General features: G+C 67.8%; 43 protein-coding genes and 1 pseudogene (1 of these 44 running past the window's edge). 23 read left to right on the top strand and 21 right to left on the bottom strand.

Features of this window, described 5'->3' with window-relative positions:
* Together BMY19_RS25875 and BMY19_RS25880 are read right to left on the bottom strand one after the other, a co-directional pair.
* On the bottom strand, window positions 1-468 hold a 468-nt coding region (locus tag BMY19_RS25875; protein WP_139215700.1), incomplete at its 3' end, for an AAA family ATPase.
* Window positions 469-723, bottom strand: a complete 255-nt coding sequence (locus tag BMY19_RS25880) for a DUF6894 family protein (RefSeq protein WP_020096048.1) — start codon at window positions 721-723, stop codon at window positions 469-471.
* 226 nt (window positions 724-949) lie between these two features.
* Here BMY19_RS25880 and BMY19_RS25885 point away from each other — a divergent pair, with 226 nt between their 5' ends.
* From BMY19_RS25885 to BMY19_RS25905, 5 genes are all read left to right on the top strand, one after another.
* Entirely contained in the window at window positions 950-2,050 is a 1,101-nt protein-coding gene (locus BMY19_RS25885; protein ID WP_100253374.1) for an SMP-30/gluconolactonase/LRE family protein, read from the top strand.
* A 164-nt stretch (window positions 2,051-2,214) separates the two neighbouring features.
* A complete protein-coding gene (locus tag BMY19_RS25890; RefSeq protein ID WP_091981479.1) occupies window positions 2,215-2,571 on the top strand; it encodes a hypothetical protein in 357 nt (118 codons plus the stop codon).
* A gap of 235 nt (window positions 2,572-2,806) precedes the next feature.
* On the top strand, window positions 2,807-5,389 hold the full coding sequence (locus BMY19_RS25895; RefSeq protein ID WP_100253375.1) for a PAS domain-containing protein: 2,583 nt from the start codon (window positions 2,807-2,809) through the stop codon (window positions 5,387-5,389).
* Window positions 5,390-5,614: 225 nt separating this feature from the next.
* A complete protein-coding gene (locus BMY19_RS25900) occupies window positions 5,615-6,175 on the top strand; it encodes a PAS domain-containing protein (protein WP_042672945.1) in 561 nt (186 codons plus the stop codon).
* Window positions 6,156-9,632 carry a CheR family methyltransferase gene (locus BMY19_RS25905; protein WP_100253376.1) on the top strand — a complete coding sequence of 1,159 codons (3,477 nt, stop codon included), beginning with the start codon at window positions 6,156-6,158 and terminating at the stop codon, window positions 9,630-9,632. The genes BMY19_RS25900 and BMY19_RS25905 overlap by 20 nt, the downstream gene beginning before the upstream one ends.
* Before the next feature lie 203 nt (window positions 9,633-9,835).
* On the opposite strand, the gene BMY19_RS25910 is transcribed toward BMY19_RS25905, so the two are convergent.
* The 14 genes from BMY19_RS25910 to BMY19_RS25975 form a co-directional block, all read right to left on the bottom strand.
* Complete coding sequence (locus BMY19_RS25910) at window positions 9,836-10,252, bottom strand: DUF1236 domain-containing protein (RefSeq protein WP_020096054.1); 417 nt, start codon at window positions 10,250-10,252, stop codon at window positions 9,836-9,838.
* A 44-nt stretch (window positions 10,253-10,296) separates the two neighbouring features.
* Window positions 10,297-10,527: a hypothetical protein gene (locus BMY19_RS25915; RefSeq protein ID WP_020096055.1), complete on the bottom strand. Its 231-nt coding sequence runs from the start codon at window positions 10,525-10,527 to the stop codon at window positions 10,297-10,299.
* A 166-nt stretch (window positions 10,528-10,693) separates the two neighbouring features.
* Window positions 10,694-12,106 (bottom strand): amidase, encoded by a 1,413-nt coding sequence (locus tag BMY19_RS25920; RefSeq protein WP_100253377.1) that lies wholly within the window; start codon window positions 12,104-12,106, stop codon window positions 10,694-10,696.
* Window positions 12,087-13,019, bottom strand: a complete 933-nt coding sequence (locus BMY19_RS25925) for a DUF1028 domain-containing protein (RefSeq protein ID WP_100253378.1) — start codon at window positions 13,017-13,019, stop codon at window positions 12,087-12,089. Before BMY19_RS25925 ends, BMY19_RS25920 begins: the two co-directional genes overlap by 20 nt.
* Window positions 13,020-13,168: 149 nt before the next feature.
* Window positions 13,169-13,912: an ABC transporter ATP-binding protein gene (locus BMY19_RS25930; RefSeq protein ID WP_100253379.1), complete on the bottom strand. Its 744-nt coding sequence runs from the start codon at window positions 13,910-13,912 to the stop codon at window positions 13,169-13,171.
* Window positions 13,905-15,746 (bottom strand): branched-chain amino acid ABC transporter ATP-binding protein/permease, encoded by a 1,842-nt coding sequence (locus tag BMY19_RS25935; protein ID WP_100253380.1) that lies wholly within the window; start codon window positions 15,744-15,746, stop codon window positions 13,905-13,907. The genes BMY19_RS25930 and BMY19_RS25935 overlap by 8 nt, the downstream gene beginning before the upstream one ends.
* Entirely contained in the window at window positions 15,739-16,572 is an 834-nt protein-coding gene (locus BMY19_RS25940; protein ID WP_100253381.1) for a branched-chain amino acid ABC transporter permease, read from the bottom strand. The genes BMY19_RS25935 and BMY19_RS25940 overlap by 8 nt, the downstream gene beginning before the upstream one ends.
* Window positions 16,573-16,930: 358 nt before the next feature.
* Window positions 16,931-18,097 (bottom strand): substrate-binding protein, encoded by a 1,167-nt coding sequence (locus BMY19_RS25945; RefSeq protein WP_100253382.1) that lies wholly within the window; start codon window positions 18,095-18,097, stop codon window positions 16,931-16,933.
* Window positions 18,098-18,134: 37 nt separating this feature from the next.
* Window positions 18,135-18,980 (bottom strand): nitrilase family protein, encoded by an 846-nt coding sequence (locus tag BMY19_RS25950; RefSeq protein ID WP_100253383.1) that lies wholly within the window; start codon window positions 18,978-18,980, stop codon window positions 18,135-18,137.
* A gap of 175 nt (window positions 18,981-19,155) precedes the next feature.
* Window positions 19,156-19,782, bottom strand: a complete 627-nt coding sequence (locus BMY19_RS25955) for an ANTAR domain-containing response regulator (RefSeq protein ID WP_020096063.1) — start codon at window positions 19,780-19,782, stop codon at window positions 19,156-19,158.
* The gene (locus BMY19_RS25960) at window positions 19,779-20,933 is read right to left on the bottom strand and encodes a transporter substrate-binding domain-containing protein (protein WP_091928224.1); all 1,155 of its coding nucleotides are present in this window, start codon (window positions 20,931-20,933) and stop codon (window positions 19,779-19,781) included. The genes BMY19_RS25955 and BMY19_RS25960 overlap by 4 nt, the downstream gene beginning before the upstream one ends.
* A 110-nt stretch (window positions 20,934-21,043) precedes the next feature.
* Entirely contained in the window at window positions 21,044-21,538 is a 495-nt protein-coding gene (locus BMY19_RS25965; RefSeq protein WP_100253384.1) for a hypothetical protein, read from the bottom strand.
* Window positions 21,539-21,548: 10 nt separating this feature from the next.
* Complete coding sequence (locus BMY19_RS25970) at window positions 21,549-22,703, bottom strand: zinc-dependent alcohol dehydrogenase (protein WP_100253385.1); 1,155 nt, start codon at window positions 22,701-22,703, stop codon at window positions 21,549-21,551.
* Window positions 22,704-22,803: 100 nt separating this feature from the next.
* Window positions 22,804-23,382, bottom strand: a complete 579-nt coding sequence (locus BMY19_RS25975) for a DNA-3-methyladenine glycosylase (protein WP_100253386.1) — start codon at window positions 23,380-23,382, stop codon at window positions 22,804-22,806.
* A 153-nt stretch (window positions 23,383-23,535) separates the two neighbouring features.
* On the opposite strand from BMY19_RS25975, the gene BMY19_RS25980 reads away from it, so the two are divergent.
* A complete protein-coding gene (locus BMY19_RS25980; protein ID WP_056524564.1) occupies window positions 23,536-25,260 on the top strand; it encodes an adenylate/guanylate cyclase domain-containing protein in 1,725 nt (574 codons plus the stop codon).
* A 122-nt stretch (window positions 25,261-25,382) separates the two neighbouring features.
* Here BMY19_RS25980 and BMY19_RS25985 read toward each other — a convergent pair whose 3' ends face one another.
* Window positions 25,383-26,642 carry an MFS transporter gene (locus BMY19_RS25985; RefSeq protein WP_100253387.1) on the bottom strand — a complete coding sequence of 420 codons (1,260 nt, stop codon included), beginning with the start codon at window positions 26,640-26,642 and terminating at the stop codon, window positions 25,383-25,385.
* Between the two features lie 93 nt (window positions 26,643-26,735).
* On the opposite strand from BMY19_RS25985, the gene gcvA reads away from it, so the two are divergent.
* Both gcvA and BMY19_RS25995 read left to right on the top strand, forming a co-directional pair.
* Window positions 26,736-27,623: a transcriptional regulator GcvA gene (gcvA, locus tag BMY19_RS25990; RefSeq protein WP_100253388.1), complete on the top strand. Its 888-nt coding sequence runs from the start codon at window positions 26,736-26,738 to the stop codon at window positions 27,621-27,623.
* 210 nt (window positions 27,624-27,833) lie between these two features.
* Window positions 27,834-29,978 carry a helicase-related protein gene (locus tag BMY19_RS25995; protein ID WP_100253389.1) on the top strand — a complete coding sequence of 715 codons (2,145 nt, stop codon included), beginning with the start codon at window positions 27,834-27,836 and terminating at the stop codon, window positions 29,976-29,978.
* Window positions 29,979-30,257: 279 nt separating this feature from the next.
* Here the strand turns inward: BMY19_RS25995 and BMY19_RS26000 are convergent.
* Window positions 30,258-31,945: pseudogene (locus tag BMY19_RS26000) on the bottom strand (ISL3 family transposase).
* 863 nt (window positions 31,946-32,808) lie between these two features.
* Here BMY19_RS26000 and tssB point away from each other — a divergent pair.
* The 15 genes from tssB to BMY19_RS30625 all read left to right on the top strand — a co-directional run bounded on the left by tssB (window position 32,809) and on the right by BMY19_RS30625 (window position 53,539).
* Window positions 32,809-33,321 (top strand): type VI secretion system contractile sheath small subunit, encoded by a 513-nt coding sequence (gene tssB / locus BMY19_RS26005; protein WP_100253390.1) that lies wholly within the window; start codon window positions 32,809-32,811, stop codon window positions 33,319-33,321.
* Between the two features lie 162 nt (window positions 33,322-33,483).
* Window positions 33,484-34,983, top strand: coding sequence for a type VI secretion system contractile sheath large subunit (gene tssC, locus BMY19_RS26010; RefSeq protein ID WP_100253391.1), 1,500 nt, complete (start codon window positions 33,484-33,486; stop codon window positions 34,981-34,983).
* A gap of 64 nt (window positions 34,984-35,047) precedes the next feature.
* Entirely contained in the window at window positions 35,048-35,506 is a 459-nt protein-coding gene (gene tssE, locus BMY19_RS26015; RefSeq protein WP_100253392.1) for a type VI secretion system baseplate subunit TssE, read from the top strand.
* 11 nt (window positions 35,507-35,517) lie between these two features.
* On the top strand, window positions 35,518-37,281 hold the full coding sequence (tssF, locus tag BMY19_RS26020; protein WP_100253393.1) for a type VI secretion system baseplate subunit TssF: 1,764 nt from the start codon (window positions 35,518-35,520) through the stop codon (window positions 37,279-37,281).
* On the top strand, window positions 37,245-38,285 hold the full coding sequence (gene tssG / locus BMY19_RS26025; RefSeq protein ID WP_051123795.1) for a type VI secretion system baseplate subunit TssG: 1,041 nt from the start codon (window positions 37,245-37,247) through the stop codon (window positions 38,283-38,285). The genes tssF and tssG overlap by 37 nt, the downstream gene beginning before the upstream one ends.
* Before the next feature lie 2 nt (window positions 38,286-38,287).
* Window positions 38,288-39,820 carry a type VI secretion system-associated FHA domain protein TagH gene (gene tagH / locus BMY19_RS26030; RefSeq protein WP_170863044.1) on the top strand — a complete coding sequence of 511 codons (1,533 nt, stop codon included), beginning with the start codon at window positions 38,288-38,290 and terminating at the stop codon, window positions 39,818-39,820.
* A gap of 3 nt (window positions 39,821-39,823) precedes the next feature.
* Complete coding sequence (gene tssJ / locus BMY19_RS26035; protein ID WP_100253395.1) at window positions 39,824-40,369, top strand: type VI secretion system lipoprotein TssJ; 546 nt, start codon at window positions 39,824-39,826, stop codon at window positions 40,367-40,369.
* Window positions 40,370-40,402: 33 nt separating this feature from the next.
* The gene (gene tssK, locus BMY19_RS26040; protein WP_210186933.1) at window positions 40,403-41,764 is read left to right on the top strand and encodes a type VI secretion system baseplate subunit TssK; all 1,362 of its coding nucleotides are present in this window, start codon (window positions 40,403-40,405) and stop codon (window positions 41,762-41,764) included.
* Window positions 41,761-42,591, top strand: a complete 831-nt coding sequence (gene icmH, locus BMY19_RS26045; protein ID WP_100253396.1) for a type IVB secretion system protein IcmH/DotU — start codon at window positions 41,761-41,763, stop codon at window positions 42,589-42,591. Before tssK ends, icmH begins: the two co-directional genes overlap by 4 nt.
* 8 nt (window positions 42,592-42,599) lie before the next feature.
* The gene (gene tssH, locus BMY19_RS26050) at window positions 42,600-45,227 is read left to right on the top strand and encodes a type VI secretion system ATPase TssH (protein WP_170863045.1); all 2,628 of its coding nucleotides are present in this window, start codon (window positions 42,600-42,602) and stop codon (window positions 45,225-45,227) included.
* A gap of 10 nt (window positions 45,228-45,237) precedes the next feature.
* Entirely contained in the window at window positions 45,238-46,761 is a 1,524-nt protein-coding gene (locus BMY19_RS26055) for a sigma-54 interaction domain-containing protein (protein ID WP_100253398.1), read from the top strand.
* Complete coding sequence (locus tag BMY19_RS26060) at window positions 46,758-47,555, top strand: type VI secretion system-associated protein TagO (RefSeq protein ID WP_139215701.1); 798 nt, start codon at window positions 46,758-46,760, stop codon at window positions 47,553-47,555. The genes BMY19_RS26055 and BMY19_RS26060 overlap by 4 nt, the downstream gene beginning before the upstream one ends.
* A 25-nt stretch (window positions 47,556-47,580) precedes the next feature.
* Window positions 47,581-51,219, top strand: coding sequence for a type VI secretion system membrane subunit TssM (gene tssM, locus BMY19_RS26065; RefSeq protein ID WP_100253400.1), 3,639 nt, complete (start codon window positions 47,581-47,583; stop codon window positions 51,217-51,219).
* A complete protein-coding gene (tssA, locus tag BMY19_RS26070) occupies window positions 51,216-52,718 on the top strand; it encodes a type VI secretion system protein TssA (RefSeq protein WP_100253401.1) in 1,503 nt (500 codons plus the stop codon). Before tssM ends, tssA begins: the two co-directional genes overlap by 4 nt.
* Before the next feature lie 23 nt (window positions 52,719-52,741).
* Window positions 52,742-53,539 carry a hypothetical protein gene (locus tag BMY19_RS30625; protein WP_139215702.1) on the top strand — a complete coding sequence of 266 codons (798 nt, stop codon included), beginning with the start codon at window positions 52,742-52,744 and terminating at the stop codon, window positions 53,537-53,539.
* Window positions 53,540-53,607: 68 nt separating this feature from the next.
* Here BMY19_RS30625 and BMY19_RS26075 read toward each other — a convergent pair whose 3' ends face one another.
* From BMY19_RS26075 to BMY19_RS26085, 3 genes are all read right to left on the bottom strand, one after another.
* On the bottom strand, window positions 53,608-56,319 hold the full coding sequence (locus BMY19_RS26075; RefSeq protein ID WP_170863046.1) for a DUF6531 domain-containing protein: 2,712 nt from the start codon (window positions 56,317-56,319) through the stop codon (window positions 53,608-53,610).
* A gap of 626 nt (window positions 56,320-56,945) precedes the next feature.
* Entirely contained in the window at window positions 56,946-57,449 is a 504-nt protein-coding gene (locus BMY19_RS26080) for a hypothetical protein (RefSeq protein ID WP_139215703.1), read from the bottom strand.
* Window positions 57,450-57,454: 5 nt separating this feature from the next.
* Window positions 57,455-57,671 carry the 3' end of a PAAR-like domain-containing protein gene (locus BMY19_RS26085; RefSeq protein WP_100253404.1) on the bottom strand. Its footprint extends 374 nt past the window's final position, so only the last 217 of its 591 coding nucleotides appear in the window; its start codon lies beyond the right edge, outside the window; it ends in the stop codon at window positions 57,455-57,457.

Raw genomic sequence — 57,671 nt, forward strand, 5'->3', positions numbered from 1 at the left:
CGTGAACTTCGGCAGCTCGATCTTGACCGAGCGCGCCGCCGGGCCCTCGCCGATGATCAGGTCGAGCTGGTAATCCTCCATGGCCGGGTAGAGGATCTCCTCGACCGCCGGGTTGAGCCGGTGGATCTCGTCGATGAACAGGACGTCGCGCTCCTCCAGGTTGGTGAGCTGGGCGGCCAGATCCCCGGCCTTGGCGATCACCGGCCCGGAGGTCGAGCGGAAGTTCACGCCGAGTTCGCGCGCCACGATCTGCGCCAGCGTGGTCTTGCCCAGGCCCGGCGGCCCGACGAACAGCACGTGGTCGAGCGCCTGCCCGGTCTTCCTCGCCGCCTCGATGAACACCTGCATGTTCGCCCGCGCCGCCCGCTGACCGATGAACTCGGACAGGCTCAGGGGGCGGATCGTCTGATCCGGCTCCGCGGCCGCGGCACCGGACCCCTGCGCGACCGTCCTGATCGGCGTCGCCATTCAGGCCGCCCTGGCGCGACCCGACGCCTTCTCGAAGGGCTGCACGAAGGGCTGCACCAGGACCCGCCGGCCCGAGAGGTCGTGCACGCTCACCCGCCACTCGGCCCAGTCGGTGCGGTTGGCCAGCGAGCGCCGCACGTCGGAGGCGACCTTGCGGGCGCGGTCGACGAGGCGCGCCGTCGCGCGGACCTCGGTGCCGCGGGCGTCGAACACGCATTCGAGGCCGTTGGTGCAGTGGAACCGGTACTTGGCCATCCCTCGCTCCTCCTCGGCCGCCCCGCGCGGCGCTCACCCTGTGTTCACTATATGTTCTGTTCTCGGCCGGATCCAGCCCCGGCGAAGCGTCGCAGGCGTCCCCGGAACGGACCCGCGCCGGACCCGCGCCGGCCTCACGACTGCGGCCGATGGGACCGGACCGGAACACCGCGCGCCCCGCGGGCTTACCGGGCGAGACGCCTCACCGCCGGACCGGGAACCCACCATGCGCGCCACGCTCCTCGCCCTCCTGCTGGCCGCCGGCCTCGGCGCGCCCGGCCGCGCCGCCGAGGCGCCGGCGGGGTCCGACGCCCTGAAGCCGATGGTGGAGTCGAACGACCTCGTCTTCAACGGCATCACCCGGTCCGCGGACGGCCGGCTGTTCTCGCCGTTCCAGCGGCAGAGCCAGGACAAGGGGATCGAGCTCGGCGAGTGGCGGGACGGCAAGGCGGTCCCGTACCCCGACGCGGCCTGGAACGCCTGGAAGACGGGCGACGACCCGGCCAAGGCCTTCGTGGCGGTCAACGCCATCCGGATCGGCCCGGACGGGGACCTCTGGGTGGTCGACAAGGGCGCGCCCGGCATGGGCGCGGCGCCGCTGCCGGGCGGCCCGAAGCTCGTGCAGATCGACCTTGCCACGAACGCCGTGCGCAGGGTCTACCCGCTGCAGGCGGCGACCACCGAGAAGAGCTTCATCGACGATTTCCGGTTCAACGGCGGCCACATCTACCTGACGGATGCCGGCCAGCCCGGTCTGATCGTCCTCGACCGCGAGACCGGCGGCCTCCGGCGGGTGCTCGACGGACACTGGTCGACGATCGCGCAGCGCCCGCTGACCGGCCAGGGCCGCGTGCTCCGGGACGACAAGGACAAGCTGCTCTTCATCCACGCCGACCAGCTGGAAGTCTCGCCGGACGGCAAGACCTTCTACTACCAAGCGTGCACCGGGCCGCTCTACAGCATCGAGACCCGGTACCTCGACGACGCGTCCGTGAGCGACGACGAGCGCGCCAAGCACGTGAAGCTCCACGCCGCCACGGTGGCGACGGGCGGCACCGCCATCGACGCGGGCGGCACCATCTACGCGAGCGACACGGACGGCCTGCGGATCCTCAAGATCGCGCCGGACGGGACCGTGAGCACGCTGGTGCAGGACCCGCGGCTCGTGTGGGTCGACGCGATGTGGATCGACGAGCAGGGCGGCCTGTGGATCCCGGCGGCGCAGATGAACCGCACGCCGGCGATGAGCGGCGGCGCGGCCTCGACGGTCAAGTTCCCGACGACGATCTACCGGATGCAGATCGACGCCGAGCCGCTGCGCAACTGAGGGCGGATCGGCCCGGTCCCAGGGGCGGCCTCGCGTCGGGCGCGCGGCGGCTGACGCCGAACCCGGAACCCGGGTTACAAGTTGGATCGAGGCGGGTGCCGGGCCCGGGACCCTGTACCGGGATCCGGCACCGAGGCCCGGCACGAGGAGAGGATGGACCGACCATGCGCAGGATGCAGTCGTCGCGGTGGGCCGGCGCCTTCCTGGCTGCCGGCCTGATCGTCGCGTTCGCCCCGCCGGCGCGGGCCGACGCCGCCCTGGTCCTGCGGGAGACCCGGCTGCACACGCCGCCGGACTCGCACGAGCCGCAGCGGGCGATGGTCAACCTGCGCAACACCGGCCCGGACCTCGCGACGAACGTGACCGTGCTCTGCACCTTCACGGGGGCCGGCGGGACGGTGCTCGACACGCAGCAGGCCTCGGTGCCGGAGGTCGTCAGCCTCGCCGACGTGCAGGCCGAGACGATCTACTACGGCTGGCCCCGCGCGAGCAGCGCCACCTGCCGCCTCGCCGAGCCGTAGCCGGCGGCCCCCGTCGCCCGCCGGGCCGGCCGACGCAGCCTTAGCGGTTTCCGCGCGTTATGGTCCGGTCCCGTGGCGTCCCAGGTCCGTTTCCGGCAGAAGGCGCCCACGCCCCGCCCCTCTGTCGCAGCGCCAGCCCCGTGCCCGTATCCCCCGCCCTCCCGATTTTGGCGATCCGCCCCGACCGCCCCGCGCGGCCGGCGGGGGAGTCCATCGCGACGCACGGGCGCTGAGCGTGGACGAGACGGGGACCGAGGCGCTCCTGCGGCGCGCCCGCGCGCTGGAGGCGGAGGCCGCCGGGCTCCGGGCGCGGGCGGCCGCCACCGGCGCTGAGGCGGACGCCCCGACGCTCCCGCAGCCCCCCGCCGACCTGTTCGGGGCCGGCCTCGCCCTCCGGGAGGCCGAGGCGCGCCTGCTGCGGGCGCAGGAGGCGGGCGGGATCGGCCTGTTCACCGTGGGGGTCGCGGACGGGCTCCTGCACCCGACCCCGCAATTCTGCCGGCTCTACGGCCTGCCGGAGCGCGACACCTACCCGGCCGAGCTGGTCGAGGCGCTGATCCTGCCGGAGGACCGGGCCCTCGTCTCGACGGCGGCGAGCCGGCGCCGCGGCGACGCCCCGCGGGACGTCGCCTACCGGATCCGGCGACCGGATACCGGCGAGATCCGCTGGATCGCCCGGCAGGGGGAGATCGAGCGCGACGCCGCGGGGCGGCCGGTGCGGTTCTCCGGGGTCGCGCGCGACATCACCGAGCAGCGCGAGGCCCGCGACGCCCTGCGCGCCGGCGAGGAGCGCTACCGGACGCTGTTCGAGGCCATCGACGACGGCTTCTGCATCATCGAGTTCTTCGACGGCCCGCACGGCCCGCTGAGCGACTACGTCCACGTCGAGGCCAATCCCGGCTACGAGCGCCACACCGGCATCGCCGGCATCGTCGGGCGGACGCTGCGCGACCTCGTGTCGGCCGAGGACGCGGAGGCCTGGCTCGAACTCTACGGCGGCGTGCTCCGCACCGGTGTCCCGATCCGGTTCGAGCGCTTCTTCGCCCAGGCCGACCGCTTCATCGACGTCTCGGCGGCCCGGATCGGGCCGGCGAGCCGGCGCCAGGTCTCGGTGCTGTTCCGGGACATCACCGCGCGCCGGCAGGCGGAGGACGCCCTGCGCGCCAGCGAGGCGCTCGCCCGGACCAACATCGAGCGCGTGCAGCTCGCCCTCGCGGCCGGCGCCATCATCGGCACGTGGCACTGGGACCTGCCGAGCGACCGGTTCACGGTCGACGAGGGCTTCGCCCGCAGCTTCGGCCTCGACCCGGCGCTGGGCCGGGACGGCATCCCGCTCGCCCAGATCGTCGCGACCGTGCATCCGGACGACCAGCCCGGGCTGGCGGCCGCCATCAACGCGGCCGTCGCCCGGGGCGGCGCCTACGCGCACCAGTACCGGGTCCGCCGGGCGGACGGGCGCTACTACTGGCTGGAGGCCAACGGCCGCGTCGACCACGCGCCCGACGGCACGCCCCTGAGCTTCCCCGGGGTCCTGATCGACGTGGACGAGCGCCGCGCCGTCGAGGCCGAGCGGGATCGCGTCGCCGCGGCGCTGCGCAGCCTCAACGAGACCCTGGAGCAGCGGGTCGCCGAGCGGACGGCCGAGCTGATGCGCGCCGAGGAGGCCCTGCGCCAGTCGCAGAAGATGGAGGCGGTCGGCCAGCTCACCGGCGGGCTCGCCCACGACTTCAACAACATGCTGGCCGGCATCGTCGGCTCGCTGGAATTGATGCAGACCCGGATGCTGCAGGGGCGGGTCGGCGACCTCGACCGCTACATCGGCGCGGCGCAGGGCGCGGCCAAGCGCGCCGCCGCCCTGACCCACCGCCTGCTGGCCTTCTCGCGCCGCCAGACCCTCGACCCGAAGCCGACGGACGCGAACCGCCTGGTCGAGGGCATGATGGAGCTCGTGCGCCGCACGGTCGGCCCCGCGGTGGCGATCGAGTCGGTGGGGGCCGGCGGCCTGTGGCCGACGCTGGTCGATCCGAGCCAGCTCGAGAACGCGCTGCTCAACCTGTGCATCAACGCCCGGGACGCGATGCCGGCGGGCGGGCGCATCGTCATCGAGACCGCCAACCGCTGGCTCGACCACCGGGCCGCCCAGGAGCGCGAACTGGAGCCGGGGCAGTACGTCACGCTCTGCGTCTCGGACAACGGCACCGGCATGACCCCCGACGTGGTCGCCAAGGCCTTCGACCCGTTCTTCACCACCAAGCCGATCGGCGAGGGCACCGGCCTCGGCCTGTCGATGATCTACGGCTTCGCCAAGCAGTCCGGCGGGCAGGTCCGGATCTACTCGGAGGTCGGCCAGGGCACGATGGTCTGCCTCTACCTGCCCCGCCATCTCGGCGAGGCGGAGGCCGAGGTGTGCCTGCCGGACCTCGCCCACGCGCCCCGCGCCGAGCAGGGCGAGACGGTCCTGGTTGTGGACGACGAGCCGACCGTGCGGATGCTGGTCACCGAGGTGCTGGAGGATCTCGGCTACGCGGCGATCGAGGCGGCGGACGGTGCCTCGGGGCTGAAGGTCCTCCAGTCGGACGTGCGCGTCGACATGCTCATCACCGATGTCGGCCTGCCCGGCGGCATGAACGGCCGCCAGATGGCCGATGCCGGCCGCCAGCACCGGCCCGACCTGAAGGTCCTGTTCATCACCGGCTACGCCGAGAACGCCGCCCTCAACCACGGCCATCTCGGCCCCGGCATGCAGGTGATGACGAAGCCCTTCGCCCTGGAGGCGCTCGCGACCCGCATCCGCGGCATCATCGGCGGCGAGGGCTGAGGCCCGGAGGCCCGGGCGGGCGGTTCGCCTCCGGCACACGGCGTCGCAGGCCCGCGCGGAACGGGTTCGCCGGCCCGGGCGTCATTGCCATACCGCGGCGGCGCGCCCATGAGGGCGTCCTCGCGGGCACCATCGCGGGCGTCCTCGGCACGGGGCCCGGCGGGCGGGCGGGCCCGGGAGCGGACCGGCAGGGCCGCGCCGAACGGAGGCGACAGGGAAGCTACCGTGGACACGCAGACCATCCCGGCCGAACTCACGACCTTCTTCGAGAAATCCCACATCGCCCTGGCGCTGGCCGCGGCGGGCGACGACAACGTCCTGCTCCTGGTGAACGAGCGGTTCCACCAGCTCACCGGCTACACGGGCGCGGAGGTCGTCGGGCGCAATTGCCGCCTCCTCCAGCGCGACGCCGACAACCGGGAGGCGCGGGCCAAGATCCACGCCTTCCTAGAGAACGACCGTCAGGACACGGTGCGCACGCCGATCGTGAATTTCCGCAAGGACGGGAAGCCCTTCGTCAACCTGCTGTACATGTCCAAACTGAAGGCGCTCTCGGGCGAGGTGCGCTTTCTTTTCGCATCCCAATTCGACGTCAGCCGCTCGCAACCTGAGTTGCTTTCCGCCTACGATGCAGAACTGGGCCGGACCCTGTCCCGGCTGACCCCGACGCTTGCGGAGAGTGGGCTCGTCATCGAGGGCTCGCTGATGACGATCGCCAACACGGTCGCCACGGTCGCGCAGGCCAAGCTCACGCTCGCGGATCTCGATGCACCAGGATTTCCTTAACGCCCCCGGAGGCGAGGCCTCGGAGGTCCTGGACGGCGCCGGGACGGTGACGGCGCCGCCCTTCGCCGGGCCGGTCGTGGGAATCGGTGCCTCGGCGGGCGGGCTCGAGGCCCTGCGGGAGATGCTGGCGCGCGCCCGGCCGCCGACCGGCATGGCCTTCGTCATCGTCCAGCACCTCGACCCCAACCACGAGAGCATGCTGGCGCAGCTCCTCGACCGGCAGACCGAGCTGGAGGTTCTCCAGTGCGAGGGCGGGGAGCGGATCGCGGGCGACAAGGTCTACATCATCCCGCCCGGGCGCGGCCTCGTCATCCAGAACGGCGTCCTCGAACTCACCCACTTCGTCCAGCCGCGGGGCCTGCGCCGGCCGATCGACGACTTCTTCCTGTCGCTCGCGGTCGACCAGCAGGCCAACGCCGCCTGCGTGATCCTGTCGGGCACGGGGGCCGACGGCACGACCGGCCTGCGGGCCATCAAGGAGCACGGCGGCGTCTGCGTGGTGCAGCAGCCCGACACCGCCCGCTACGACGGCATGCCGCTCTCGGCGGTCGGGACCAGCCTCGTCGACTTCGTGCGGCCGCCGGGCGAGATCGTCGACTGCCTCACCACCTTCTTCCGCCGCCGCGGCACCGACGCCGTCGACGCCGAGTCCCGCCTCGTCGCCGACCACATCGACGACCTCTGCCGGGTCATCCGCGCGGCGGTGGGCCACGACTTCGCCGGCTACAAGCGGACCACCCTGGTCCGGCGGGTCGAGCGGCGCATGCACGTCCTCGGGCTCGAGTCCGGCCGGGCCTATCTCGGCCGCGTCCGGGCCGACAAGACCGAGTGCGAGGCGCTGTTCCGCGACCTCCTGATCAACGTCACCCGCTTCTTCCGCGACGCCGAGATGTTCGAGCTCCTCCGGGAGCGCGTGGTGGAGCCCCTGCTGCGCACCCGCGATCCCGAGGAGGACATCCGGGTCTGGATCCCGGGCTGCTCCAGCGGCGAGGAGGCCTACAGCATCGCCATGCTGTTCGCCGACGCCGCCCGCCGCCTCGGCCTGCCGCCGGCGGTCCAGATCTTCGCCACCGACATCGACGAGCGCATGCTCCAGATCGCCCGGGAGGCGACCTACCCGGCCGCCGCGCTCGCCGACATCCCGGCCCATCTGCGGGAGCGCTACGTCGTCCTCCACGCCGAGCGCTTCACCGTCGCGGCCGAGATCCGCGACCTGATCCGCTTCTCCAGCCACAGCCTGGTCAAGGACCCGCCCTTCTCGCGGGTCGACCTCCTGTCCTGCCGCAACCTGCTGATCTACTTCGACGAGCGCCTCCAGCAATCGGTGGTGCCGCTGTTCCACTACGCGGTCCGGCCGGGGGGCTACCTGTTCCTCGGCCCCTCGGAGAGCGTCAGCCGCTTCGAGCACCTGTTCCCGGTCATCGACCAGCACGCCCGCCTGTTCGAGCGGCCGCCGGGCGCGCCGCAATACCCGATCGACCTGCCCGGGAGCGCCCGCCGGGGCGAGGCCCGGCGCGGCGGGCGCGAGGAGCGGCGCGGCGAGCCCTCGATCGCCGACGAGACCGTGGCGGTGCGCCGCGTCATGGAGCGCTACGCCCCGCCCAGCATGGTGCTCAACGAGGACGGCGGCATCATCGCCGCCTACGGGCGCCTGAGCCGCTACTTCGACTTCCCGGTGACCCGGACCGGCGGCACCAGCGCCATCACCCTGGCGCGCCCGGGCCTGCGCGACGTCATCGGCCCGCTGCTCCGCCAGACCCGCGACGCGCGCAAGCGCGTGGTCGTCCGCGACGTGGAGATCCGCTCGGAATACGGCGTCCAGCCGGTGGAGCTGATCTGCGATCCCCTGCCCGACGGCTCGATGCTCCTGGTGCTGCGCGACACCGGCGCCTTCCGGGCGGCGGACGACCTCGACCTGATCGAGATGGATGCCGGCGGCGACCACGTCGAGGCGCTGGAAGAGGAGCTGCTGCGCACCCGCTACAAGCTGCGCTCGGCGGTCGAGGAACTGGAGACGACGAACGAGGAGCTGAAGAGCTCCAACGAAGAAATGATGTCGATGAACGAGGAGCTCCAGTCGACGAACGAGGAGCTGTCCACGGTCAACGACGAGCTGAAGACCAAGGTCGAGCAGCTCACCATCGCCAATGCCGACCTGCGCAATTTCTTCGAATCCACCGACCTCGCCGTCGTGGTGCTCGACCGCGAGCTGAGGGTGCGCAGCTTCACCACGTCGGCCACCACGATCTTCCCGCTGCAGCCGGGCGATCGCGGCCGCCCCCTCGCCGACGTGTCGAGCCGGCTCGCCGGGCACGAGTACCTGCACGACGCCCAGGAGGTCTGCGCCGGCGGCTCGGTGATCCAGCGGCGCGTCGCCACCCGGGACGGGGAGCGCACGCTCTCGCTGCGGGTGCTGCCCTACCGCCTGCAGAACGGCAGCGTCGACGGCGCCACCCTGGTGCTCACCGACATCACCGAGGCGCTGTCGCTGGAGCGCCAGCTCGCCGCGGAGCGCGAGCGGCTGGAACTGGCCGTGAAGGCCGGGGGCATCGGCGTCTGGGAATACAGCCCGGATGCCGGGACCGTCGTGGTCGACAGCATCGCCGGCACGATGTTCGGCCTCGCTCCCGACACCCCGCACCCCACCGCGTCCCTGGCGGCCAGCGTGCTGCCCGAGGACCGTCCCGGCTTCGAGGCGGCGCTGTCCGAGGCGGCGCACGGGCTAAACGAGTTCGAGGCGCGCATCCGCGTGCGCGCCGCCGACCACGCGCCGCGGCACATCCGCAGTTACGGGCGCCTGACCCGGAGCGGCGACCGGAAGCGGATCGTCGGCGTCTGCATCGACGTGTCGCCCGAATACGCGCTCGCCGAGACCCGCGACCTGATGCTGCGGGAGATGAACCACCGGGTGAAGAACCTGTTCGCGATCATCGGCGGCATGATCTCGGCGGGCGCCCGCACGCACCGGGAGATCGGCGTCTTCGCCACCGACATGCGCGACCGCATCTCGGCCCTCGGGCGGGCGCATTCCCTGGCCGACCCGTCCGACGGCCAGGGCATGAGCGATCTCGCGGGCCTGATCGGCGCGACCCTGCGCCCGTACCGCGACCACGTCCCCACGGTGATCGAGGGCCCCCTCGTGGCGATCAACTGGCGGCACGTGTCGTCGCTGGCGATGATCCTGCACGAGTGGGCGACGAACTCGGTGAAGTACGGCGCGCTCGGGGCCGACGACGGCGCGCTGTCGGTCACCTGGGACCGGCAGGCCGACGGGCTCGTCCTGGACTGGTGCGAGCGGATGGCCCGTGTCCCGGAGCCGAGGCCCGGACGAGGTTTCGGGACGATGCTGGTGGAGATGTCCCTGCGCCAGCTCGAAGCGACCGTGACGCGCAGCCACGACGCCGCCGAGTACCGGATCACGCTGCATCTGCCCGAGGTGGCACTCCTGCGGGGCTGACGCACGCTCAGGGATATCCGTGCGTCGGCCGTCCTTGCGAGCGCAGCGAAGCAATCCAGTCGGCGCCACGCTTGCCGATGCTGCGCGACCCTGGATTACTTCGCTGCGCTCGCAAAGACGGCGAGGTCTCCCGATCCTTCACCGCGGGTTCGGGAGGAGTCACGATGCCGGAGGGCGCCGGACGAACCGGCGCCCCGCCCCCCTCAGTCGATGACTTCGACGATGCGGTGGCCGCGATCGACCAGGACGGGCTGGTCGTTCACGATGGTGTAGCGGTAGCCCGGACGCACCCGGTACTCGGTGGGCACGTCGTAGTAGGTGACGCTGTCCTCCGGCAGCACGGTGCCGACCCGGACCGGGCCGCCCCAGCTGTAGGAGCGCGCGCCGCGCTCGCGGACGTAGCTGCGGAACCGCGGGCGGTCGTCGACGCCCAGGATGCCGCCGACCGTGCCGGTCGCCGCGCCGACCGCGCCGCCGACGATGCCGCCGACCGGGCCGGCCGCGTCGGCGCCGACCGCCGCACCCTCGGCCGCGCCCCGCAGGGTGCCCTGCGCCTGGGCGGCCGCCGGGAGGGCGAGGAGGCCGGCGGTCGCCAGCGACAGAAGAAGCTTGTTGGTCATGCTGAGATCTCCAGGGTCGTCAGGGCGCGGCTGTCCGCCCAGGATCAGTTGCAGCCTTCCTTGTGGACGGTCTTGGAGTTGCCCATGCCGTCCTCCTTGTGGACGGTCTTCGAACCGCAATCGACGCTGCCGGTGGTGACCTCGCGCTTCTCGACGACGGTGTCGCGGTGGTCGACGACGGCGGGCCCGTCGCGGCGGATGACGGTGGTCTCCTCGGCGCTCGCCGCGCCGCACAGAGCCGCGAACAGGGCGCCCGAGAGAATGATGGTCCGCATGGTTGGCCTCCTGACTTCAATCGAAGCCAGCAACGGCAGCGGCGGAAAAAGGGTTCCACGCGCATTGATCGGTAGATCACGCGGATATCCGCGATGCGGCACGGTATTGGTTGTGTACAATCGACCGCTCCCGTCCCGCTCAGATGTTCGGGACGGGAGCGGCGCTTCAGCCGGCCAGGGGCGGCACCCGGGACCACCACGCGTGCGCCCGCTCGTACTGGTGGGCGACGCGCAGGATCTCGGCCTCGGCGAAGGGCCGGGCGGCGATCTGGAGGCTGATCGGCAGGCCGCGCCGGTCGAAGCCGCAGGGCAGCGCGATGGCGGGCAGGCCCGCGAGGTTGAACGGGTAGGTCAGGCGCCAGGAGGCCGCCAGCACGCTCTCCGCGCGCCCGCCGAGCGTCACCGCGGACTCGTCCGTCCGCCACGCGGTCAGCGGCGAGGCCGGGCCGACGATCACGTCGGCCTCGGCCAGGACGGCGGCCATCTCGTCCATGATCAGGGCCCGCACCTGCTCGGCCCGCAGGTAGTCCGGCCCGGTCACGAGCCGGCCCATCTCCACGAGGTCGCGGACGTCGGCGGCGAAGCCCGCCACGTGGCCCCGGGCGAGGCTGCGGTCGTGGTAGGCGGTCGAGGAGGCGAGCTCGATGGCGTAGATGGCGCCGAGGCCGTGGCGCAGGGACGGCACCGCGACGTCGCGCACCGCGCAGCCCCGGTCTTCGAGGAAGCGGAGCGCCGCCTCGACGGCGGCGGCGACGTCGTCGTCGATTGCGTCGAAGAAGTGGTTGCGGATCACCGCGACCCGCAGGCCCCGGATCGGCCGGTCGAGCCCGGCCGTGTAGTCGGGGACCGGGGCCGCGCTGGCCGCGGGATCGCCGGGATCCGGGCCGGCGAGCGCCTGCAGCATCAGGGCGGCATCGGCCACCGCCAGGGTCAGCGGCCCGGCATGGTCGAGGGACCAGGAATGCGGCACGATCCCCGACCGGCCGACCCGGCCGTAGGTCGGCTTGAGCCCGACGATCCCGCACAGGGCGGCCGGGATCCGGATCGAGCCGCCCGTGTCCGAGCCGAGCGCGGCCGGGCAGAGGCGGGCCGCGACCGCCGCGCCCGAGCCGCCGCTGGAGCCGCCGGGCACCCGGTCGGGGTCCCAGGGGTTGCGGGTCGGCGGCGTGACCATGCCCCAGGCGAATTCGTGCATCCGCGTCTTGCCGAGGATCACCGCGCCGGCCGCCCGCAGCCGCGCCACGGCGTGGCTGTCGGCCGCCGGGAAGGTCAGGGCCTCCACCGCCGTGCCGGCCCGGGTCGGCATGTCGGCGGTGGTGTAGTTGTCCTTGACGGCGATCGGGATGCCGTGGAGCGGGCCGCGCGGCCCCGTCCGGGCGATCTCGGCATCGGCCGCGCGCGCGGCGTCGAGGGCCGCGGGCGCGAGGTGGACCATGCTGTTCAGGGCGCCGTCGAGGCGCGCGATCCGGTCGAGGCTGGCGCCGACGAGCTCGGCGCTCGACAGCTCCCGCGCCGCGATCCGCCGCGCGAGCTCGGTGATCGGGGCTTGCCAGAGGGGGTCAGTCGCGGCGGTCGTCATGGGGCACCCGGCGGTAGGGGAGCGTCGGATCGAACACGACCGGCGGATGGATGTCCGCGAGGTCGAGGTCGCGGAGCCGCGCGATCTCGGCGAGCACCGGCGCGAACTGGGCCAGCAGGTGGGCGACCCGCCGGGGCTCCTGGCGCAGGCCGACGACGTCGCGCAGGAGGTCGGGGGCTGCATCCCCGGCGGTGCCCGGCCGCTCGGCGGGGGGCCTGAGCAGCATCGCCACGACGTCGTCCGGCAGGGCGCCGGCCGGGCCGTCCTTCCGCGGCATGCCGGCCACGAACGGCACGAGCTGACGGCGGGCGACCAGGAGAACGCGGCGCAGCTCGGCCACGGGCTCGGCGTGCTCGTCGACCCGCAGGTCGAGGCGCGGGTAATCCTCGGCGGCGACGATCTTGAGCGCCGCCGACTGCTTGCCGCGCCGGTCGCCGCCGGCCGCGTCGCCGGCCTCCAGGGCGCGCATCAGCCGCTCGTCGAGATCCTGGGCGGCGCTCCCCTCGAAGGCCGCCACCATGGCGTCGACCACGCCCGGCCCGGCGAGCATGTTGCCCTGGACGGCGTAGCCGGGCCCGGTGCGGTGGCCGGCCGCCGGCGTGCAGCCGGCGCCGGTCCAGGCGGCGGCCCGCCCCTGCCCGTCGACGAGGCCGAGCTGGCGCAGGTCCGGCCGGTCGTCGGTGGCGAGGGCCGCCGCCAGCGCGGCGTCGGGATCCTGGCCGCCGGCGAGCCCGTCGAGGATGCGGGCGGCGAGGTAGGGGTTCACCCAGGACTGGGTGGTGACGGCCCCGATCCCGGCCCTGAGGAACGGGCACAGGCCGCCCACCGCCGGGACGGCGCTCGCCACCGCGACGCCGAGCTGGCCGGTTCGCGGGCAGCGGGCGGCGACCGAGAAGGTGTTGAGTTCTCTCATGCGCTTACGGCTTCCTCCTCCCTGCTCCCAATCCACCACCGTCTTTGCGAGCGCAGCGAAGCAATCCAGCATCGCCCCGTCCGGGAGCGTGGCGCGACCCTGGGTCGCTTCGCTGCGCTCGCGATGACGGTGGTGGATCCGGTCCGACCTCACACCGCCAGATGGTCGATGACGCGTGCCCGCGCGTCCGGCGCCTGCGCCGGACCGCTGTCGACGATCTCGCCGAGCTTGAGGACGGCGTAGCGGTCGGCGAGCGCCAGCGCGAAGGCGACGTGCTGCTCCACCACCAGCATGGACACGCCCGCGGCCCGCTCGGCCTGGAGCACGCCGCGCAGGCGCTCGACCATGGAGGGCTGCACGCCCTCGGAGATCTCGTCGATCAGCAGGAGGCGCGGGCGCAGCATCAGGGCGCGCCCGAGGATCAGGATTTTCTGCTCGCCGCCCGAGAGGGTGCCGGCCCGCTGGGCCAGCCGATCCTTCAGGAACGGGAAATGGCCGAACAGCCGCTCCAGCGCCTCCGGCAGCATCCGGTCGGAGGGCACCGCGAGGCGCAGGTTGTCGCGGATCGACAGGTCCTGGAACAGGGGCTGCTCCTGCGGCGCGTAGCCGACGCCGAGCGCGTTGAGCTTGGCCGGCGTGAGGCCGGCGAGCGCTTGGCCCCCGACCGTGATGGCGCCGCCGCGCAGGGCCACCATCCCCAGGACGGTCTTGAGCAGCGTTGTCTTGCCCATGCCGTTCTTGCCGAGCAGCGCCACGATCTCCCCCGGCCCGACCGACAGGGACACGTCCTTGACGATGGCGACGGCGCCGTAGCCGCTCGACACCCGGTCGAGGGCGAGGGCGGCCCCCGCCGGCGCGATCTGCCGTGCTGCCCGCCGTGCTGCCTCACCCATGGGCGCCTCCCGAGTAGATGGTCCGGACCAGTTCGGAGCCCACGACGTCCTCGACCGTGCCGTCCAGGACCAGCCGGCCCTGGTGCAGCACCACGATCCGGGACGAGATCTCGCGCACGAAGTCGAGGTCGTGCTCGACCAGCACGGCGGCGATCCGGCCCTCGGCGGTGAGCGCCTTGAGGACGGTCCCGATGGTGGTGCGCTCGGCCTTGGTCAGGCCCGCGGTGGGCTCGTCGAGCAGGATCAGCCGCGGCTCCAGCGCCACCACCATGGCGAGCTCCAGCGCCTGCTTCTGGCCGTGGGACAGGAGACGCGTCGGCTGCGTCAGCTGGCGGTCGAGGCCGGTCATGCGCAGGACGTCGAGGGCGGGCTGCGGCAGGCCCAGCGTCTCGGCCCGCCCGACCGGGCTCAGGCCGTCGTGGGACGCCCGGGCGAGGCGGAGGCAGTCGGCCACCGACAGGCTCTCGAACACGCTCGCCACCTGGAACTTGCGCCCGACGCCGAGGCCGACGATCCGGTTCGGCGTCAGCCCGGTGATCGGCGTGCCGCCGACGGCGATCGCGCCCTTGAACGGCTCGGTGCCGTCGCTGAGGCAGCGCATCAGCGTGGTCTTGCCGGCGCCGTTGGGCCCGACGAGGCTGACGAGCTCGCCCGCCCGGATCTCGAGGTCGATGCCCTCCAGCACCGTCAGGGCGCCGTAGGCCTTGGCGAGGTTCTCGACCTTGAGGATCGGGGTCCCGGTCGCCTCGGTGCCGGTCACCTCCGGCCCGGCCGCCTCGGTCCCGGCCGCCCGCGCGACGAGGCGCGGCGGCGCCGGCTGCCGCCGGCCCACCGGCAGCGCCCGCCAGAGGCGGCCGACGAGGTCGGCGAGGCCGCCCGGCAGCAGGATGATGATGACCACGAAGGCCGAGCCCAGGAGGAGCTGCCAGAGGAACGGCAGGTCGCCCGAGAGATTCGCCGCGAGGTAGTCGATCGCGACGGTGCCGAGCACCGGGCCGAGCAGCGTGCCGCGGCCGCCGAGCGCCACCCAGATGACCAGCTCGGTGCCGAACAGGAAGCCGGCATTCTCGGGCGCGACCACGCCCGAGGCGTTGGCGAACAGGAAGCCCGCGAGCCCCGCCACCGCGGCGAGGGACGCGGTGAGCCGGATCTGCAGGCGCCGCGGGTTGAGGCCGAGATAGGCGCAGCGCGCCTCGTTGTCCCGGAGCGCCACGAGGGCGCGGCCGGCATCGGCCCGGACCAGGATCCAGGCCGCCAGCGTGACGGCGATCAGGAACAGGGCCGCGAGGCGGAAATAGCCCTCGGTCTCGAAGGGCAGCACGTCGAAGCCGACGAGGCCGCTGCTGGAGCCGGTCCATTCCCCGCCCGCGTAGATGAGCTGCACGACGACGATCGGGACGACGAGCGAGATCACCGAGGCGTAGAGCGGGGTCGAGCGGTGGTAGAAGGACAGCCAGCCGACCGCGAGGCCGAGCAGGGCCGGCGCGACGAGCGCCGCCGCGATGGCCGCGGCGATCCCGAGCGGCGTCGCCCCGTAGGCGGCGAGGATCATCGCGGTGGCGTAAGCGCCGATGCCGAAAAACGCCGCCTGGCCGAAGGTCAGGATCCCCGCGAAGCCCCAGAGCAGGTCCACCGTGACGGCCAGCACCGCGTAGATCATCGAGCGGGTCAGGACGTTGACCGCGAAGGTGTCGAGGACGAGCGGCGCGATCCAGAGGGTCAGCGCCGCCAGACCCGCGACCACGATGGGCGCGGCGCGGGACAGGCGGCGTCCGCGGGGCGCCGCGGCGGCGCGCTCGGTGGCGGGCTCGGTGGCGGGCAGGGTCTCAAGCACGGGAGAAACCTTTCGGGCTGATCCGCAGCACGAGGGCGGCGAGCACCGCGACGGCGATGCTGCCCAGGATCGGGCTCACGAAGGTGCTGATCAGGACCTGCGCGGCCCCGAAGACGAGGCAGGCCGCCGCGAGCGCGACGTACGAGGCGTCGGCGACCATCACCAGCATGAAGGCACCGATCAGCCAGGAGACGCCCATGTTCGGGTCGACGCTGGTGAGCGGCGTCAGCAGGACGCCCGCGAGCCCCGCGAAGCCGGCGCCGAGCATGAACACGACGAGGCGCACGCGCCCCGTGTCGATGCCGAGGCTGCGCGCCAGGGTCTCGTTCATGATCACCGCCCGGGCCGAGAGGCCGAGCCGGGTCCGCTCGATGGTGAGCGCGAACAGCGTGCCGATCGCCAGCGCGATGCCGAGCGCCACGAGGCGGTAGGCCGAGTAGTCGACGCCGAGGAACGCGACGGTGCCGGCGTAGAGGTTCGGGGTGAGCTGGACGTCCCGGCCGAAGGCCAGGGTGATGAGCTGCCCGACCACGATGCCGAGCCCCCAGGTGGCGAGGATCGCGTCCAGCGGCCGCCGGTAGAGCGGGCGGATGATGAAGTGCTCGGCGAGCCCGCCGAGCGCCGCGCCGACGACGAAGGCGAGCGGCAGGGCGAGCCACGGATTGAGCCCGAGCCGGGCGGTCACCACCGCGCAGTAGGCGCCGACCGTCAGCCACGCCCCGTGGGCGAAGTTGATGATCTTGAGCACGCCGAAGATAGCCAGGAGGCCGATCGCGACGATGAACAGGATCGCCGCCGTGGTCAGGATGTCGAGGGTGAGCAGCATCGGGGATTCCGGGTGCGCGTGTCGTCGCGGGCTGAGGGAGGGATTTGGCGGGTGACGACGGTCCCCTCCCCCTCTGCGGGCTTGCCGAGTCACGTATCGACCACGGCACCGCGGCTTCCGGACCGGGCGCGGGTCCCCTCTCCCGTGCGGGAGAGGGACAGGGGTGAGGGGTGTGACCTCTCCGGAGAAGTCTCGTCCAAGACAGCGCGACGACGGCGCGCTCGATCCTGGAGCGTCTAATCCCTCACCCCAACCCTCTCCCGCACTGGAGAGGGGGCACGTGGCGCTCCGTCATCGACGTCGGCGCGAGACGGGTGGATATCGTCGCCCGCCCGGGCGAGGCCTCGTGCCCCGCCCCTCACTGCAGCTTCGGGCACTGCTCGCCGGGATCGACGTCCTTGAAGGTGCCGGCGACCTTCACGGTGCCGTCCTTCTGGATCTGGCCGAGATACATGGTCAGCGGCGCGTGGTGCTGCTTGCTCATGGTGATCGTGCCCCGCGGCCCGGTGAAGCTCACGGTCGGGAGCGCCTCCAGGACCTTGGCGGTCTCGGTCCCGCCCGCCTTCTCGACGGCGGCCTTGTACAGGTAGATCGCCTCGTATTCCGGCACCGAGAGGTCGTTCGGGGTGCGCAGCTCGGCGCCGAACTTCTTCTGCATCGCCGCCAGGAACGCCTTGTTCTCGGCGCTGTCGATCCCGGTGACGTAGGAGGCCGAGAGGTAGACGCCCTCGGCGTCGGCGCCCATGCTCTTGGCGGTGCCCTCGTCCAGCGCGAGGTTGGCGAAGGGCAGCGACACGCCCGCGCCGCGCAGCTGCTTGGTCAGCGTCACGTTCGGCGCGCCGCCCGCGGTCGAGGTGATCAGCGCGTCGGGCTTGGCCTCCTTCAGCTTGGAGATGATCGCCGTCCAGTCGCTGCCGTCCATCGGCAGGTACTCCTCGCCGAGCACCTTGCCGCCGGTCTTCTCGACGTAGCCCTTGGCGAAGCCCAGCATGCCGCGGCCGAAGGCGTAGTCGCTGCCGATCAGGAAGTAGGTCTTGGCGCCCTTCGCCTTGAAGGCGTCCACCACCGGCGGCACCTGCTGCTCCGGCACCCAGGCGTCCACGAACATGTTCTTGTTGCAGGAATGGCCCTCGTAGAACGAGGTGTAGATGTACGGCACCTTGCCCTTGGTGACGGCGGGCAGGCCGGCGTTGCGGGCCGCGCTCGTCTCCATGGAGATCAGGACGTCGACCTTCTTCTGGTAGATCAGGCTGTCGAAGGCCTTCTGGGCGCCGGCCGCCCCGGACGCGTCGTCGGCCACCTCCAGGACGAGCTTGCGGCCGAGCACGCCGCCCTTGGCGTTGATCTCCTCCACGGCGAGCTCGGCCGACTGCACCACCGAGGGCGCCACGACGCTGTTGGCGCCCGACAGGCCGATCGGGATGCCGATGACGATCGGCTTGCCGTCGGCGGCCTGCGCGGCCGTGGCGGCCTGCGCGGCGGCGAGGGCGAGCGCCGCGGCGCCGACGAGGGACCATTTCACCATGAACGAACTCCTTGGATGACGACGGTGCGAAGCGGGCTCAGCCGTAGATGTCGGCGCGGCGGTCGCGCAGGAGCGAGTTGAACGCGTTGAGGTCCTTGCGCCCGGCCGCGTCGAGGTCGACCAGCGCCGAGACGGTCTCCGTGCGGTCGCGGCTCGCCGGGCCGGCGAGCGGCCAGCCCTTGGGGCCGATGATCAGGCTCTGCCCCTCGAAGGGCTGGCCGCGCTCGATTCCGACCCGGTCGGCGCAGGCGATGAAGATCCCGTTCGAGTGCGCGGCGGCCCGGTGCAGGGTGTTGGCCATGGCGGCCTCGCCCGCGGGCTGGTCGGGCATCGGCACCCAGTTGGTCGGGATGCAGACGATCTCGGCGCCGGCGAGCGCCAGCTGCCGGAAGGTCTCGGGGAACCAGCCGTCGTAGCAGATCGCGACGCCGACCTTCCCGAGCGCGGTGTCGAAGACCGGGAAGCCGAGATCGCCCCTGGCGAAGAACACGTTCTCCTGATCCCAGAGATGCGCCTTGCGGTACGTGCCGATGTAGCCCTCCGGCCCGACGATCACGGCGGCGTTGTAGAGGGTCTCGCCGGCGGATTCGGCGATGCCCGCCACGATGTGCACGCCGAGCTCCGCGGCGAGCGCCGCCCAGGCGCGGGTGGTCGGGCCGTCCGGCACGGGCTCGGCCAGCGCGGCGGCCTCCGCGGCGGATTCGAACACGTAGCCGGTGCTCGCGAGTTCCGGCAGCACGATCAGCCGGCCGCCCTCGGCGGCGGCCGCGCGGACGAGGTCCGACGCGCGCGCCATATTCGCGTCGACCGCGCCGAATTCCGGCTCGAACTGGATGCACGACACCCGTATCGGCGGGCGCGCGGGATCGTTCGCCTGGACCATGAGAGCTCCGAAACGCAAAAAGCCCCTGGGCGCGGAGACAGATCGTCCGCGAACCAGAGGCTTCAAAGCCGTGATGTCGTGCAGCACTGCTGCTGCGGGGCAACCCTGCCCGGTTAGACTACGATACGCACCCCGAAACAGACCGCAAGACCATAAATGCGGCAGGCTGCTGCGATCAAGTCTTTTCCGCCAACGCGATGCGCAGGCCGAGTCCGCTCATCGCCTCGTGGGCGGAGACCACGCTCTCGGCCACGCTCGCCATCGGCACACGGGCGGCGGTGGCCCGGTCCCGGAGCATCTTGTAGGCGGCGTCCTCGTCGATCCGGTTCAGGTCCACGAGCAGCCGGACCGCCTTCTCGACGGTGCGGCGGCCCTTCATGGTCTCCTCCAGCCGGTTGATCTTGCTGGTGAGCCGGCCCTCGTAACCGCGCCGGTAGCGGGCCAGGGCGAACTGGGTGAGCACGCCCCGCGGGTGGAGCGGCTTGTTGAGCACGCCGTGGGCGTTGACGTCCGCGATCGCCTTGAGCGAGGTCGGACTCTCGTAGGCCACGATGGCGATGACCGCCGGCTCGATCGCCTCGATCGACGGCAGCAGGTGCATCACCTGGGCGTCGTCGAGCTGGATGAACAGCGTGTCGATGTCGGCCGGCAGGGCGGCGGGCGGCGGCCACGCCAGGGAGACCGCGCAGCCGAGGCGGCGGAGCTGCTCCAGCAAAGCGGCGGCCTCCTCGTCCCGGGGATGGATGACGAGGGCGCGGGCGCGCCGCAGGTCGTCCAGGATCTTGCGGGCGGGGGCGGTCACGCGGCGAGCCCCTCCTCCAGCCAGTTCGTCTCGAACCGGGACCACGCGAGGTACGGGTCGGGCCGCACCGGCCGCCGCGCCCGCCAGACGACGTCGAACTGCCCGTCCGCGCGGGCGACCCCGATGCCGGGGGTGAGCCAGATGTGGCGCGTCTCGCCGTCGAAGGCGAGTTCGCCCTCCGGCGCCGCGAGGCGCTGCCGCAGGGCCGCCGCGCCGAGGCGCTCGGCGTCGAGGGTGCCGGCCTCCGCGAGCGCCCGGGCGAAGAGGTGGACCTGCGCGTAGGCGGTCTCCGACCACATGCTGGTGGGGCGCTCAGGCCCGAACCGGGCCTGGAAGGCGGCGACGAAGCGCCGGTTCTCCTCGCCGGGCAGCGCGCCGAAATACGGCGCCGCGAGGACGTGGCCGGTGCAGTGCTCGGGGCCGATCGCGCGGATCTGGCCCTCCGCCAGGGTGAGGCTGGCGATCGGGCAGCGGGCGCGGTCGATGCCGGACGCGGCGTAGGCGCGGTAGAGCCGCTCGGCGCCGCGCCCGACCACCGTGGAGAAGACCGCGTCCGGGGCGGCGTCGCGGATCGCCGCGATCATGGCGGCGTGGGCCGCGTCGTCCGCGTCGAGGGCCGCGTAGAGCTCGCCCGCGATGGTCCCGCCCTTCGCCTCGATCAGGTCGCGCATGACCCGGTTCGATTCCCGCGGGTAGATGTAGTCGGAGCCGATCAGGAAGATCCGCGGCCCGTGCTCCTGCATCAGGTAGTCGGCCAGTGCGAAGACGTTCTGGTTGAGGGTCGCGCCGGTGTAGATGATGTTCTCCGAGTACTCGAAGCCCTCGTAGATCGACGGGTACCAGAGCAGGCCGTTGTGCCGCTCCACGGTGGAGAGCACCGATTTCCGGCTCGCCGAGAGCGAGCAGCCGAACACCACCTCGACCCCGTCCTCGGCGAGCATCCGCCGGGCCAGGGTGCGGTAGGCGTCGTTGTCGCCGGCGGGGTCGTAGCAGACGGGCTCGATCGGGCGCCCGAGCACGCCGCCGGCCCGGTTGATCTCCTCGATCGCCAGGGCGGTGCCGAGGAAGTGCTCGGTCTCGGTGATGCCGCTCACCCCGCTGCGGGAGAACAGGACGCCGACCCGCCACGTCGCTTCATCCTTGGCCGCCATGGTCCCCCCGGGCTCGCCGCAGGCACCCGGGGGGCTGCGCGCCCCGCTGTCCTAGCCGAGGGAGGACCCGCCGCGAAAGCCGTTCCCCGCGCCGTCGTCCGGGGGCGGCCCTAGCGCCGCTCCGCGCGGGCGAGGCGCGAGACCAGGATCCCGAGCCCGATCGCCGCGCCGGTCAGCGCGAGCTTGCCCGCCAGCCCGGACCGGTTGTGGGCCAGCTCGGCCCGGGCGCCCATCTCGGCCGCGACGTTGGGGACGCGGCCCCGCGCGAGGTCGTCGACCACGCCCTCGACCACGTTCACCCGGTCGGCGGCCATCAGCATCAGCCAGTGCGCCCACTGGGACTCGCTGTAGCGGAACGCCTGCCGGCGGATGACGCCGCTCACGCCGCGCGGCGGGGTCGACGTGCCGACGACCGCCGGGCGGGCGTTGTACTCGATCGAGGTGAGGACCTCGACGCGCGCCCGCTGCTGCGGCGGCCGCGCCCAGTTCATGCCCCGGCTGTCGTCGCGCGCGATGTCGCGCATCGGGTAGGTCGGATCGTTCTGCGGATCCGCGTCGACGCCCCAGCCCAGGACCGTCGACGGATCGATCGGACGGTTTCTCATCGCCCCCTCCTCACGCGCGTGCCGTCGGGGGGACCAGGACCGGCTTGATGCAGTCATCGAGCTTGGCCGAGAAGAGGTGGTAGGCATCCGCGGCCTCCTCGAGGGGCACCTTGTGGGTGATCAGTTCCTTGGGGTTCAGGCGGCCCGCCTCGATATGGGCGATCAGCTTCGGCAGCAGGCGCTTCACCGAGGCTTGGTTGGCCCGGATGGTGATGCCCTTGTTCAGGACGTTGCCGATCGGGATCAGGTTGCCGGTCGGCCCGTAGACCCCGACGATCGAGACGATCCCGCCCTTCTTGACCGCGTTGATCGCCCAGTGGAGCGCCACCGCCGAGCCGCCCTCGAGCTTCAGCTTGGTCCCCATCAGGGTATGCAGGGCGCTCCCCGCCGCGTCGCCGCCGACCGCGTCGATGCAGACGTCGGCCCCGAGCGAATCGGTGGTCTTCTTCAGGAAGACCACGGGATCCCCGATCGAGCGGAAATTGTAGACCTCGGCGGGACAGTACCGCCGCGCGAAGTCGAGCCGGTACTCGACGTGGTCGATGACGATCACGCGGCCGGCCCCGAACAGCCACGCGCAGCGCGCCGCCATGATGCCGACCGGTCCGGCGCCGAAGACCACGACGGTGTCGCCGCGCTGGATCCCGCCCATCTCGGCCGCCTGATAGCCGGTCGGCACGACGTCGGTGAGCAGCACCGCGTCGTCGAGGTCTATCGTCGCGGGGATCTTGCACGGGCCGACATCGGCGTAGGGCACCCGGACGTACTCGGCCTGGCCGCCGTCGTAGCCGCCGGCGGTGTGCGAGTATCCGTAGATGCCGCCGACCGCGGTCGCCTGTGCGTTCGCCTCGTGACAGTTCCCGAACAGCCCCTGCTTGCAGAAGTGACAGCGGCCGCAGGCGATGTTGAACGGGACCAGCACGTGGTCGCCGACGGCGAGATTGCGCACGCCGGAGCCGACCTCCTCAACAACGCCCGTGAATTCGTGGCCGAACGTCGTGCCGACGCGCGTATCCGGCACCATTCCATGGTACAGGTGAAGATCAGATCCGCAGACGCAGGTTCGCGTAACTCGGATGACCGCATCCTCAACATGCTCGCACACGGGGATCGGCTTGCGATCGACGCGCACGCGGTACGGCCCGCGGTAGTTCATCGCCAGCATGCTGGGGCTCCCTCGTCCACGACCGGGGAACCGCAGGCGGATGCCCAAGTTCCCGGCGGCCGCAGCGGGGCGCGAGGTGACGCACGGCGGGTGGCCGCCCTCATCCGGCGGCCGGCCCTGCCTTCCGCGCCGGGCGGCTCACGAACCGGGAGCCGGCGAGCAGGAAGCGCCAGGGCGTCTCGGCGCCGCGGGTGATGCCGATGCGCCGGTCGCTGACCACGTCGCCGCCCCCGGAATCGCCCGCGGCGCGGGGCTCGAACCGGAACGGCGCCCGCGCGAGGGGCGCCCCGTCGAGCGCGTCGGTGACGCCGAGGGCTTGGCAGAGGCGGCCGGGGCCGGCGCAGAGGAGGCGCGGATCCTCCAGGCCGCGGCGCGCCCGCATCGCGGGAAGCCCCTCGGTCGGCGCGAGGGCCCGGAGCAGCACGGCGCTGCCGGGCTCGCAGACGAGGTTCAGGCACCAGTGCATCCCGTAGGAGCGGTACACGTAGGCGTGGGCCGGCGGGCCGAACATGCTGGCGTTGCGCCGGGTCGGGCCGCGGAAGCTGTGGGAGGCCGGATCGGTGCTGTCGTAGGCCTCGGTCTCGACGATGATCCCGCCGGCCGCGCCGACGAACAGGTGGGCGCCGATCAGGTCGGAGGCCACCGCGGCGGCGCTACGGGCGAAGAAGGTGTCCAGCATCGGTGCTCCGGCGCGGGCGGCCCCGCGCGATCCGCGTCGCCGGGATCCGGCGAAACGCGGGCGATTAGAAATAAATCGGACGCAACGGAAGTCTTGCTGGTACGAGGGGCCCGTGAATGGCGGGCCCAGAACCGATCCCCTCGGACCTCCAGCATGGTGCGCACAGCCTCGATCGCGACGCTCCGGTCCGCCGAGTCGGGCGCGCAACCCCGGTCGGCCCCGCGCGCCGCGCGCCTGCGCCTGAACCTGCGGCGCCTCCGGCTGGCCAGCGGCCTGATCCTGTTCGGCTACGTGCTGACCCACCTGCTGAACCACGCCCTGGGCAACGTCTCCCTCGACGCCATGGAGGATGGCCTCGACCTCGTCACGGCCGTCTGGCTCAACCCCGTCGGCCTGACGCTGCTCTACGGCGCCCTGGTGGTCCACCTGCTGCTCGGGCTCCAGGCCCTCTACGCGGCCCGCTTCTTCCACTGGCGGCCGTCCGAGACCCTGCAGCTGGTCTCGGGCCTGCTGATCCCGCCGCTGCTCATCAGCCACATCGTCGGGACCCGGGTCTCCTTCGTCACCGAGGGGCTCGACAAGGGCTACGCGCAGGAACTCTACGCCTTCTGGATCGCCTCGCCGATCCTCGGCCTGATGCAGGTCACGGTCCTGGTCGTCGCCTGGATCCACGGCTGCATGGGCCTGTATTTCTGGCTGCGGCTGAAGCCCGGCTTCGACCGCATGGCGCCCTGGCTGCTGGCGCTCGCGGTGCTGGTGCCGGTCCTGTCGCTGCTGGGCTTCGCGCAGGGCGGCCGGATGGTCATGACCCTGGCGCAGGATCCGGCGTGGCGCGCGGCGGCGCTCCAGCCGGTCCATGTCGGGCTGCCCGACCAGGTGGCGCGGCTCGCCGCCGTCCGGGACGGGCTGCTCGGGACCTACGCGGGCCTCGTGGCGGCGGTGATCGCGGCCCGCGGCGCGCGGACGCTCGCCGAGATCAAGCGCGGCACGATCCGGCTCAGCTACCCGGACGGACGGGTGGTGCGGGTACCCCGCGGCACGAGCGTCCTGGAGGCGAGCCGGCGCAACCGGATCCCCCACGCCAGCGTCTGCGGCGGCCGCGGCCGGTGCTCGACCTGCCGGATCCGGGTGACGGACGGCAGCGACGGGGCGCCGGCGCCCGGCCGCACCGAGCGGGCGGTGCTGGAGCGCATCGCGGCCGGCCCGGGGGTGCGCCTCGCCTGCCAGTTCCGGCCGGAGACCGACATGGCCGTGGTGCCGCTGCTGCCGCCGCAGCCGCGGATGCGCCAGGCCGACCTGCTCGACCGGGCGCAGTCCGGCGAGGAGCGCTTCATCGTGGCGATGTTCGTCGACCTGCGCGGCTCGACACGGCTCGCCGAGGAGCGCCTGCCCTACGACACGGTGTTCATCATCAACCGCTTCCTCGGCGCGGTCGGCGACGCCGTCCGCGAGGCCGGCGGCTCGACCAACCAGTTCCTCGGCGACGGCCTGCTGGCCCTGTTCGGCCTGGAGACGGAGGCCGAGGCGGCCGCCCGGGAGGCCCTGAGGGCGATCGACCTCATCGCCGAGTCGGTCGACACGCTGAACGGGCTCCTGGCGGCCGACTTGGAGCACACCCTCCGGTACGGGATCGGCGTGCATGCCGGCCCGGCGATCGTCGGCGAGATGGGCGACGCCACCGACGCCCGGTTCACGGCGCTCGGCGACACCGTCAACGTCGCGGCCCGGCTCCAGGGCCTGACCAAGGTCCTCGGCTGCGTGGCGGTGGTGTCGGAGGCGGTCTACGCGGCGGCCCGCGTGGCGCCGGCGGAGATCCGGGACGTGGCGGTGGACGGCCGGTCCGAGGCCGTCCGGGTCAGCACCCTCGGAAACGCCTGACGCGAACGTCGTTGCGAGCGGAGCGAAGCAATCCAGAGTGGTACCGCGGTTCTCGGCGTCGCGCATCCCCGGGTCGCTTCGCTGCGCGCGCGATGACGGGTGATCCGAGCGGACGGCGCGCCTCAGGCCCGCTGCCGGTGCGCCGCCCCGAGGCGCGGCGCCAGGGCCAGCATCAGCGGCACCACGGCGAGCGCCGTCCCGGCCGCCGCCACGGCCGCCCAGTGCGGGCCGGCCGCGTCGCCGAGCCGCCCGTAGAGCAGCGGTGCCGCCAGCGCGCTGCCGCCGAGCGTCCAGGTGTAGAACACCGCGAAGGCCCGCTCGACCCGGCCGCCGGGCGCCAGCTCCGGGACGGTCCCGTAGAGGACCGACGAGGTGCCGTTCAGCATCACGCCGAGCAGCGGCAGCAGGATCAGCCCGGGGGCCAGCGGCAGCACGATCACCGCCAGGATCGCCAGTGCCGTCCCGGTCTCGGTGAGGATCACGGTCCGGGTCACGCCGAGGCGTTCCCCGAGGCGCCCGCAGACCGCCTTGCCGAGCGCGCCGCCGACGAAGACCAGCGACAGGGCGAGGCCGACCGTGGTCAGCGCCGCGCCCTTCTCCTGCAGCAGGAACGGCAGGTAGAGCAGGAAGGCCGGCCGCGCGGCGTTGTCGAGCATGCCGATGGCGACGAGCAGCCGGAAGCCCGTGCCGCTCCCCGACCCGGTCGCGGACGCATGGGGCGCCGGCCGCGCAGCGGCGCCGCCGCTGCGTGAGGCCGGATCACGCGGCAGCAGGCGCGCGACCGCGAGCGCGACCACGATCCCGGCGCCGGCGATCACCCAGAGCGCGTGCCGCCAGCCCGTCAGGGTCAGCAGCAGGCCGACCAGAGGCGGGACCGCCGCCTTCCCGAGATCGCCGGTGAAATTGTAGGTGCCGAGCGGGCCGCGGGCGCCGGGCCCGTAGGCCCGGGCGATCACCGCGGACGCCAGGGGATGCTGGGTGCTGCTGCCGGCGCCGCCGAGCAGGAGCCCGATCCCGAGCCCGACGAGGCCGCCCGAGGCGCCGGCGATCGCGTAGCCGGCCGCGCTGAGCACGGTGCCGAGCACCAGCACGGTGCGGGCACCCCAGGCCTGCGCGAGGCGGCTCGCCGGCATCTGCAGCGCCGCCAGGGCGCCGTTGTAGAGGGAGCGCAGGAACGCCAGGGCGACGTAGTCGAGGCCGAACTCCGCCTGCCAGACCGGCAGCAGCACGTAGATCAGGTCCGTGTAGCCGTCGTGCAGGGCGTGGTTCACGCCGGTGGCCACCAGCGTGCGCCGGGCGTCCGGCAGGGACGCGGCCCGGGAGGACGCGGTTTCGGAAGACGCAGTTTCGGAAGACGCGGTCAGATCGGACGCGACGGACATCCAGCCATCCTTCGTGGTGCGACATCAGGATGGCGCCCTGGCCCGGAGCTGACAAACGACTTATGCTGACGCTCGCGTGAGGAAACCTGACCCGTGCACCGTCGCCTGCCGCCCCTCAACGCCGTGAAGGCCTTCGAGGCGGCCGCGCGGCACGGGAGCTTCACCCGCGCGGCGGACGAGCTGCGGGTCACCCACGGGGCGGTCAGCCGGCACGTCCAGGCGCTGGAAGGCTGGCTCGGGCTGCCGCTGTTCGAGCGCCACAACCGGCGCGTGGTCCTCACCGAGGCCGGCACGGCCTACGCCACCGAGATCGGCGCCGCCCTCGACCGCATCGCCCTGGCCACCGCCCGGCAGGCCGAGCGCGGACGGCCGCGCCTGCTGCACGTGAACGCGCTGGCGACCTTCACACTCCGCTGGCTGATCCCGCGCCTGTCGGGCTTCCAGCGGGCCAACCCGTCGATCGAGGTGCGGCTGACCACCTCGAACGTGCCCCTCGCCAGCCTGGCGGAGCCGTTCGACGTGGCGATCCGGGGCGGGCCGGACAGCCGGCCGGGCCACCGCGCCGAGCCGTTCCTGTCCGAGCGGCGCATCCCGGTCTGCAGCCCGGACCTGCTGCGCCGGCTGCCGCTCCGGGTGCCGGAGGATCTCCGGCAGCACACGCTGCTGCACGCCGCGACGCTGCCGCGGGTCTGGCCCGACTGGCTGCGGGCGGCGGGCGTCCCGGACCTGGCGCCGCGGGCCACGGTGACGCTGGAGCATTTCTACCTGACCCTCCAGGCCGCCCTCGACGGGCTCGGCGTCGCCATGGGGCCCGAGCGGCTGATCGCCGACGACGTCGCGGCCGGGCGCCTGACCCTGCCCTTCCCGGGCCCCGCCCTGCCCGCGCGGAGCTACTACACCTACATCCCCGAGCCGCGGGCGGAGGATCCGGCGGTCCGGGCCTTCTGCGGCTGGCTCGCCGAGGCGGCGCGGCATCCGTAACGCTCCGTCATCGCGAGCGCAGCGAAGCGACCCAGGGCGGCGCGCCTTCCGTCCGGAGGGCACCGACTGGATTGCTTCGCTGCGCTCGCAAAGACGGCGGAGACGCGCATCAGGGATGGCGTGCCGCCTCCGTCCGGCGCATGGATCGGATCCGGAACGCCCCCGACCGCGTCGGGGTTGGCGTCAGACGCTTCTGCCGAAGGTGACCGCATGGCGCGCAAGCGTCTCCGCCCGACGATCGAGAGCCTGATCGAGTCCCTGGGGCGGCTCGGCGTCGCCCCGGAGGCGGTCGACCTCGACCGGCTGCTCGCCCAGCTCGACCTGCCCGATTACGGCGCCGAGGTCGACGACGACCGCGTCGCCCGGGCGCTCCGGGAGATGCGGGCCGCCCGGGCCTTCGCGGAGACCGGCGTCCCGGCGATCCGGAAGGCGATCCCCAATCTCCGGGCCGTGGTCACCAAGGACCACCGCATCACCTGGCTGATCCGGACCGAGATCCCGCTCCTCGACAACGGCCGCCTGGACCTGCGCCTCGACGTGGCCCCCGAGCCGGAGGCGGCCGAGATCCTCGCCCGCATGGCCGCGCGGAACGACCCGACGCACCGCCTGGAGGCCCTGCGCGATGCCGTGGCGCGCACGGCCCTCCAGGCGACCCGCGCCCTGCACAAGCCGGTCGACCGGCTGCGGGCGCAGCTCCTCGTCGACCTGCGCGAGGTCGGGGCGGACGCCGCCGCCTACATCGCCCACATGGACCGCTCGCTCCGGTCGCGGGTCTTCACGTACGGCCCGAAGTTGGCCCGCGGCCTCAACGACACGCTCACCCCCGTCCGCCGCCACGCCAAGGCGGTGGCGCGCGAGGGCTCGCGCCTGCGGCGGCTGCGCGATCAGGTCGGCTTCGGCGCCTATATCGAGCGGTTCACCGCCGCCCGGCGCCTCGACCGGAAGATCGTGTTCCACATGGGGCCGACCAATTCCGGCAAGACCTACGCGGCGCTCCAGCACCTGACGGCGGCCGAGACCGGGGCCTACCTCGCGCCGCTCCGGCTGCTGGCGCTGGAGAACTACGAGACCCTGCGCGAGCGGGGCCTGCGCGCGGGCATGATCACCGGCGAGGAAGTGCTGGGCGAGGCCGACCCGACCCACACCGCCCGCACCATCGAGACCGCCGACCTGACCCGGCCGATCGACGTCGCGGTGATCGACGAGATCCAGATGCTGTCGGACCCCGACCGCGGCTGGGCCTGGACCAACGCGCTGTTCGGCGTCGCGGCGCGGACCGTGATCGTCTGCGGCTCGGACGACGCCCTGTCGTATGTCCGCCGCGCCGCCGAGGCCGCCGACGAGTCCCTGGAGGTGATCCCCTTCACCCGGAAGTCGCCGCTCCTGCTGCTGGAGGAGCCGGTGCCGCTGGAGAAGGTCGAGGCCGGGGACGCGGTCGTCGCCTTCTCGCGCCGGGCCGTGCACGAGAACCGCGAGGTCCTCGTCGCCCGCGGCCACCGGGTCGCGACGATCTACGGCGCCCTCTCGCCGGAGGTCCGCCGGGCCGAGGCCGCCCGCTTCCGCTCCGGCGAGGCCAACGTGCTGGTGACCACCGACGCGATCGGCATGGGGCTCAACCTCGGCCCGCTCAAGCGGATCGTGTTCTCGGCGGTGCGCAAGTGGGACGGGACCGCCGAGCGGCCGCTGACCCATTCCGAGATCCGGCAGATCGCCGGCCGGGCCGGCCGCTACGGCCACCAGGATGTCGGCTACGTTGCGGCGACCGACCCGTACGCCGCCGAGCCGATCCGCATCGCCCTCTCGGGCGCCCCGACGGCGCCCGCGGCCGACACGCGCTTCTACGTCCGCCCGGATCTCGGGGCGATCCGCTCGGTGGCCGAGGAGATGCGCACGCACAGCCTGCACGAGGTGCTGACCCACTTCGCCCGGGCGACCTTCTACGCGGGCTCGCCGTTCCAGCCCTCGGCCCTGGAGGAGGTGCTGGAGGTCGCCCGGATCGTCGACCGGGCGCGGCTGCCGATCGAGGAGAAGTTCGCCTTCTCGGTCTGCCCGATCGACCGGCGCGACGAGATCGCCATGGGCCTGCTGGAGCGCTGGTGCCAGGCGCGCGCCGCCGGCCTCACGGTCCCGGCTCTGCGCGGCAACCTCTCGGGCGCGCTCGACTACCAGGAGCGGACCGTGAAGCTCGCCAGCGCCTATCTGTGGCTGTCGCGGCGCTTCCCTGAGACCTTCGACGACGTGGACGCCATCCGCCACATGCGCGGCCGGGCCAACGACGCCATCGAGCATCACCTGCGCGAGACCGCGACCCGCAAGGCCGAGCGGCGCAGCCGGCGACCTGTCGGGGCGCGGTGAGACGCGGCATCGGGCCATGAAAAAAGCCCGCTGCGCGTTCGGCGCAGCGGGCTTTGTCAGATGACGTTGGTTGCGGGTCCCCGCAACACCCGATCTCGGCGCAATCCGGCGATTCGTTCTGAGCACAGATCGTTGGTTACGAGGGAATGCAACGCTCTATTCTCGCGACTGATCGAAAGAGTTATACCGAAATTACCGGAGTAGCCTCTCAACCCGAGACAGGCTCAACTCCCTTTTGGACGTGCTTCGGTTCAGTGGCTCTTCGTCATTTCGTGTGGGTCAAGGAGCCAGAAGCACGCGACGGCGTAGAAGGTCGAAGCCGGCCCGGCCGTACATCAGTCGCTTGATCAGCTTCAGTTTCGTCATCTGGGCCTCGGACTGAGTGTTGCTCCACGGCATCGTCAACGCTGCCCTTACCGCGGCAGCATCAACGACGAGCCCGCTGGCCAACGTCTGCGCGGCTCGGATGCCGCTCGCCTTCGCCTCGACGATCCAAGCCTCGAACTCCGCCAGGCGTCGATCGCCATGTGCGGACGATCCGTTCCCCTTCCTCCCGGCCTCGCGTACGAACACGACGAAGCGCTGGATGAGCCCGTGTAGCGTGGCCGCGTCGGGATCCTACACGATGCGCGCGAGAAGCGCGCTATCAGCCGGGCTCAGCCGGTCCGGCGCCACCGTCATGATCCAGGCGAGGACCTTCGATCCCGGCAGTTGCTCGCGCCGCGCCGGCAGCTCGGCCGAGCCGGGGCCGTCATGCCGGGGATGGCGTCACGCCAGCGTCGGGGTGTGGTGATCGCGACCTTCGTCCGTCGACTCTGCAGCCATTTGTGGACCTGCCGCGAGCCGCCCGCGTAACCGTGTTCGCGCAGCTCTCGCAGGAGCTGCAATCCGTTCTCGCAGCCCTCGGCACGGCGGCGCTTGAGATAGGCCAGCCAGGGGTCGAGCTGACTCGATCCGATCCGCCGTTCGCCATGTTCCGGGGGCCTATCCATGGAGGCGTAGCGCCTCACCGTTGCCGGTGCCAGAGGGATCGCGCGCGATCGCCATGATCGACTCGCCGGCCGCGCGGCGGCGCTGGACCTGTGCATGACGCACGGCTCTCCAACGTTGTGCCTCCTGCGCGGCAGCTTGATCTGTGCGGCTGCGTGGAAGGCGTGGTCGCGGGCGTAATCAGGAGCGGGAGCCGCCGAGCCGGAGGGGACGGGAATGGCACGCAAGCGGGCATGAGCGCCGACCAACCAGCGCTCCAGCATCTGGCGCGCGTTCAGAAGGAAATGCCAGCGATCTGCGACTTGCTATGCACGCGGGACGACAGCCTGGGCCGCACGCGGGTCGCCTGTCGAGCGATCTCGTGCGACGATCTCCAGATCGGTGTGTAACGCCAGCCAAGCCTCGAAGGTCGCCGAGTTGCGGTCGGGCAGAAGATAGATGGCACGATGATGGTCGAGGTCGACGACGAGCGTGCCCCAGGCGCGCCCACGACGCCAGGCCCAGTCGTCGACACCGATTGCCCGCGCTCGTGCAACGCGCGGCAGGGGCGCGGCGTGCATGAGGCGCAGCAGCGTCGAGGCGCTCGTCGGCATGGAGAGATTTGCCAGCAGGCGCGCACCGGCTCGAGCGTTGATGGCCAAGCCGACGCGCTGCTGGGCCTTGGCGACGCGTCGGGTTCGTCGGGCGTGCGAAGCCAAGAGAGAAGAGGCAGGAGAGCAGAATGCCCGGGGACAGGAGGGGTTGAGGCAGCGCAGACGCCGGACGGTGAGGTCGAGCTGAACGGCTCGTCCAAGGGAGGGTAGATCGGCGGGGTGCCGCTGATAGGAGCCGTGACGGGCGGTGCTCAGCGTGCCGCAGACGGGTCATCGTCTTGCGCAGCGGCAGCCGCGAACGTGCATGACAACGCCCGCCTCATGCCGGTCTTCGATGGAGAGTACCCGGCAGCCGGGAACCTCGTGCAGCCGCGTCATCGCCAAGCTCCGTCCTTCTCACACGAACGGAGAACGCACGGGGAAGCCACACGAAATGACGAAGAGCCTTTTACGGGGCAAGTCCAAACTGCGACTGGATCAACGCGCTGGAGTGAGAGAACCGTGAACTCCGACAAGCCAATGAGATCCTGAGGAAGACATCGGGCTATTTTGCCCCGGTGGAGTTCGACCGCTGGGACGGCGTAGCGTAACCGAAAGGGCCTCCGACAAACCCGGTGCGGCTCAGGGGGCTGTGAAAGCAGTGCGGACTGAGAGAAGCCAAGCGGATCTGGGCGCAGCAGTACCAGTTAAATAGATTAGACCAAGTTCGAACGTCGATCACAGAATACACTAGTTAGGCATTTCTATGGCCCATTGACATACACCAGTCAAAATCATCGCTGAATTTTAATCTATTCGGCAATGATTTATCTTGAAAGAGAGCTAAACCTCTGAACTATATTCCGAATAGCTTGTGATACAAAAGATATAAAATGAATTAATAATCTCGATTTTCCTTTTATACAAATCCAAAAAAGGAATTAACGAAAGGTTTTTTCTGCGCTCACCTTCTTGCGACTCAACCTAACACGTGATTTAACATAAAAGAGCCAGTACGAGCTACATAGCCAATGCCCATACTGTATTTCTAGAAGATTTTTACTGATATAGAAAATCATACACTTTAACTTGTGCGCAAGAATAAAGTTTTATGCCATCGAAAACCCGAACCGGCAATAATAGATATAGCTTAATAAGCTCTTACAAAACATATTATGAAGTTCTCAAGAAGCACAACGCCAGATGTGAATGAGCGAACGTTTTGTAAGCAGCTGTGCTTAGCTCGCTAATACTGAAGGAACGACACGATGATTGAAAAAGAAGGATCTATTGCTCCGAAAGAACGTATAAATATTCGATATGTCCCTGCGACGACGGGGCAAATATCTGAGGCGGAGTTGCCGCTCAAGCTCGTCGTACTCGGAAATTTTCTCGGGAAAGCGGACACGACGCCCGTCGAAGAGCGAAGAATGATTAGTGTCGATAAAAATACCCTATCGACAGTCATGAACGAATCTGGAATTCAAAAGACGATTACTGTTCGCAACGTTCTCGATGAGCATAATGGCGGCACAGCCCTAAGCGTCAATTTGAAATTTGAGTCGTTTAAAGATTTCGATCCGGACTCCCTGGTTCAGCAAGTGCCAGAGCTTATGAAAATGATGCAGTTGCGCGAGGCGCTGATTGCGCTGAAGGGACCACTGGGAAATATGCCGGCCTTTCGTAAGCGTATGCAGCAGATCCTCGAAAATGAGGAGAGCCGCAACCGGCTGATTGCCGAACTGGAAGCGCTTCATCAGGAGGATGCGAACGCATCCTGAAATACCGTCCGAGCGCAAGTCCGTATCTAATCGATATGGAAACAGTATAATAATGTTTCGATATAGACACGGATGGGCTAAATCTAACCGACTGTCGTCGAGCAAATTTTACAGAATTGTGGCTTGATCTCCATCTCCCCAATACGATCTCAAGAGGACATTATGGATACTCTGGTTTCAGCACCGTCATCCCAGAGGATTCCGAATGAGTCTGAATCCCTACTTGAGCAGATTATGGAGGAGACTCGGATCCATCCAGGGGAGGAGGGGTACGATGTTGCGCGCATGGGCGTGCAGGCATTTATCGCTGACCTTTTGAAATCGGATGAACATAGCCAGAAGATCAACAAAATCCTTGTTGATCGGATGATCGTTGAAATCGATAAAAAAATCAGCGCGCAAGTCGACGAAATCCTACACCACCCGGAATTCCGGGAGTTAGAGGCGACTTGGCGTAGTCTTAAAATTCTCGTTGACCGCACCGATTTTCGAGAAAATATAAAGATTGAATTATTGTCGGCTTCGAAGCAAGAACTGCTTGACGATTTTGAGAACGCGCCAGAAGTAGTGCAGTCAGGCCTGTACAAACAAGTCTACTCCTCGGAGTACGGCCAATTCGGTGGCGAACCGGTTGGCGCGATGATTGCGAATTTCGATTTCGGCCCGTCCGTTCCGGACCTTAAACTCCTTCAGTACTCGGCATCCGTAGGGGCCATGGCGCATGCTCCGTTCATTGCGGCAGCGGCTCCGCAGATGTTCGCGATTGATAGCTACCTTGAACTTCCCAATGTCCGCGATCTGGCCTCAGTCTTCGAGGGTCCTCGCTATCGTAAATGGAACGCATTGCGAGAGAGTGAAGATAGCCGCTATATCGGCCTTACAGGACCACGATTTCTTCTGCGTCAGCCTTACCATCCGATAGATAATCCCGTACATAGCTTCGTATACAGCGAAGATGTCACTTCACATCATGAAAACTATTTATGGGGTAATACCGCTTTCCTTTTAGCATCACGCATAACTGACAGTTTCGCGAAATATCGTTGGTGCCCCAATATTATTGGTCCGAGATCCGGTGGCGCGGTCCGCGATCTGCCTATTCACGTCTACGAGTCGCTGGGGCAGATCGAGGCCAAAATTCCGACTGAGGTGTTGATTACCGACCGCCGAGAATACGAGTTGGCCGAACTCGGTTTCATTGCGCTGACCATGCGCAAAGGCTCGGACAACGCGGCATTTTTCTCAGCTAACACGATTCAGAAGCCGAAACGGTTTCCCGGGACCAAAGAAGGCAAAGCGGCTGAGACCAATTATAAGCTCGGCACACAGCTTCCTTATCTCTTCATTGTCAACCGGCTCGCTCATTACATCAAAGTTCTGCAGCGCGAGCAGATCGGCTCATGGAAAGAGCGAGCGGATCTTGAGCGTGAGCTCAATATCTGGTTGCGTCAGTATATTGCCGATCAGGAGAACCCACCTTCCGAGGTTCGGTCAGTCCGTCCCCTAAGGGATGCTAGCGTCCAGGTCAGCGATGTTGAGGGAGATCCGGGTTGGTACCAGGTGACGCTGAAAGTTCGGCCGCATTTCAAATACATGGGTGCAAATTTTGAGTTGTCGCTCGTTGGCAAGCTCGACAAGTCTGATGCCACGACGAATACTTGATATAAAGCCGTATTATATACGGGTTTAACCCGTCTTCCCTAGCGCATCGGGCCACCGGTTGACTATGACCTCGCGCAAATCTGTGATGGCATCGGCGTCGCGCCTGCGCATCTTGAACGGAAGCCTCTTTGATCGCCTCGTGGCGGACGAAGAGGATATCGGGCACCTCTTCGGGATGGATGTCGATGGGGCGCAGATCGCTTCGATCAAAAGCAATCTCGGCCGCGTGCTCAACCTTCGCGCGGGCGGCGCAGCCGCCAACCCCGGGTTGGGCATCATCGATATGAACGACGGGACGGTCCGCTCCAACGACATGATCCGGCAGATCGCCGAGTCGATCCGCGGTTGCATCGTGATGGGTGAGCCGCGGATCGCTGATGTACGGGTCGGCTACATCGCCGCAACCGACGAGCCCTTAAGCCTGCGCTTCCGCATCACAGCGCGCATCGGCAAAGCTGAAGCCGAATCCTCCGCTGAATTCGATCTGTGCTTGAACAACGATCGTCGCTTTATTTTGAGTTGAGTGTAAGGGCGATGGCAGGTCTATTCCATGATGAGCTCAGTTATTTGCGAGAGTCCGGAAAAGAATTCTCGCGTCTGAACCCGAAGCTTTCGAAGTATCTTTCTGAGAGCAGTACGGATCCGGACGTGGAGCGACTGCTAGAGGGGTTTGCGTTCCTGACCTCACGCGTCAGGGAAAAGATCGAAGACGATCTGCCTGAACTCACCCATTCGCTCGTGCAGTTGCTGTGGCCCAATTTCCTCCGGCCCTTCCCTCCGACCTGCCTCATGCAATTCCGGCCGATCCGCGGCACAATCACCGAAGCCCATATCATTCCGCGGGGGATGGCGATGCGCGCCCGGCCGATTGAGGGTGGATCGTGCGACTTTCGCACGACGGCGGACTGTCTTGTTTACCCGGTCGAACTGACCGACGCGGCGCATACCCGCACGCAAGATCGATCTCAGCTTACCTTGAGCTTTGCGATGCTGAGCGGACGCACGGTAGGCAGCGTCAACTTCTCAGATTTGCGCCTTTGGTTCACGGGTGACGCGATCGTCGCGCAGACCCTGTATCTCTGGTGCCTACGCTATCTCCTGGCCTTGCACTTCACGACGCCGGACGGGCGGCGGGTGAGGCTGCCGAATACCGGCGTAAGGGCCGGTGGCTTCGCCTTCGACGAGACGTTGCTACCTAGCGCATCGACGGCATTCGATGCCTATCGGCTGCTCCAGGAGTTCTTCGTCTTTCCCGACAAATTCCACTGTGTCGATCTCAACGGGCTCGCGGCGGCGGCGGCGGGCAGCGAGGCTGAGGAATTCGGGCTGGACCTGGAGTTCGAGCGACCACTGCCCACTCATGTGAAATTACGCGCCGACAACGTACGTTTGTTCTGTTCGCCCGCCGTCAACCTGTTCGAGACCGATGCGGAGCCAATCGCTGTCGATCATCGCAAAGTGCAATACCGGGTCAGGCCGTCCGGAAATGACCACGTAGCCTGTGAAATCTTTTCCATCGACAATGTCGTCGGCTTTCGCGGTTCCGAGAAGGATAGACGTTTCCAGATCGAGCGCGCCTACCCTGCCTTCGAATCGTTCCATCACGAAGTCGAAATGGCCTCGCGGCGAGAGCAGGTCTATTATCGTCAACGCCTAACGCCGGCGGCAAACGAGACCGGGTTCGAGCACGCAATCACCTTCGTGCTGCATGACGGCGAGCAGGCGGTGCCTGCCGAAGAGGCGATGAGCATCCGGCTGACCTGCTTCAACCGAACGAGGGCGGTCGAACTGGCCATCGGCGACATCGACCTCGCGACCGATTCGAGTCCATCCTTTATCGAATTCTCAAACATAACGCGGCCGACAGCACCAGTTTATCCGCCGATTGATGGCGCATTGAACTGGAACCTTATCTCCAATCTGTCGCTCAATTATATGTCGCTCTTGGACAAGAACGCTCTCGGTGTGATCCTGCAGATCTACGACTACCGATCGCTGACCGATCGGCAGGCAGAGCGGGCAGCGCGTCTGCGTCTCGGCGGCATCCGTAACCTGAGCACCCGGCCAGTGGACATGTTGTTCAAAGGGCGCCCGATTCGCGGAATCCGCTCAATCCTCACCCTCGATGAGACATGCTTCCAGTCAGAGGGGGAGATGTATCTCTTCGGTAGCATCCTCAAGGAATTCATCGCCATCAGCACGACCACCAATTCGTTTCACGAATTGGAATTGCGCGGCGAGAACAACGGCGAGATTTATAGATGGCCAGCGACAATCGGCCGTCAGCCGTTGATCTGATCCGCGCCGAGGCCGAGGCGCAGGCTCCAACCTACGCCTTCTATCGCCTTGTGCAGATGATCCAAGACGCCCTCGACGACGGACGCGAGGTCGGCACGCATCTCCTGCCAGCCAAGGAAAGGATTATCTTTGAAGTCGATAACGGCTTGGGTTTTCCACTCTCGGACGTGGCCGGCGTGCGGCTACTCGACCCGGCCTGCAACGGTGCGCGGGCGGATTCGCCGCCGTGCTTTGTAATCACTGTCACTTTCCTCGGGCTGCACGGTTCGGGATCGCCGCTGCCGTCCTATTATGTCGAGCAGATCGCCGGCTACGATCCGAAGGGGTCGGTGCTGACAGATTTCTTCAACTTCTTTCACAATCGTCTAGTCGGACTTCTGCATCGCGGCTGGCGCAAATATCGGTATCACATACGATACCGTCCCGGCGGGGAGGATGACTTTTCTCGAAGAATCTACTCTCTCTTCGGCCTCTACGATGCGCGATTGAGATCCGACTCTGGAATTTATTGGCCACGGCTGTTGTGCTTTGCTGGAGTCTTGGCGAGTCGGAACCGCTCGCCCGCCGTGCTTTCCACCATCATTCGGCACACGTTCCGGCTCGAAAGAGTCTCGATCGAGGAATGGGTGCGACGCCGGGTGCCGATCCCCGAGCACCAGAAATGGGGCCTCGGCGGCGCCAATTCCCGCCTGGGCGAGGGAACCATCTCGGGCGATCGCGCCCCCGACTATCAGGGTAAGATCCGGGTGGTCATTCACGATCTCGACGACCGGCGCTTCCGGGATTTCCTGCCTCGCGGACAGGAGCATCGGCGGCTCCGCAACCTCGTGGAATTCATGCTCCGCGATCAGTTCGCTTACGATTTCAAGCTGTGCCTGCGTCTCCGTGCCACCCAGCCGATCACATTGACGCGCGACGATCCCGGCCGGCTCGGCTGGTCGAGCTTTCTGGGCGACGGACGGCGTGACGAGGAACGGGTCGTCGTGATCACGGCGAGGGCATGAGGATGACGACCTTCCTCACTCTTGTCGTGGATAATACGGCGCTGCTCGAAGGCGGCACCCGGTCATCCATGGTCTTCCCTGCGGAAGGGGGGCTGATCGGATCCGCGGCGGATTGTACCTGGACGCTGATTGACCGGCAGCAGACCGTCGACGGACATCACGCCCGGGTCTTCCAGGCGGATGGTCAATTCTGCGTCGAGGCGCTGAGCACGCGCGGTGTCCGGGTGAACCATTCGGTCCGAGCACTCGGCCCAGGCGAGCCCTTCCGGATCTCCGATGCGGACAGGCTCTCGATCGGCCGGTTCGACATGACCGCCTTCCTCATTCAGCGGGTCGACGAGGCGAGCAGGGCTGCCAAGTCCGAGGATTGGGCACGGAAGTTCATTTCCGTCGAGTCGATCGTGGATCCCCGCCGGGAGGAGGAGGAGCACCGCAACCTCCTGGATGAGACCCTCGTGGCTCAGCATGGGCTCGATCCATTCAGCGCGCGATTGAAGCAGAACGAGGAAGACAAGGATCCTCTCTCTTTCCTCTCGGATCGGACGGTCCGTCAGGGCGATCCTGTCACCTCCGACCCAGTTGCAGCTCTGAACCGGGAAAGTCCTCTGGAAGGGCGCACCAACGCGGCCGGACTCGAGATGTACGTCCTCGGCCGCCCTATCGAGGGGCAACGGCCAGAAAGCCCTGACGATCTGCTGCCGACCTCGGCCTATTTCGCACCGCAACGGGTGAAGGATATTTCTATGAAAGCTGCCGAGCACGGTCGGCTGGATTTCCCACTGGCCGGGATCCGCGATGAATTAGACAGCTATCTCGGCGAGCTCGAGAATAACATGCGGGATCGCAAGGCCCACGCTGCGCGCGGTCCAGACGAGGTAGCTGCCCGCGACGCTTGGCTCGGCGAGGTCCCGCTCGCGGAGGAGCGTGAGGTCGCGCGGGACGATCTGGTCGATCATGTGGTCCTGCGCCCCCTCTGCTCGGCCCTCGGCCTTCCGGTCACATCCCTCACAGGTCCCGAAGCCGACCGCTTGGCCGCTGATATAGGCGAGGCCTTGCGGGCGGCGATCGACGGGCTGCGGAGGTTGAGCCAGGACCGGAGCGCGGCGGGTGTGCTGGCCAGTGACACCCATCTCCACGCCATCGAGGACAACCCGCTCCGCTTGGCCGGGGATGCGGACGAGGCCGTGCGTGACCTGTTTCTGGTTCACAGCCCGGTACACCTCTCAGCGAAGACGGCGATCGGCGAGAGCATCGCCAGCATCGAACACCATCAAGCTGCCGCCGCGATCGCGACCGAGGCGGCATTAAAAGCTATTTTTGCAGCCCTGTCTCCGGTGACTCTGGCCCGACGCTTTCTCAAATACAAAGGTCACGTTCCGCGAACCGGCGATCTCGATGCGTGGCATTGGGGGATGTACCAACATTACTATCGGGAAATCGCGTCCGACCGGCAGGGCGGCCTCGCGCGACTGTTCTGGGAAGTCTTCCGGCAGGTCCACGATCGCGAGATGCGTACGCTCTCGGCAGGAGAATGAACCATGAGACGGGTGATGCCGCCTCGCGCTCTCCTGCTTGCCGTCGTCGTCGACTGCCTCGCCGCCTGCACGCCGCTGCAGACGATTCAGGGCGCGTCCAAGATGGGTCAGATCATGATGAACCCCGACATGCCCATCGGGCCGCCGAAAGATCAGCCTTCGAAGGCGACGATCGCCATCTATGTCGAGGAGGATGCCAACAAGAACGCGTTCGGGCAGGCGGCGCCGGTCGATGTCTGGTTATTCCAGCTCTCCGATGACACGCGTCTCAGGACTCTGGATTTCGCCACCCTCTCGGCATCACCCAAGGACTCGCTCGGAACTTCATATGTCGCCCATAAGGAAAAACAAGTCGATCCGGGAAATTCCAAAGTGATAGAAGATTGGGAAATTGAAGAGGAGACGTCGAATATAGGCGTCGCGGTCGGCTACAAGGATATCGACCACATCAACTGGCGTAGTCTGGATGCGATTAAGCCGAAAGGTGAGAACTACAAGATCGTCGTCGCGATCCGGGGCCGAAACGTCGCGATCCAAACGCATCGCTGAGCGGCAGGATATGCGCCAGCTTCTATCGAGGAAATGATGTCTCTTCGTAATGCCGTGATGTGGTCGGACGGCCTGTTCATCAAGCCGCAGCATCTGCAGCAACAGCAGCGCTACCACGATTACGTGGCCCGGCGGCGCGGCGACGCACTCAGCGCCTACCAAATGGGCTTCGAGCAAATCGAACTGAATACGGAGACTCTGCTACACGGCAAGATCGACATCGTGCGGGCAAGCGGAATCCTTCCGGATCGGACGGTGTTCGAGATCCCGGGCGAGACGCCGGCGCCTGGCGCCCTCGATCTTTCCGCGGTGACGGTCGTCAACGAGATCGTCTACTTGGCCGCGCCCCTTGTGGTGAGCGGTTTGCCCGAGATCCCGACGGGTGAGACCACCATGAGGGGTGCCCGGTACCGGATAGCCGGCCAGGATGCCACCGACGTATCGAGCGACGACGCCGAGCCCTATTCGATCGAAGTCACGCAGCTCAACATGCGCCTGATGCTTGGGCGGGAGGACCGCTCGTCCTTCGCCTATCTCCCGGTGTGCCGGGTGCAGGAAAAGCAATCGGATGGGTCGGTCCGCCTCGACCCGTCCTTCATGCCGACGAGCTACGGCCTCGAGGCGATCCCGCAGCTGACCCGTGTCCTCGACGATTTTACCGGCCTGCTGCACCAGCGCGCTTTGCAGATTGCGGGCCGGCTCGGCTCGTTGAGCCAGAATGGCGTTGCGGAGATCGCCGAGTTCTTGCTTCTCCAGACAATCAACAGGTGGCAACCGGTATTTCGGCACCTATCAACCATCAAGCGCGTTCATCCTGAACGACTTTACGAAGTCTTCGCCTCTTCTGCCGGCGAGTTGGCCACCTTTACCCATGAGCAGCGACTGCCTGAGGCTTGGCCGCCGTACAACCACGAGATGCCTGAACATTGCTTCGACCCCTTGATCCGGTCGTTACGGCGCTCGCTTACCACGATGTTGGAGCCCAATGCGATCGTCCTCGACCTGCACCGGCACAAATTCGGGGTCTTGACTGCGCCTCTGACGGATCCGGACATGATCCGCACCTGCGCTTTCGTGCTGGCTGTGCGAGCCGCCATTCCCCTCGACCGGCTCGCCAAGACGTTTCCCTCGCAGGTCAAGGTCTCATCGATCGAGAAGATCCGGGAACTGGTTCAGTCACATCTTCCAGGTGTCGTCCTGCAACCGATGCCGACCGCGCCGAGACAGCTTCCTTATCACGCAGGGTATACTTATTTTATGCTTGATAATAATTCAGTCGGCTGGAAAGACCTGCTCAAATCCAGCGGCTTCGCCTTTCATATCGCCGGCGACTTCCCAGACCTTGAGATGCAGTTCTGGGCGATCCGTGGTCGAACGGACGGGAGACTGTCATGACCAATCGCGCCCTCGCCCGCGCATCGGAATTCGATGCGCGGGAGCTCTTCGAGACTGATCCGAACGCCCTCGCGGCGCGGTCTCAGGATCTCACCGCAGTGCCACAGGTTGAGTCGCAGCGGCCGTTCTCGTTCGAGATCCGCGGCAGCAGCCTCAACCGCGTGTCCGACGCCAGTGCCGGCCTGATCGCCCTGATGCTGCGCATTGCCACGCTCGGCCATCTGGACGACATCGACACGCTGCATCGCCGCTCCACCATCGAGATCGAGTCGATCGAGCTTGAGTTGCACCGGCTCGGCTATGACCGCGTAAGCGTGCTCGCCCTCCGCTACTGCCTCTGCTCGGCTTTCGACGAGGCGGTGATGAACAGTCCCTGGGGGCTCGAGACCAACTGGTCGGAGCGCAGCCTGCTCGCGACGTTTCACAATGAGACTTGGGGTGGCGAGAAGTTCTTCGTCATCCTCGCGCGGCTGATGACCGAGCCGAACCGGTACATCGACCTCCTGGAGTTCCTCTATCTCTGCCTCAATCTCGGTTACGAGGGCCGCTACCGAGCCATGCACAATGGCCGCGTTCAGCTTGAGGCGGTCATCAAGGAACTGCACGACGTCATCCGCACGGAACGCGGTCCCACCGAGCCGCTGTCGCTCTTCAAGTCCGAGGGCATCGTTCAGAAGGCACACCGAGTCGCGTGGCAGACACCCATCAGCCTGGTGGTGATCGCGGCCTTCGCGACGGCAGTGCTCTTGTACCTGACGTTCTTCCTGCTGACGCGCTCTGAAGCGACGCGCTCGCTCGAACAGCTCAACCAAATCATCGGCCGATGAGAGACGTCATGCGCGACATCGAGTTGATGCCGGGGCTCATCGAGCGCCTCAACCCCGTCTGCCACGAGGCGTTGCAGGCGGCAGCCGTCGCGTGCGTGTCTCACGGCCACCGGGACGTCGCGGTCGAACACCTCCTCGTGCCGCTGCTGACGCAGCCGGGAGCGGATTGCCGGCTGATCGTCCAACATTGCGACGCCGATCCCGACCGGATCAAGAACGCGGTCGAGGGTGCGTTCGCACGGTTTCGCACGGGAGACGGCGCATCCCCACGTTACTCGACGCTCGTATGCGAGCTGTTGCAGGACGCCTGGATGGTGGCCTCCGTGCTCCTCGGGGAAGGGCAGATCCGCTCCGGCGCAATCCTGCTGGCTCTCCTGTCCGATCTCGGGCGCTACGCCCGTTTCGATTACGGCCTGCGTCTGGAGCAATTACCCCTCTCCCATATCCGCGGGCAGTTCGACGAGATCGTGAAGGGTTCGGTGGAAACGCCGGCGATCACGACGGCGCCCGCCGCACCCCAAATGCCTGGGCACGCGCAAGATGCTGGCACCGTACTCGGACGCTACGGCCACGACTTCACCGAGGCGGCTCGCCAAGGGCGGATCGACCCGGTCTTCTGTCGGGACGATGAGATCCGCCAGATCATCGAGATCCTGGCCCGGAGACGCAAGAACAATCCGCTCTGCGTCGGAGAGGCGGGTGTCGGTAAGACGGCTGTCGTGGAGGGGTTGGCTCTGCGGATCGTTCAGGGCGACGTGCCTGACTTCCTCGTTGGAGCGTCCCTCTACGGCCTTGATCTGGGTGCGCTCCAAGCGGGCGCCTCGGTCAAGGGGGAGTTCGAGCGACGGTTGAAGGCAGTGCTCGATGAAGTGAAGGCCGCTGACCGGCCGATGATCTTGTTCATCGACGAGGCTCACACGCTCATCGGCACGGGTGGCCCGCAGGGCGGCTCGGACGGAGCCAACCTTCTGAAGCCCGCTTTGGCGCGGGGCGAGATCCGCGCCATCGCGGCGACCACGTGGTCCGAATACAAGAAGTACTTCGAGAAGGATCCCGCCCTCGTCCGCCGGTTCCAGCTCGTGCAGCTCGCCGAGCCCGGAATCGAGCAGGCGCGCATCATCCTCGGCGGCCTCGTTCCCGCCTACGAGAAGGCGCACGCCGTCTTCATATCCAGCGCCGGCGTGGCCGCGGCGGCAGCGCTTTCAGCGCGCTATATCAGCGGGCGCCAGCTCCCGGACAAAGCGATCGATCTGCTTGATACTGCCTGCGCGCGAGTCAAGGCGAGTTCCTCCGGCGTGCCCCATCGCATCGACGTGCTGCGCCGCGAGGAGCTGATGCTCGCTCACGAGGCTGAGGCGCTGAACCGTGACATCGATGCCGGCCATCCATCCGGCACGTTCGGTGAGCGGCTGAGCCAGATCGAGGAGCGCCGCATCGCGATTGCGGCACGGATCGACCGCCTCTCCGGAGAGCATGACATCCAGAGGCGGCTGGCCGGAGAACTCGTCGCGCTTCGTTCCGCGCAGGCGACGGCGGAGACACGAACCGCGATGGAGCGGCTGCGGGCAGAATTCGCGCGCGTGCGCGAGACCGAGCCCCTGGTTGCGCTGGAAGTGGGGGTCGATGAGGTCGCTTCGGTCGTCTCCGATTGGACCGGCATCCCCGTCGCGGCCATGACCCAGGACGAGGCCTTCCGACTGACGACTCTCGGACGGCGCATCAAGGACGCGATCCGCGGGCAGGATCACGCGATCGACCTGATCGTGGAACAGCTGCAGACCGCACGGCTCGACCTCCACAAGGCTGGGCGCCCGATTGGGGTGTTCCTGCTGGTCGGTCCCTCCGGCGTGGGCAAGACCGAGACAGCTGTGCAGGTGGCCCGGCTGCTGTTCGGTTCCGAGCGATTCCTGACCACGATCAACATGACCGAGTACCAGGAGCGTCACACGCTCTCGCGCTTGATCGGCTCCCCGCCCGGTTATGTCGGGTACGGTGAGGGCGGCGTGCTGACCGAGGCGATCCGCAAGACGCCGTATTCCGTCGTGCTTCTCGATGAGGTCGAAAAGGCAGATATCAACGTCCTCAATCTATTCTATCAAGCTTTCGATAAAGGTGAACTGAACGACGGCGAAGGTCGAGCGATCGATTGCCGTAACGTCGTCTTCTTCCTTACATCGAACCTCGCGGCGGAAGAAGTCAGCCAGCTCGCTGCGCAGACGGGACAAGGCGTGCGCGTCCCTGAAATCCTTGAACGGATCCGCCCACGATTGGCCGAGCATTTCAAGCCGGCGCTTCTCGCGCGCATGCAGCCTCTCGTCTATCTGCCGCTGTCCGAGGAGGCGATGGGCGAGATCATTTCGGCCAAGCTTGCCGAGCTCGGCGAGATCCTGCGGGCGCGCCAGGGGGTCTTGCTGCATGTCGGTGCGGAAGCCGAGGCCCACATGCGTCGGCAATGTCTGGTGGCGACGAGCGGTGCACGCCTCGTCGACCAGGTTATCCAACGCCGGCTGCTGCCGGATATCTCCCGAGCCATCCTCCAGGCCGGACTGGATCACGTCGTTCTCGTCTCCGCCACGGTCGACATCGGTGAGGGCGAAGGATTCCGTTTCGCCTTCGAGACGGTCGTTGCGCCATGAGGACCGGCCGATGGAACTGACGGGCCGCCTCCTCGACCTCTGCCGCGAGGTCGCCGCCGCGGACAATCTCGATGCGATGCGTAAAGCCGTTCTGCGCGGCCTCGCTACCCTCGCCGACGTGGAGAACGGGTACCTCTACGGCCTGAACCAGATCGGCAATGCCTTTGTGTGCCTGGCGAGCGTGCCGGCCCTGCTCGAAGGACCGGCGTTTCCGCTCGGACCGCTGCCTAGCGAGGCATGCGCGATCTCCGGGCTTCTGCGGGTCACTCAGGCGGCGATACTGGGTCCAGGGGAAGGCGCTGACGCGTTGCGGAAGACGCTGTTCAGCGTCGCGGCGGGGCAGGTGCTCGCCATCCCGGGGCGGATCGGAACCGGAGCCTGGTCCGTCACCGCCTTGCTTCTGCTGCAGGAGGAGCGGGTCGTGCCACCGGCGAGCTTGGTGCTGCTCGACCGCTTCATGGCCTTTGCCGGAGCGGGGATGGAGCGCACCCTTCGCCTCGACTGCCTGGATGCCGCGTCGCGCCGCCTCAAGGCGGAGCCCGACCGGGACACCGCAGGGCATGCGAGGGGCAATATGGAGACGCGGCTGATCGGCGTCTCTCCATCGATGCAACGGTTGTGCGAGCAGATCGCGCGCGTCGCGAGTCGAGATATTTCGGTGCTGATACTCGGGGAGACCGGCACTGGAAAGGAACTCATCGCGCGGGAACTGCACGAACTCTCAAACCGCAAGGACCATCCTTTCGTCGCCTTGAACATGGCCTCGCTGCCGGAGAATCTCGTCGAGGACGAGTTGTTCGGCCACGTCAAAGGTGCGTTCACGGGAGCCCAGGCGGCTCGCACTGGACTGATCGCTGCTGCGCGGGGAGGCACGCTGTTCCTCGACGAGATCGGCGATATGGCGCCGGCACTCCAGGCCAAGCTCCTGCGTGTGCTTCAGGAGCGGCGGTATCGGCCGGTTGGGGCCGACCAGGAGGAGAGCGCCGACATCCGCCTCGTGGCCGCGACCCATGCAGACCTGCCTCACATGGCCGCCGAGGGGCGGTTTCGCAGTGATCTGTTCTTCCGGATCGCGCAAATCCGCATCGTCAGCCCGCCGCTGCGAGAGCGGAACGGCGACATCATGCTGCTTGCCCATCATTTCCTGGCAACCAGCAGCGCCCGGTTCGGGGGCGCGAAAGTCTTCGCGCCGACCGCCGAGGCCCTGCTCGCTGGCTACGCTTATCCAGGCAACGTGCGGGAGCTTCAGGCCATCGTGGAGCGCGCGGTGCTCCTGTCCGGCGAGCGCGCGATGATCGAAGCCGAGGATCTCGCTCTGGTGGCGGCGGCGAAGTCGCCGGAGCTCGAGGTTTCCGGCTTTGCGCTGCCGAAAGCGTGCGACCGATTTGAAGCCTCATTGATCACGCGCGCGCTCGAACAGCGCCGGGGATCGCGCCGTCTCGCCGCCGAGGATCTCGGCATCCCGCTGCGCACCCTATCCAACAAGATGCGAAAGCTCGGCCTTGATGGGTTCGAAGCGGGAGAGAACGCATGAAAACCGCTGGACGCATGATCGCCCTGCTGGTCTTCGCCATCGCGCCCGCCTGGGCCGGGACTCCCGCGCTGCCGGACATCGACGCCTGTCGGGCTACCCGCGACAGGGTGGGACGCCTCCTCTGCTTCGATGCGTTATTCGAGACTCCTATCGAAGATGGCGCCGCGGAAACGCCGCCGCCCGAGAAGGCCAAGGTCATCCGCAAGCCGAGCCCGCTTCGAAAACTTGGCCTCGACCAGGAGCTTGGCCGACCCGATGGTGTGGCCGGCGCCCTGGTTCGTATCCGGCCCTGGCGCAGCGCCGCCTCCATAGAGCCGACGACCTTTGAGAGCATCCTGACCGGCAGGGTGGGCCAGTCGGCAGACCTCCCCGCCGACCGGCGTGCCTGGACGGCCGAGACAGCGGATGTCTTCCTGACGCTCCGTGAGATAGACGGGGTATCTCCGCTCGGACGGGGCACGCTCGACCAGCGTTCGGTGATCATGCTCGCCTGCGAGGACGACATCACCGCCTTCTATATCCTTCTCCCCAAGCCGGTCGGCCACGCCCGCACCAAGTTCGCACTGACGACCGACCGGGGTGTGACCCTCAATCTCCACTGGCGGGATTACGAGAACGGCGACGTCATCCTCGCCGGCAGAGGCCTCGAGAGTATCGATCTCATCAAGTCCCTGATCAATTCTCGACGCCTCGCGATCCAGATCGACTACCCCGACGGTCCGCAGACCTACCTGTTCGAGGCAGGACAGCTTACCGAAGCGCTGCGTCCACTTCGCCGCGCATGCCACTGGTAGTTTCGACTTCAACCAGAGCCCCGCCATGATTTCTTCCGGATATTCACCTGCCCAGATCGTGGCCAACACTGCCGCGTTCCTGTGGAAGTGGGTCGCGTCGGCTTTCGGCGCCTCCGCCCTGATCGCCCTCGCCGTCATGGCCGCCATCTGGTTCAGCGGCCAGCGTCTCGACATCAACAGCTACAAGCCGTTCGCGACAACCTCACACCGGGTCATCGCGTTGCTCATCGTCTTCATCTGCTGGCTGATCGGCGTCGTGTTCGTGCGCTGGCGGACCCGGGGAGTGAAGCCGCCGAGCCCTGGGAAACCGGTGGTGCAAGATCCCGTGGAGCTTGAAATCGAAGCGATGCGGCAGAGCTTCCGCAACGCCGTGAAGACCATCCGCACCAAGTGGACCGGCGAAGAACGCGGCCGGCAAACGCTTTATACATTGCCCTGGTACGTGGTGATGGGGCCCCCCGCCGTCGGCAAGACGTCCCTTCTCGCCGCATCGGGCATGAAGTTCCCGCTGGCCCATTTGCTCGGGCTCGAAAGCTTCAAGAGCATCAAGCTCACGGTAGAGCCGCAATACTGGGTCACGAACGACAGCGTCCTGTTCGACCTGCCTGGAGCATGGCTGCGGCCTGCCTCTCAGAAGGCGGGGGCCGAGACGGGCAAGCCCCGCGAGTCTCGCCTCTGGAACGCCTTCTCGGCCTTGTTGACGGAGCACCGGCCGCGCCGCCCCATCAACGGCGTCATACTGGTGCTCGACATCTGTGACCTCATGCGCACCACGGAGGAGGAGCGGGGTAACCTTGCCGCCTCGATCCATGGCCGTCTCGTCGAGATGTCGGAAGCGCTAGAGACTCGCTTCACGATCCACATTGTGGTCAACAAGATCGATCACCTGCTGGGCTTTCGCGATTATTTCCAGCAGTTCAGCAAGCTCGACCGGCTCGCGCCGTTCGGCTTTTCGTTCGACGTCTATGACGAACTGCACGCCGACGCTTGGCGGGAGACCTTCGCCACGGATTTCGCGGCCTTCATGGGGCGGATGAACGACGACCTGATCGACCGGCTCTACGCGCAGCGCGATCTCACGGCGCGTAAGAACATCTACATGTTCACCCGGCAATTGTCGGCGGCAGGGGTGGTGCTGCAACACTTCCTGGTCGATTGTCTTCAAGCCGACCGTTTTTCGACTCCGCCTTTGGTGCGGGGTCTCTACTTCACCACGACAAAGCAGGAAGGCGTGCCGTTCAACGCGCTGCTCGCCCGCATCTCGCGAGACTACGCCCTGCCGGCCCCGGTGATGCCGGCCTATTCGGGCTTGTCGCAGCCGTACTTCCTCGCCCAGCTGTTTGCCGATGCCATCTTCACGGAGGCTGGGCTCGCCGGCGATAACAAGATCGTCGAGCGGCGCAAGATGATCGCCGTCAACGCGACCGGCATGGCCGCGGCCGCGGCGCTGATAACGTTCGGCTTCTATCTATTCGAAGCCTACCGCGACAACGCCGCCCGGGCGGCGTCGGTCGTGGCCAGGACGCGCGACTTCGTGACCCTGCCGCAGGGCGTCGATGCCTCCGGCGAGGTGGCACTGCTGCGGCCGGCGATGGATGCCATCCGCGACGCCACCACGGTCTTTCCAGACTGGCGCACCAAATATCACTTGCTGGACTACCTCGCGCTCTACCAAGGACACCGGATCGGACCGGAGATCGAGAAGGTTTACGCGACTCTATTGGCGGAGCGGTTCCTGCCGGCCCTTGCGGCGCAAGTGAAGGACCGAATTATCGCCCTCGGCCGAGACGATGCCACCCGCGACGAAGACGAGCGCCTGAACCTGCTTCGGGTCTACTTGCTGATGGGCGACAAGGGCAAACGCGATGCCCTCGACGCGCGCCCGGATGCCAGGGGCGCGCCGTCAAAACTCGGAACACGAGCCATCGAAACCTGGTTTTCCGAGCGGTGGCAGGGCGCCTACCAAGGCCGGGGGCAGGTACAGGATTCCTTGAACGGGCACCTCGCCCACGCCCTCGAAGTGTCGGACGTCACGGTGGCCCTGCATCAACCCGTGATTGATGCCGCCCGCGCGGATTTTGCCAAGGTTGATCGCACCCAACGCATCCTGCGCCGCCTGGAGCGCATCGCCGAGATGCAGCACCCCGTCCCAGTTTCCTTTCGCAAGGAGATCGGACCGGCTTTCGACCTGATCTTCGATCAAGGAATCCGCACCCCGCTCCAGGGCAAGGATATACAAATCCCGTTTCTTTATACCAAGAAAGGGTTTCACGATTTCTTCGTGCCGCAAAACGAGCAGATCTCGGCAATCGTTGTGGAAGATGCCTGGGTCATCGGCGAGCGCGACACAATCGCCTACTCGCCCGAAGATCTCGTCGCCTTCCGGGAGGGCGTGCTGAAACGGTACGTCTCGACCTATATCGGCGTCTGGGACCAAGCGGTGAATGTCCTCGACATCACGGCGATGCGCAACCTCGACCACGCCATCGCAATGCTGGAAAACGTCACCGGTCCGGCCAACGGGATCGGCCGGCTGCTGATGCTGATCAAAGCCAACAGCGTCGTCTACGAGCCAAAGACGACGGAACTGCGCAAGGACCAGCCAGTCAAAGCCCTCGATAACACGATCACGCCTTTCGACCCGAACGAGGCGGAGGGGCTGCGCATCGTCCGGCGGTTCGATCCCCTTGCTCGGATCGTCACGGCCACCGGCAACGGCAAGCTTTATATGGAGGAAATCGTTGCCAAAGTTGGCGCAGTCGAGACCTACCTGCGAGAAATCCGCTCGGGCGAAGCTTCCTCCAAACCGCTCGCTTTGGAGCGGGCGCGGGAACGGGCAACCCTCCAGGGAACCACCGACCCGATCAGTGACCTCGAAAAGGTCGGCGTCAACCAGCCACCGCCCCTCAACAGGATCATGGACAAACTCGCCGCTCAGTCGTGGAAGGTCGTGTTGGAAGCGGCACGGCTCGATCTTCAGGCGGTCTGGCAGGGGGACGTCTACCGCAGCTTCAGCGTGTCGCTGGCCAACAAATACCCCTTCCGCAAAAACGCTCAGGAGGAGGTCACGCTCGACGAATTTCAAGCATTCTTTGGACCGCAAGGCACTTTCGATCGGTTTTTTACGAATTATCTCGCAACTTTTGTCGACTTGGACACGCGAAAATCTAAGCTTCTTGACAGGCAATCGATTGAAATCCGGTCGGAATTTCTAGAAGAATTGGAAAAATTACGCCAGATTCGCTCAATTTATTTTGACGCGAAGGGGGCGCCCTCCCTGCGCTATCAGATCGAGCCTCTTAGCCTGTCGAACACCGCCTGGGCGGCGATTCTGAATATCGAGGGACAGCTTGTGCCCTACCGGCACGGGCCGGCTCAGACCTACACGATCCTGTGGCCCAATGCCTCGACGACGCGCAACAACGCCTCGTCACTAACGGTCGCCGGTCGATCGAATGGCGCGATCACCCATAGCGGTGTCTGGTCAAGCTTCCGGTTGATCGATGCCGCTCGTGTGACGGACGTTCGTGGCCCGGCTGACCCGGTGGAGATGATGTTCAGTGTCAACGGCGTGAACGCCCTCTACGCGATCCGGGCGCTCGCTCCCGTCAACCCCTTCCGCGAGCAACCGCTAACGCATCTGCGATTGCCGGAGACCTTATGAGCACGCGTCAGGCGGTCTCCGAGTCAAGGTTCGTCTCGGGCGAGGAGCGGATCGATCGTCACCGCTGGGTAGAGGCCGTCCTTGCTCCCCTTCCGGGCTCCGACGCCTATGGCATGCCGGCAGACGAGCATGAGAGCTGGGACGAGATCGAAACCGATCTGATGAAACGCGGCACCCTCGTGCAAGCAAGTATCCGCTGGTCCGCAATCGCGGAGATCGCGGCGGCCTTGCTGCGCACCAGTTCGAAGGATCTGCGGCTGCTCCAAGTTCTGGTCCATGCTGCGCCGCATCTCCTCGGCAATGAGGCTTTGCCCGTTTGTATGGTCGCCGCCGCACAATTCCACATCAGCTATGGGGGCGCCCCCCATCCCCGCAACCGGCCGCGCGAGAAACTCGCAGAACTCCTCGTGAAGGGCCTTACAGATCTGATGCCGGCGCCGGGCCGAGGCTATCTCGATCCGGTCGACGCCATCATCGTGGTGAAGGCGTGCGATGCGCTCGCTGCGAACCTCGCCGAAATCTCGCCCGATCTCGGGCTTGATCTTGGCCTTATCGGCAGCCGGGCAGCCGAGATCGTCCGAGCCAACGAGGAGGCGCATCCGCTGCCGGCCCTCGCGCCCGCCGTTTCCGCAACGGAGTCGAAGCTGGATCTTTTGGATGCGGCCGCCCCGCGGTCCGATCAGCTCCGCCTCGACCCTTCAAATGAGCGGGCGTTAAAACAAAGTCTGGCGACGGTGGCAGAGTTTCTTCTCGAGCTCAATCCAGCTCAGCCCCTCGCCTACCGATTGAGGCGGTTTTCTACCTGGTACGGCATCTCCTCCCCCCCGCCCTTGAGCCGCTCGGCGCAACGCAGCGTTCTGCACCCTGTAAGCGAGGATATTGCTGACAACTATCGTCAGGCGAGCGAACGCGGAGGCGCCGACACCGCCCTCGTGATGCGGCTTGAGCGCACCTGCGGCCAGCAGCCGTTCTGGTTTGAGGGGCAGTATCTCCAGTACCAAATTGCCATAAATCTCGGTCGTGAGGAAGTCGCTCAAGCGATCCGCGAGGAAGCGTCGCGCTTCCTCCGCACCGTACCAGGTGTCGAGGCGCTCCAGTTCTCAGATGGCACGCCGATGATCCCGGAGGCCGTCCGTGCATGGCTCGAAGCCACCCGCCGTTCCGTGACGCTCGGGGAGACCATGTCTCAGCAGGAGGGCAACGAGGGCTTCCTCGTCGTGGATCGCGCATTCCAGGCGGCGGCGAGCCAAGTGCAAAGCAGTATCGAGGCCGGTCACATCGACGAAGCCCTCGCCCTGCTCGATGAGACGCGCGGCGGTACGCGGGGCCTGCGCAATCAGACGATCTGGGACCTCTTCATTATCGAGAACTTGCGCAACCTCGGGTTGCGCAGCCATGCGGCGCGGCAGGCGGACCGTCTCCTCGCCTCTATCGCGAAGATCGGCCTCGCCGAATGGGAACCGGAATTGCTCAAGCGTATCGAGAGGCTCAAGGGATGAGACGAAAGTCCCAGACATTCGCTATGCTGTGCTTGTGCGTCGCCGGGATTAGCGGAATCGGCACGGCCTCGGCTGAGGAAGGGGCGGAAGAGCCAAGCTTCGACCTGCGGAAGATCTGGCCATTCACGCTCTTGGCCGGACCTTCGCCCGAGGTGGAACGCGAGGCCAAGACGCAGGCCAAAGCGCAGTGGCTCGACACACACCGGCTCACGAGCGAGCTAGGTCGGCAGGACGATTGGCCCTCCGCTACCGAGACTTGTGAGGCGAAGAACATGCGTATGACGGAGCGCCCGCAGCTTACGCTTCCCGAGACGGTGGCCGAAGCGTTCCGCCGGAAGGAACAGCGGCCGTGGTCGTTCATCCGATATGATGTGGAGGCGAAGGGGATCGCACGTGGGGTCGCGGCGATCGATTCAAGCGGTGACCCCGATTTCGATGCAGCGGCTGCGGCTGCGATGAATTCCGCACGCTTCGAGCTTTTGAACGGGACCGATCTCGCGAAGGGCTGTATCGCCTATTTTGCTGGCACCGACTATGTTGGCACAGCGCCCGTACAGCCGAGCGAGAAGCGGGAAGCTGCTGCCGCTCCACGGCCGCTCACCCCGCGCCGGCGGCCAAAGGCTATCCCGCCTTCCGGCACACGGGAAACTTCACCTTTGCAGGGCGCAGGCACTGAAGATAATTCCAGCCCAACCAAGCGTTGGTGGTATCAGGATGCTCGCGACCAGTCAGATTCCGCCTCTCATACCGCGCCAACTGAGGGTATTACCTGTGCAACCTTAGCCGATAGGCTGGCGCGCCCCGTGCAGTGCGAGCGCTAACACTTTGAGGGGCTACCAGAACGATTGCTGCATGGACAGCGGCAAGCTGAATATTGTGCGAACGCGGCTCACGCCACCCTGGCCTCGTCGCGGAGGTTGAGCGGACGGTATCCGTCGCGGTCCAGCTCGGCTGCGGCGTTCTGCCAGAGATCGTCGCCGATAAGGCTGATGTGCCGCCAGTCGAACGGGGCGACATGGGCGAGCAACTTGTTGGGCACAGGTTCACCGAGGCTGCGCAAGTGCTCCACCGCGCCGAGACTGGAGACCGCCACACCCGCGAGGTTGCGCGCCGGGTCACAGGCGAACCGCTCCGCCCGCTCGCCGAAGCGCGCCTCGGCCACCTGCCCGTTGCCGTCGTAGGCGAACGCCGCCTCGCCCCACAGCCGCTCCACGGTCGCGGTCGGCGCGTCCGACTGGTCCCAGGCATAGCTGCGCTCGATCGGCCGCGCCGCGTCGGCCGCCAGACCCGCCCGCTGCGCCGCCATCGCCCCGGACAGGCCCCGGATCGCCTGCCCGCCCCGCTGCGCCGACAGCCGACCGCCCGCGTCCCAAGCGCTGTCCAGCACGAACCCCGCCGCGCTCTCACGCCGGACCTCGCGCCCGAGCCCGTCCCGGGTGAAGGCGAGCGGCGCGTGCTCGGCCACCACCAGCGCGGCAAGGGCGCCCAGCGGATCGTAGGCGTGGCGGGTGACGTGCTCGCCGAGCCGGACTTCATGCGGCTGGTCGATCCCGGAAAAGATCCGCCGCGTCACACGCCGGCCGCAGGCATCGTACCGGCTCTGCACCCGGCGTCCGCCGACATCCTCCTCGACGATCCGCCCGTCCCGGTCGCGGATGTATTCCATCCGCGTCGCGCTGTTCGTCGCCTCGACCAGCAGCCCACGCCGGTCGTACCCGTAGGCGACCTGATCCTGCCGCCGCCCGTCCGGGCCGAACACCGCGATCCCGGTGACCAGCCCGGTCCGGTCGTAAGTGTAGGCCAGCCGGGCACCGTCCGGCCTGACCGTCTCGCTCACCCGCCCGAGGACATCACGGGTATAGCGCGTGGTGCGCCCGTCGAAGTCGACCTCGGCCACCACCCGGCCGGCGGCATCCCGCTCCAGCGCGTAGCGCCGGCCGAGCGCGTTGGTCACCTGCGTGAGCCGGCCCTCGCCGTCGTAGCCGAGGGTCAGCGTGCCGCCGTTGCGGTCCTCGATCGCCTCCAGCACGTCGAAGGCGCCGTGGCGGTAGCGCCAGGTCCGGCCCTCGCCGTCCGTGACGCTGGCCAGCGCCCCCTCCGGATCGAAGGCGCGCGCCACCGTCGTGCCGTCCGGCCGGGTCAGCCCGGTCGGGGTGGCAAAGCCGCCGGGACCGGCCGCGTAGGTGAGCCGCGTCGTGCGCCCGAGCGGGTCGGTGGTCTCGATGAGCCGCCCAAACGCGTCGTAGCCGAACCGGGTGACGCCGCCCCTGGCGTCGGTGACGCTGGCGAGCCAGCCGCCCGCGTCGTAGGTGCGCCGCTCCTCGGTGCCGTCAGGGAAGCGCGTCAGGGTGATCCGGCCGCGGGCGTCCCGCTCGTACTCCATGCGGTGGCCCGCGGCGTCGGTCTCGGCCGCGAGGTTGGCCTGGGCGTCGTAGTCGTTGCGCCGGACGTTGCCCGCGCCGTCGACGACGATGTCGAGTTGGCCCTCCGGTCCCCAGCCGTACAGCGTCTCCCGCCCCTCGGCGTCGACGTGGCTCCGCACGTTGCCGAAGATGTCGTAGCGCGTGCGCGCGGTAGCCCCGGCCGCGTCCGTGGTGGCGGTGCGGAAGCCGTAGCGGTCGAAGCTGTGGCGCGTGGTGGCGCCGAGCGCGTCGGTCTCGGCCGTGACGTTGTCGTTCTCGTCGTAGGCGAAGACCTGCGCCCTGGCCGCGTCACCGCCCGGCAGGTAGGTGGTCCGGCGCTCGGCCGCGTCGTAGAGGAAGCGGTCGCCGTTCCACAGGCCGGTGGTCTCGGTGTGCACCACCCGGCCGGCATCGTCGTAGCCGAACACGGTCTGCGAGCGGCGGGTCTTGTTGTGCCAGCGGGCGAGCAGCGGCCGGTCGGGCTGCCAGTCGTACTGCACCGACATGCCGAAGCCGCAGTCGGCCCGGGCCATGCGGCCGCCTGTGTCGTAGCCGTACTCGGCCAGCCTCAGGCTGGCGCCGCTGAGCCCGATCAGCGTGATGCCGGTGCGCCGGCCGGCCGCGTCGTTGTCGAAGGCGAGCGCGAGGCCGTCGGAGCGCTCGGCCCGCAGGAGCACGCCCGCTTGGTCGCGAGTGAGGGTGAGCGCGTTGCCGGAGAGATCCTCGACGCGCTCCAGCCGATAGAAGCCGTCCGGGTACTGGCGGAAATGCTTGAGGAGGCGCCGGTCCTTGAGGCGGAGTTGGCGCAACCACGATGCGGTGAGTTCGAGGTGGGGGTATCCGGCGTTCTTTGCGGGCAGGAAGTTGAACGGGCGCTCGAAGGCGATGCGCTTGCCGTCGGCTTGGTGGAAGGCGAGGTGGCCGGGGGCGTAGTTGTCGAGGTACTCGTCGAAGGCCGAGATCTGGCAGGGGCCGAGCGGCCGGGGCCATCCCGCGGCGTCGGGCATCTGCAGGCCCATGTACCGGGCGCCGTCGAGCGGCAGCGCGCCGGGGACCAGGAAGTCGTGCCACGTCTCCAGGTACTCGCCGGTCGTGACCGAGACCGGCTCGCCGACGGTCGTGGTGGCCGAAGGGCCACTCCCCTCGCCGGCTTCAACTGCCTCGCTGGCGACCTCGCCAGCGGCCTTGCTGGCAGGCATCGGGGCCGCCTTGCGAAAGAAGATCCCTTTGACGCTCTCAGCTGCTTCAGCAACGTGGGGGGCAACGCGACTCAGTATCGGTCCAATGACGTATCGCCCTGCAGCGCCCTCCAAAGCCATAATAAGGCCCTGCTTGGCATACTCTTCGGCAAATTCCTTGGTGAATTGACCGGATATATCTGCACTCGTGAATACGCCACTAAACACGCTATCGGAGGTACTTCCGCTTTGGAGGGAGTCGTACCGGTGTAATAGCTGGTCTAGCGCGCGCGGATTAGCCGGATTTGGGCCCATCTTGACGAAACCGTCGTAGGATCCGACGATGTCGTCCAAAGCTTTTTGATAATAGGGAACACCTTTTCCAGAAACGATCGCTGCGGCCTTTGCTTTATCGCTCAAGACATGAGAGAGTTTCCTTGGAGCTGCCGTGCAACCGGAATTAACTTCGGCTTTGCAGTTAGCCCTCTGCTGGGACTCATGATCGCCGGTTTGTTCACGCGCGTCGCCGCGGTGTAGCGGCGTGCTCCCCGCGTGGCCCGGCTGAGGCGCGGTTCCGCCCCCTGGAGGCGAGGTCGATGACGTCCCGGGCGTGTAGGCGAAGTGCTTCCCTTCCGAACCGGACGCCATCACGCAGCCCCTACATCAGACGACCCAGCGGGCGGGTGCGGCAGCCATGTCTTCGGCGGCGTGTCGCCCTCGCCGTCCCAGGTGCTGTAGTTCTCCAGGAAGACGACCAGACTCAGCGCCGCCACCCGCGCCACGAGTTCCGCCGGCAACTCGGGCGTCGCTGTCGGCACCCGGCCGAGCACCGCGATCCAGATCACGCCCTCGATCCGTCCCCTGCGTAGGCCCTCCACGAGCGCCGTCTGGGCCGACACGGACGCGGCGAAGCGCTCGACCGAAGCCGTCGCGCCCGCGACATCGGCGTCCTCGGATACGGCCAGGGCGGCGTAATGCGCGTCCGCCACTCGCCTGGCCAAGGGACCGGTCTCGGCCAGCGGCTCGCCGAGCCTGTGCCTCTGCACGACCGGCAAGCCCAGGTGCTCGACCACGTCATCGAGCGGCACCTGCCGGCTCGTGAGCCGCAGGCTCAGGTCGATCGGGTGGTGACGGATCTTGCGCGCTGCCATGATCCTCACTCCCTCAGGTTGCCGATGTGTTCGCCGCCGTAGAAGATGTCGCCTGTCTTCAGGTCGAACGTGTAGGCCCCGTTGGCCGGGACGGCCGCCGCCTGCTTGGCGGCGTGCAGGGCGTCCGACGCGTCGACTGGATCGATCCCCAGGACCTTGCAGGCGTACTTGAAGTTCTGGGTTGTGTTGGCGGCGAACTCGACCGGCTGCTTGCCCTTCTTC

Source organism: Methylobacterium sp. UNC300MFChir4.1 (assembly GCF_900110155.1).
Classification (GTDB): Bacteria; Pseudomonadota; Alphaproteobacteria; order Rhizobiales; family Beijerinckiaceae; genus Methylobacterium.

Coding starts and splice junctions, on each gene's coding strand:
- BMY19_RS25945 (WP_100253382.1), bottom strand. CDS start 18,097: ATGGTGAAATGGTCCCTCGTCGGCGCCGCGGCGCTCGCCCTCGCCGCC.
- tssK (WP_210186933.1), top strand. CDS start 40,403: ATGATGTCTCTTCGTAATGCCGTGATGTGGTCGGACGGCCTGTTCATC.
- tssH (WP_170863045.1), top strand. CDS start 42,600: ATGCGCGACATCGAGTTGATGCCGGGGCTCATCGAGCGCCTCAACCCC.
- BMY19_RS25905 (WP_100253376.1), top strand. CDS start 6,156: ATGCACCAGGATTTCCTTAACGCCCCCGGAGGCGAGGCCTCGGAGGTC.
- BMY19_RS26080 (WP_139215703.1), bottom strand. CDS start 57,449: ATGGCAGCGCGCAAGATCCGTCACCACCCGATCGACCTGAGCCTGCGG.
- BMY19_RS25980 (WP_056524564.1), top strand. CDS start 23,536: ATGGTGCGCACAGCCTCGATCGCGACGCTCCGGTCCGCCGAGTCGGGC.
- BMY19_RS25965 (WP_100253384.1), bottom strand. CDS start 21,538: ATGAGAAACCGTCCGATCGATCCGTCGACGGTCCTGGGCTGGGGCGTC.
- BMY19_RS25890 (WP_091981479.1), top strand. CDS start 2,215: ATGCGCAGGATGCAGTCGTCGCGGTGGGCCGGCGCCTTCCTGGCTGCC.
- icmH (WP_100253396.1), top strand. CDS start 41,761: ATGACCAATCGCGCCCTCGCCCGCGCATCGGAATTCGATGCGCGGGAG.
- tagH (WP_170863044.1), top strand. CDS start 38,288: ATGACGACCTTCCTCACTCTTGTCGTGGATAATACGGCGCTGCTCGAA.
- BMY19_RS25975 (WP_100253386.1), bottom strand. CDS start 23,382: ATGCTGGACACCTTCTTCGCCCGTAGCGCCGCCGCGGTGGCCTCCGAC.
- BMY19_RS25985 (WP_100253387.1), bottom strand. CDS start 26,642: ATGTCCGTCGCGTCCGATCTGACCGCGTCTTCCGAAACTGCGTCTTCC.
- BMY19_RS26055 (WP_100253398.1), top strand. CDS start 45,238: ATGGAACTGACGGGCCGCCTCCTCGACCTCTGCCGCGAGGTCGCCGCC.
- BMY19_RS26075 (WP_170863046.1), bottom strand. CDS start 56,319: ATGCCTGCCAGCAAGGCCGCTGGCGAGGTCGCCAGCGAGGCAGTTGAA.
- tssG (WP_051123795.1), top strand. CDS start 37,245: ATGGCCAGCGACAATCGGCCGTCAGCCGTTGATCTGATCCGCGCCGAG.
- BMY19_RS26060 (WP_139215701.1), top strand. CDS start 46,758: ATGAAAACCGCTGGACGCATGATCGCCCTGCTGGTCTTCGCCATCGCG.
- BMY19_RS25880 (WP_020096048.1), bottom strand. CDS start 723: ATGGCCAAGTACCGGTTCCACTGCACCAACGGCCTCGAATGCGTGTTC.
- tssB (WP_100253390.1), top strand. CDS start 32,809: ATGATTGAAAAAGAAGGATCTATTGCTCCGAAAGAACGTATAAATATT.
- tssM (WP_100253400.1), top strand. CDS start 47,581: ATGATTTCTTCCGGATATTCACCTGCCCAGATCGTGGCCAACACTGCC.
- tssA (WP_100253401.1), top strand. CDS start 51,216: ATGAGCACGCGTCAGGCGGTCTCCGAGTCAAGGTTCGTCTCGGGCGAG.
- BMY19_RS25970 (WP_100253385.1), bottom strand. CDS start 22,703: ATGCTGGCGATGAACTACCGCGGGCCGTACCGCGTGCGCGTCGATCGC.
- BMY19_RS25940 (WP_100253381.1), bottom strand. CDS start 16,572: ATGCTGCTCACCCTCGACATCCTGACCACGGCGGCGATCCTGTTCATC.
- BMY19_RS25995 (WP_100253389.1), top strand. CDS start 27,834: ATGGCGCGCAAGCGTCTCCGCCCGACGATCGAGAGCCTGATCGAGTCC.
- tssC (WP_100253391.1), top strand. CDS start 33,484: ATGGATACTCTGGTTTCAGCACCGTCATCCCAGAGGATTCCGAATGAG.
- tssE (WP_100253392.1), top strand. CDS start 35,048: ATGACCTCGCGCAAATCTGTGATGGCATCGGCGTCGCGCCTGCGCATC.
- BMY19_RS30625 (WP_139215702.1), top strand. CDS start 52,742: ATGCTGTGCTTGTGCGTCGCCGGGATTAGCGGAATCGGCACGGCCTCG.
- BMY19_RS25920 (WP_100253377.1), bottom strand. CDS start 12,106: ATGACGACCGCCGCGACTGACCCCCTCTGGCAAGCCCCGATCACCGAG.
- tssJ (WP_100253395.1), top strand. CDS start 39,824: ATGAGACGGGTGATGCCGCCTCGCGCTCTCCTGCTTGCCGTCGTCGTC.
- BMY19_RS25910 (WP_020096054.1), bottom strand. CDS start 10,252: ATGACCAACAAGCTTCTTCTGTCGCTGGCGACCGCCGGCCTCCTCGCC.
- tssF (WP_100253393.1), top strand. CDS start 35,518: ATGGCAGGTCTATTCCATGATGAGCTCAGTTATTTGCGAGAGTCCGGA.
- BMY19_RS25915 (WP_020096055.1), bottom strand. CDS start 10,527: ATGCGGACCATCATTCTCTCGGGCGCCCTGTTCGCGGCTCTGTGCGGC.
- BMY19_RS25930 (WP_100253379.1), bottom strand. CDS start 13,912: ATGGGTGAGGCAGCACGGCGGGCAGCACGGCAGATCGCGCCGGCGGGG.
- BMY19_RS25960 (WP_091928224.1), bottom strand. CDS start 20,933: ATGGCGGCCAAGGATGAAGCGACGTGGCGGGTCGGCGTCCTGTTCTCC.
- BMY19_RS25950 (WP_100253383.1), bottom strand. CDS start 18,980: ATGGTCCAGGCGAACGATCCCGCGCGCCCGCCGATACGGGTGTCGTGC.
- BMY19_RS25925 (WP_100253378.1), bottom strand. CDS start 13,019: ATGAGAGAACTCAACACCTTCTCGGTCGCCGCCCGCTGCCCGCGAACC.
- BMY19_RS25885 (WP_100253374.1), top strand. CDS start 950: ATGCGCGCCACGCTCCTCGCCCTCCTGCTGGCCGCCGGCCTCGGCGCG.